This window comes from Xanthomonas prunicola, from assembly GCF_002846205.1.
Lineage (GTDB): Bacteria > Pseudomonadota > Gammaproteobacteria > Xanthomonadales > Xanthomonadaceae > Xanthomonas > Xanthomonas prunicola.
Genome location: NZ_PHKV01000016.1, coordinates 1 through 40,959, shown reverse-complemented (window position 1 = coordinate 40,959; position 40,959 = coordinate 1). Strand labels below are relative to the sequence as shown.

General features: G+C 59.5%; 13 protein-coding genes, 1 tRNA gene and 6 pseudogenes. 16 read left to right on the top strand and 4 right to left on the bottom strand.

Features of this window, described 5'->3' with window-relative positions:
* A pseudogene (locus XpruCFBP8353_RS24420) lies at positions 1–540 on the bottom strand (protein adenylyltransferase SelO family protein); the annotation flags it as partial.
* A 495-nt stretch (positions 541–1,035) separates the two neighbouring features.
* On the opposite strand from XpruCFBP8353_RS24420, the pseudogene XpruCFBP8353_RS24575 reads away from it, so the two are divergent.
* Positions 1,036–1,593 (top strand): annotated as a pseudogene (locus XpruCFBP8353_RS24575) (MobA/MobL family protein); the annotation flags it as partial.
* Here XpruCFBP8353_RS24575 and XpruCFBP8353_RS24570 read toward each other — a convergent pair.
* Together XpruCFBP8353_RS24570 and XpruCFBP8353_RS21770 are read right to left on the bottom strand one after the other, a co-directional pair.
* A complete protein-coding gene (locus XpruCFBP8353_RS24570; protein ID WP_005916796.1) occupies positions 1,489–1,713 on the bottom strand; it encodes a hypothetical protein in 225 nt (74 codons plus the stop codon). The pseudogene XpruCFBP8353_RS24575 and the gene XpruCFBP8353_RS24570 sit on opposite strands and share 105 nt — an antisense overlap.
* Positions 1,714–2,976: 1,263 nt before the next feature.
* Positions 2,977–3,729, bottom strand: coding sequence for an abortive infection family protein (locus XpruCFBP8353_RS21770; RefSeq protein WP_101365087.1), 753 nt, complete (start codon positions 3,727–3,729; stop codon positions 2,977–2,979).
* Between the two features lie 113 nt (positions 3,730–3,842).
* Here XpruCFBP8353_RS21770 and XpruCFBP8353_RS21765 point away from each other — a divergent pair, with 113 nt between their 5' ends.
* Together XpruCFBP8353_RS21765 and XpruCFBP8353_RS21760 are read left to right on the top strand one after the other, a co-directional pair.
* Positions 3,843–9,455 (top strand): DUF3320 domain-containing protein, encoded by a 5,613-nt coding sequence (locus XpruCFBP8353_RS21765; RefSeq protein WP_101365086.1) that lies wholly within the window; start codon positions 3,843–3,845, stop codon positions 9,453–9,455.
* Between the two features lie 15 nt (positions 9,456–9,470).
* Positions 9,471–10,256: a hypothetical protein gene (locus XpruCFBP8353_RS21760; RefSeq protein ID WP_101365085.1), complete on the top strand. Its 786-nt coding sequence runs from the start codon at positions 9,471–9,473 to the stop codon at positions 10,254–10,256.
* Positions 10,257–10,486: 230 nt separating this feature from the next.
* Here XpruCFBP8353_RS21760 and XpruCFBP8353_RS21755 read toward each other — a convergent pair whose 3' ends face one another.
* The gene (locus XpruCFBP8353_RS21755; RefSeq protein ID WP_101365084.1) at positions 10,487–11,902 is read right to left on the bottom strand and encodes a site-specific integrase; all 1,416 of its coding nucleotides are present in this window, start codon (positions 11,900–11,902) and stop codon (positions 10,487–10,489) included.
* 29 nt (positions 11,903–11,931) lie between these two features.
* On the opposite strand from XpruCFBP8353_RS21755, the gene XpruCFBP8353_RS21750 reads away from it, so the two are divergent.
* The 13 genes and pseudogenes from XpruCFBP8353_RS21750 to XpruCFBP8353_RS24715 form a co-directional block, all read left to right on the top strand.
* A tRNA-Arg gene (locus tag XpruCFBP8353_RS21750) sits at positions 11,932–12,008 on the top strand.
* A gap of 612 nt (positions 12,009–12,620) precedes the next feature.
* Positions 12,621–12,845 carry a hypothetical protein gene (locus XpruCFBP8353_RS23590; protein WP_127158889.1) on the top strand — a complete coding sequence of 75 codons (225 nt, stop codon included), beginning with the start codon at positions 12,621–12,623 and terminating at the stop codon, positions 12,843–12,845.
* A gap of 535 nt (positions 12,846–13,380) precedes the next feature.
* Positions 13,381–16,425: an RHS repeat-associated core domain-containing protein gene (locus tag XpruCFBP8353_RS21740; protein ID WP_243391189.1), complete on the top strand. Its 3,045-nt coding sequence runs from the start codon at positions 13,381–13,383 to the stop codon at positions 16,423–16,425.
* 339 nt (positions 16,426–16,764) lie between these two features.
* Positions 16,765–17,417, top strand: a pseudogene (locus XpruCFBP8353_RS21730) (transposase); the annotation flags it as partial.
* Positions 17,418–18,242: 825 nt separating this feature from the next.
* Positions 18,243–19,943: a ShlB/FhaC/HecB family hemolysin secretion/activation protein gene (locus XpruCFBP8353_RS21720; RefSeq protein WP_101365081.1), complete on the top strand. Its 1,701-nt coding sequence runs from the start codon at positions 18,243–18,245 to the stop codon at positions 19,941–19,943.
* Between the two features lie 70 nt (positions 19,944–20,013).
* Positions 20,014–34,509, top strand: a pseudogene (locus XpruCFBP8353_RS21715) (hemagglutinin repeat-containing protein); the annotation flags it as partial.
* Positions 34,510–34,576: 67 nt separating this feature from the next.
* Positions 34,577–34,960: a hypothetical protein gene (locus tag XpruCFBP8353_RS23585; protein WP_133125693.1), complete on the top strand. Its 384-nt coding sequence runs from the start codon at positions 34,577–34,579 to the stop codon at positions 34,958–34,960.
* A gap of 197 nt (positions 34,961–35,157) precedes the next feature.
* The gene (locus tag XpruCFBP8353_RS21710; protein ID WP_407071322.1) at positions 35,158–36,084 is read left to right on the top strand and encodes a hypothetical protein; all 927 of its coding nucleotides are present in this window, start codon (positions 35,158–35,160) and stop codon (positions 36,082–36,084) included.
* Positions 36,074–36,943, top strand: a complete 870-nt coding sequence (locus tag XpruCFBP8353_RS24415) for a TNT domain-containing protein (protein ID WP_243391188.1) — start codon at positions 36,074–36,076, stop codon at positions 36,941–36,943. Before XpruCFBP8353_RS21710 ends, XpruCFBP8353_RS24415 begins: the two co-directional genes overlap by 11 nt.
* 15 nt (positions 36,944–36,958) lie before the next feature.
* Positions 36,959–37,099 (top strand): glycohydrolase toxin TNT-related protein, encoded by a 141-nt coding sequence (locus XpruCFBP8353_RS24410; RefSeq protein WP_243391187.1) that lies wholly within the window; start codon positions 36,959–36,961, stop codon positions 37,097–37,099.
* Positions 37,100–37,115: 16 nt separating this feature from the next.
* Entirely contained in the window at positions 37,116–37,352 is a 237-nt protein-coding gene (locus XpruCFBP8353_RS21700) for a hypothetical protein (protein ID WP_101365079.1), read from the top strand.
* A 205-nt stretch (positions 37,353–37,557) separates the two neighbouring features.
* Positions 37,558–40,045, top strand: a pseudogene (locus tag XpruCFBP8353_RS21695) (hemagglutinin repeat-containing protein); the annotation flags it as partial.
* A 410-nt stretch (positions 40,046–40,455) separates the two neighbouring features.
* Positions 40,456–40,959, top strand: a pseudogene (locus XpruCFBP8353_RS24715) (hemagglutinin repeat-containing protein); the annotation flags it as partial.

Here is a 40,959-nt window from a genome sequence, read left to right as displayed (position 1 = left end):
ATCGGTGCGCGCCAGGGAGAAGCCGGCATCAATGATGGCAACGATGGGGACTGCCCCATGGGGGAGTTCTGCGTTGAGGATTTCGCTGGCGACTGCCTCGCGAATGGCATCGTAAAGATAGAGACAGCCATGGGAGTGTGACCAATCATGGGCCTCGGAGACCAGTGGCGTGGGGCCGGTTCCTTTGGCGATGAGCATGCCATCGGAGCCACAGCGGCCACTCCCCCCGTGGATCGCCCCACCGCTCCCACCATAGCGATCAGCGCCCAGTGCCTGTCCGCCGAAGGTGCCGGCAACGCAGTGGGCTTCGATAGAGGTCACGGCAAAGCGCTCAAGCAAGGACGCTGAGATGCGGGCCCGAGTTGACGCGTCGTGGATGGCTATGCCTAAGTCGTGAAACCAGCGCTCATTGAGCCAGAGCAAAGAAGCATCCGGCAGTCTTCCCACTGGAAAGGGCACGAGCATTGAGGTGCTCACGCTGGCAAGGCTCAACAGGGTGGGGTGGTTCTTGTCATCCATGTCCCAGTAGTCATTGGGCATTTCGCTTCCTTGTTTCCGCAGCTGTTGCGACTTAGCGTTCGATCGGCGTTGGTGATGCTACCAACCTGACGGCAATTCGTCCTGCGGCTGCTTGGATTTCCCGAGGCCACGGGACATCACTTCTGCATGGACAGTCAGCGTAAAAAACGACACATGGCGTGAGACGTAATCAGGTTCGTACAGGTCTTATTCATTCTTTGGTATAACTAATATTTATATGTAAAAAGAGCAATGGTTGATCCAACTGTCGCAAAAAAATTCAAAGAAAAAATTAAAGAGCAAGAGCGCACTTATGGTTTCTGCTTTGCAGAAACCGTGCGCCAACGCTGCGCGTCGGTGCGGTGGCTTTCGCCACCTCGTTGCCTATGCTTCGCTAGGCAACACAGCCTCTCAAAAACCCCGTGATCAAGGTCTCTGTGCTGCCGAGTTCGCTTTTCTCTCGACAGGCGATGTTCTCCCGCTTCTTTGTGTGCTCCACAAACAGGAGTTTCACAAATGGCGATTTATCACGCAACAATGAAATCTTTCAGCCGAGGCAATGGCGACTCGTCGGTCGCAGCAGCGGCTTACCGCGCAGGATTTGATCTGCTCGATACGAGCACAGGGCTTGGTCACAATTATTCCCACCGAGGCGGCGTCGATTTCCATCAGATGCTTGCGCCGAAAGGAGCGCCCGAGTGGTGCTTTGATGCGCAGTATTTTTGGAACGCGAACGAAGCGGCCGAAACCCGCAAGAACGCGCGCGTTTGCCGGGAAGTTGAGGTGTCACTTCCGCATCAACTCGATCCACACCAACGAAGGGTGCTTGCCTTGGCGCTGGGTCAATTGCTCGTCGAGCGCTTCCAAGTGGCCGTATTGGTCGCTGTGCACACGCCAAGCAAGCTTGGCGATCAGCGCAATCATCATGTGCATTTGCTGATGTCAGCCAGGCAGGTCGGACCGGGAGGACTAGGGGAACGCGCCTGCGCTGAGTTTGATGCGCGACAAGGCGGCGGCACACGAGCGCTGCGGCAAATCCGCAAAGACATTGCAATGGTCATCAATGCGCACTTGAAAAATGCGGGCGCCCCGGCTCGGGTAGATCATCGCAGTCTCCGAGCACAAGCACACGAAGCCGCGCGTAATGGAGAGTTTGAACGCGCCCGCGAACTCACGCGCCGGCCTGGCAAGCACTTGGGCAAAGCCAAGGTGGCGGTGATGCGCAAAACGAAGTTCACCGCAGAAGTCAAAGGCGCTGGTGGGAAAGCTGCGGCATTAGCACTTTCAAAGCTTGTTGCTGAGCACATGAAAAAAAGCGGGAGCTTCGTGCACGAAGTGCCGCCGTCTCACAGTCATGCGGTCGCACTTCGGGATCGGGCCAACGCAAGAGAGTCTGGATTGGAAGGGCGCACAGCGGTCGGGCAGACACGATTGTCAGGTGCAGAGCGGGTGCAGCAGATCAAAGAGCGCTTGGCGCGCGCGCCAGCGCCACGCGCGGGTCTCTACACGCCTTACAGCGGTCTGACCCGACATCTTGGTCGCGTGACGCGTCTGGCTCGGTCTTCGGGTCGGCCAGACTCGGAGGTCCTAAACCAAGAGGCGCAGCTGATCGAAGATTGGCTCGAAGCGCAGCGAGAGGTCGCGCAGCAGTCTCTCGAAGTATTGCGGCAGATCCCGGGTATCCAGATTGAACCCGAGTTCCAGCGGGCGCACTCCACACTTGTTTGCCGACGTGTGGACAGCTATGCCACCAAGCCGTTTCTGTTCGAAGACACAGAGGTGCTTGCTCGCTCAATCAGTAAATATGCCCATATGCTGGTGCGACCCTACAAAGCGCGCATGGCCGTGCTCGATGCACAGGCCAAGCTTGTCGAGCAAGAGGGCGATCCAGACACGAAAGTGGTGGTCCGAGCCAGGCAGCGCTTGGCGCGAGCGAAGAAGCATGTATCACCTCGGATCCAGGCCATCCAGCAATGGCGCATCAAGCGGGCTCGAAAGGCGATGGTGGAGGCGGCTGAGGCCTTGGAGAAGAACTTTGCCCCACAGCCGATCGAGGTGCTGACGCCTGAGGCAACGGTTGGGGATTTGCCTTTGCCTGATGGCGAGGCTGGGGTAGCGCATTGGGAGTTGAAATTCCGTCCCCCGAAGCCGGGTCTATGATGGCTCAGATATTTCTGACCGTTGACTGCGCAGCAGACCGATGGTGCGCCTAGGCATTTGGCTGGAAGCTACGATCGTCGCGGAAGGCTCCCGCCAAATGATCGGAACAACGCCGCCCGCCATCGGCACCCGGCGCCGAGACTGAGGCTTCAATGCCAGCGACACAGGAGCCCCCATGCGGGGCTCTTTTTCGTGGCAAAGACTTTCGCTTTATGCATCTGGATGAGATTGGCAACACTGAAAGGCAGATCTCGATTTCGTAGTTGCTGAGGCGGCCCCTCATTGGCGGCGGGATAGCTACTTAGCGAACTTCTTATCCAAATACTGGAAAATCGCTCTGGCAGCGTTGATGACTAGGACCGCCTCATCGTTTTCTAACAACGCCTCGTTTGGATGCGCCAAGCTTCCGTGATTGCGAGCTGGATTGAGACTGTCGATGACATTGCTCAACGACCGCAGAACATTGTTCATCGTGTCCGATTGGCTGCCCAAGTCGCGCAAGCCCGGATGCTCGTTCCGGAGCAGCTTGAACAAATTGGTGATGGTCGCGCCGGCGGGGGCGTCAATCCCTTGGGCGTGACAGACCGCTTTGAGGTAAGCATGAAGTGCGGTGTGAATGCGGTCCACCGCGTGGGTCGGTCCTGCGCTTTGGATGAGCGTGTTGGCATCAGCCAATGCGCGCTTCAAGACATCGCTGGTGATAGATGGGCTGCTGTCTTGGACCGAAAGTCCGTCAGCACAGCGCGTGGCCAATTCCAACAACCGGCGGCAAGCCTGTTGGGTTCGAAGATGCTCACTGCCTTGGGGATACTTGCGAGCGATGCCCCGAAGGATCGCTGCTTGTTGATGTCCTTCGACCCCCGTCAGGATTGCAATAAAACGTTCCTTGGTCGTGTTGCCGGTGAAGGCATCCGGATCCAGGTCCAGATCACAAAAGCCAGGGTAGAACTCTCGGTGTGTCTTGTAGGAGAAGTCGCCCAGGTAGCCGCCCTCCACCCCAATGTAGCTGTGAACCACCCAGTGAATCTCGCTACCGCGCAAATCGCCCACAGATCCCCCAGATCGGCTGGAACACGCGTTACATTGAGCGCATTATAGGCAAAAGCATTTGAGGAAGGCGTGGTGCTGCATCCCGCGCGTCGCGCTTCCTCTCAGGGGTGTCGATGGATCAGACGGCGGTGGCGCAGGCTGGCGAGGAGACTTCTTCGCTCCGGGGAGCAGGTAGCCTCAAAGACAAGGTTGAAAAAGCCCGTTTGGAGCTGTTGGATCTGTCGACACGCAATCGCCTGCTCCACACACCCAGAGGCGGGCGTGCAAAGACCATCGAGGTTGTCCATGAGCTTGCCAAGGCGATCTATCAGACCTTGGTGATCGAAGGAAAGCGTTTCACGTTTGTTCCTGGCAAGGAGGATCCGAAGCAAGCGAACACTACTGGTAGCCCTGGCGATGACGATGACAGTGATGAGGTCCTACTTGACGAGGCACCCGAAGACCCAGAGCTGATCGCGCAACCCGATTTTGAGCTGGATGAGAACGGGCGTGTCAAAGCGCATTGGGATGCGCATCTCACAACACGCCTAACGCCGACAGGTCTGCAGAAGCGCTTATTGGATCTCTACGTGGACGCGCGGACGCTCCAAGAAGAGCAGGGTGTCAATGTTCTTTACTTGGCCGTCGGCTATTTGCGTTGGCGTGCTACTTCCACTCCTCAGACTGACCGCTTCGCGCCCTTGGTGCTCATCCCGGTGCAGTTGGAGCGAAGCACGGCAGGCGAGAAGTTTCACCTCAAATGGACCGGCGATGATATTCAAGCGAACTTGTCGTTGCAGTTATTCTTGCAGCGCGAGTTTGGGCTTCGCTTGCCGAGCATTGATGAGTTCGAAACGCTCGATGTCGATGCCTACCTGGCCTCTGTGGGAGCCATGCTGGAAGGTAAGGAGACCTGGGGCGTGCTTCGTGATGACGCCATCCTAGGCTTGTTCTCGTTCGCTAAGTTCATGATGTATCGGGATCTTGACCCACAAAGCTGGGAGGCGCTGGGTGGACTGGACGCCATCCCGATGCTACGCGGGGTGGTTCAAGACGGTTTCCCAGGTGCAAGCCTAACCGACGAAAATAGCGAACTCGACCTTATCATCCCGCCAGAGAGGATGCGCCATGTCGTTGATTGCGACTCGTCGCAAGCTCTGGTTGTGCACGATGTGCTTCAAGGCAACAACATCTTGGTCCAAGGTCCGCCTGGAACGGGGAAGTCCCAAACCATTGCCAACATCATCTCGGCAGCGGTAGCCGAAGGAAAGCGGGTGTTGTTTGTGGCCGAGAAGATGGCCGCGCTCGAAGTCGTGAAGCGCCGACTGGATCATGTCGGTGTGGGCGTGGCCTGTTTGGAACTCCACAGCAACAAAGCCAATAAGCGTTCTCTACTGGAGGAGCTTCGGCAAACGCTGCACTTAGGCGAGCCCAAACGAACCAGCACTTCGCCAATCATCGAGCAATTAACGGAAAAGCGCGACACACTCAACGCCCATGTTGCGCGGCTCCACGAAGCTCACCAGCCCTCTGGACTGACGCCATACCAAGTCTTCGGACACATGGTGCGCCTGCGTCGCTTGGGCTACACGACACAAAGCCTGCCCCTTGAAGCACCGACCTCCTGGGCGTCCCATCAAAAAGAGGAGAGGGAATCGCTCCTGCGCGAACTGATCGAGCGAATTGAAGAAATTGGCGTTCCAGATGAGCACGCTTGGAGCGGCGTTCAGAACGATGGCCTCTTGCCCAGTGAACGTGATCGGTTGCTCATCTTGGTCGCTGGATTGACCGAGCGATTGAACGATTGGGAGGCGTCGACCACTGAGCTTCACAGCGCGCTGGATCTTCCACCTCCACTCCGATTTGATGACGCCGGCCTTGCCGTTCAGCGTGTTAAGGCTCTGCTTGAAGCGCCAAAACTTGGCTCCGATGCGCTTCAAAGCAAGGTCTGGGATGCGCCTGGTCGCGCTTCGACAGTCATCGATGCGCTTGAAAACGCTCAGAAGGCCAGAGCTGCGGTCGAGGCCAAGATTCAGATGGAGGCACTCGCGCAAGACTGGGATGCTACCAAGGCCACTTTACGAGTTTTGCCAAACAGCTTCGTTTTAGGGAAAGAGCTGGCAACGCTGAGTGGGGCACACAGTGCCTTGGTTCGGCTCGGGCCTGATCTGACACGATTGACGCAGCTTCTAGCCGAGAAGGCACCACTTACGCTCGATCTGGCGCTTCGGCTCGTTGCCATCGCGGAGCGCGCCACGACCATTCCGGAACTTGACCGCGATGCATTGGTCGCCCACATCTGGGAACGGGGCGTCGATGCAATCGAAGAGGTCGTTGTGGCTGTTGAAACGGTCCAGCAGGCGAAGAGCCACCTGGCCTCTGTATTCCGCGACGCTGCATGGAGCAAAGACAGCGCGGAGCTTGAAGCGGCGCGTGGGCAGTTGGCGATGCGCGGCACGAGCTTGTTCCGCTTCCTAAGTGGAGATTGGCGTCGCGCCAATCAGACCATCCGCACACTCCTTTCTAACCCTAAGCTTCCGGCGTTGGACATGCTTGGATCGCTCGATGTTCTCCTGGATGCCAAGAGCGCTCAGAAGAAGATTGTTGAGCACGACGCCCAAGGACAAGAAGCGTTTGGCTCAAACTGGCAGCGCGAGCGCTCCAACCCATCCTTCCTCAGAGGCGTCGTGGCCTGGATGCGAACGCTCCGACCCTTGGGGAGCGGAGTTCGTGAGCGTTTGGCCGACATCAGCGATCGCGTATTGGCAACCGAAATCGCCAAACGCGTAAAGCCAGTTTTAGAAGAACTCGTTCGCGATTTGGCGCCTGTCCATGAGGCGTTGTTGTCTGCTGAGCGCAACCCATGGGGCGAGGAGACCGTCCTCAAGCGCGTTGCTCTATCGGAACTGGAAGAGAAGTCTGCCCTTTGGCAAGCTGCGTCCCAGCAATCAGCCCTATTGGCTAATGCGCAGGAACTCACGATCGAGCAGGCGCTTGCGGTCATTGAAGAAATCCAGCTGGCGCAAACTGCCATTACCGCTTACGACGCTCTGGCCGCTGATGGGACCTCAGCCTTTGGTCCGTTCTGGGGAGCACTAGATAGCAAGGTGCATGAGCTTCGCCAAGTCGCGTCTTGGATTGAACACAATCCAGAGCTTCGCTTGTTGGCCGTGCGCATTGTTGATCCCGAGTCATTGCTTGATCGGGCTGAGGGAGGTTCTTCTGCGGCAGGACTATTGGCCGGCGAAGTGATGGATCTTCTGGTTGGCTTGCAGTTTGAGGGCAACGCAGAGATCACGCGTAATCCGAGCCATGCACCTTTGGCAACACTCAAACTCCAGCTGGCAAGCTGGCAAGCCGACCCGGAAGGACTTCGGAGTTGGGTGTCTTACCTTGCCATTGCCAAGGAGGCCGAGCGTAAGGGCTTAGGTGCAATAGTCGATGGTCTTGCCAGTGCCAAGCTGGCGAGAGCCGATGCCTTGGGCGTGTTCGATCTGTCTTACTACGAAGCTTTGCTTCAAGCGCTGATGCAGCGCGATCGTGCGTTGGCGAGCTTTGACGGGCAGCGGCAGTCTCAGGTGGTATCAAGCTTTGCAAGCCTTGACCAGGAGCGTATGCAGCTGGCTCGGTATGAAGTGGTCAAGGCGCATCACAGCAAGATCCCGCGCCAAGGCGGTGCAACCGGCCCAACAGCTATTCTTATCGGCGAGATGGCCAGGAAAAAGGGTCATCTGCCGATTCGTCAATTGATGCAACGGTGTGCCCCTGCGATCCAAGCGCTCAAACCCGTCTTCATGATGAGTCCGTTGTCGGTAGCGCAGTTCCTGCCGGCAGGCGCGCTGGACTTTGACATGCTGGTCATTGACGAAGCCAGCCAGGTGCAGCCGATTGATGCGCTCGGTGCGATCGCGCGCGTTAAGCAGTTAGTGATCGTGGGTGACGAGCGACAGCTCCCGCCAACACGATTTTTCTCCAAAGCACTGGGCGATGGCGGTGACCGGGATGACGATGAGGGTGGGGCACAGGCGTCAGATGTCGAAAGCATCCTGGGGCTTTGCCGCGCAAGAGGATTACCTGAGCGCATGCTCCGTTGGCACTACCGGAGCCGCCATCAGTCGCTCATTGCCGTTTCCAATCAACAGTTCTACGAAGGCAAGCTCTTCATCGTCCCCAGTCCCTACACCAGTGAAGCAGGTGTGGGCTTGCGGCTGCATCATTTGCCTGAAGCCATCTACGACCGGGGCAACACGCGCACCAACCCCAAAGAAGCCAAGGCAGTTGCACTTGCAGTGCTGGCGCATGCGCAAAACACCCCTCAACTCACGCTGGGTGTAGCGACCTTCTCGACAGCGCAGCGCCGCGCCATTCTCGACGAGTTGGAACTCTTGCGCCGACAGCACCCGGAAACAGAAGGGTTCTTTGCCGATCACCCGGCTGAGCCCTTCTTCGTCAAGAGCCTCGAAAACATCCAGGGCGACGAGCGCGATGTCATCTATATCTCTGTGGGCTATGGGCGTGATGCCCAGCGCCACATGACGATGAATTTCGGTCCTGTGAGTAATGACGGCGGCGAGCGGCGCTTGAATGTGCTCATCAGCCGCGCCAAATCGCGTTGCGAGGTCTTTACCTCGATCACCGATGAAGACATCGACACCGATCGTGCCAAGGGTAAGGGCACCTTTGCTTTAAAGCTCTTCTTGAACTACGCAAGGACGGGCCGCCTTACCCTCGCCACCCAGGCGCGAGACGCTAAGCACAGCGTATTCGAACAAGAGGTGGCCCAAGCACTTCGCGCGCGAGGCTACGATCTGCACACCGATGTCGGTTTGGCTGGCTTCTTCGTCGACATTGCGGTGTCTAATCCAGAGGAGCCTGGGCGCTACATTTTAGGCATTGAGTGCGACGGGCAGTCATACCGAGATGCCAGAAGCGCGCGCGATCGCGATCGCTTGCGTGAAAGCGTGCTGCGTGACAAGGGCTGGCAGGTTTATCGGATTTGGAGTTCGGACTGGTTCCACCGTCCTGAGGCAGAGCTTGAAAAACTTGTTGTAGCCATTGAAAGAGCGAAGTCGGAGTCAGGCACCTTAGAGCCCAGTGCCAAGTCTTCGCACCGTGCGGTGCCGGTGGAGATTCTCACCGTCGATCGCGGTGAGGTCACTGAGATGGGACTCATTGAGGCGCAAAGTCCGCCGGACACTGAGCCTTACATCGAGGCGTCCTTCGCCGTGCCGAGCAACCAGTTCGAGCTGCATTTAGTGCCGACAGGGCAATTGGCGACCATCGTGCGGCAGATCGTTGAGGTGGAAAGCCCCATTCATCGCAGCGAGGTCGTGACGCGCGCACGGACGCTTTGGGGCTTGCAGCGTGCTGGCTCGCGTATCCAACAGGCGGTTGAAGAGGCGATTGGGTCAGTGGTGTCGACGGGTGGGGTCCAGATCGTTGACCAGGACTTCTTGGCCATTCCGGGGAAAGAGGTCCGCGTGCGGGACCGTTCGATGGTCGAGTCGTTGACACTGCGACGTCCCGAGTTTTTGCCGCCAGCAGAGATCAAAGTTGCGATCGTGAAGGTGCTGGCCGACAACCTTGGCGCAATGCCGGATGAGTTGGTGTTGATCGTATCGCGTCAGCTTGGCTACCGAAGCACCAGCGCGCAGCTTCGTCAGCTTATTCTCGATTGCAGTCAGGAGCTTATTTTCAGTGGCGCCTTGATCGATAGAAACGGAACATGGATGAAGAAAGATGAGTAGAAAAGGAGCGCGGAAATGAGCTTAATGTCCTCTATTTTAAACAAAATAGATCCCGAGCGGGGCAGGATTAGAGGTGGCATCGATTGCACTAATCAGCAGCTCGGCCACATCGCCGGCGAATTAAAGGCAATGCGCAAATTTCTGATGGACGATGATGGGGCGCTTGGAAAGGCTCGGGCGAAAATGGATTGCATGCAGTGTGAAATAAACACGTTATATGAGCGGTTGGATAGGATGGATAACGTCCTTGCCACTAAAGAAAAAGCTTCGCTAAGCATTAGGCCGTCGATATTTAATATTCTTTTGGTTCTGTTTTTTGTGCTTGTGATCTTTGGTTCTTCAGTTGTCCTAAATCCCGCTGAAAGCCTTTCCGTGTTCGACTATATCCTCTACAATCTCCCAATTGTAGCGGCGATTTCAGCCGGACTTGGATTGTATGTTAGAAAAAATGAGAAATTGAAGGGGTTGCCGGCCGATGGCTTCTTTTTCTGCCTGTCAGTATTATTTTTGCTTGCTTCTTCGATTATTTATGCAGTTTCGAGGAGTTACCTTGAGGTAATGGTTTTTCATGCGAGCGGAGCTTGTCCCGCCATTTTTTGTCTATGGGCTCTCTTGTTGATTAGGAAGAATTTTGATCGGTCATCCTCTTCGCATGTCGCCATTCTTTTGTGCTCTATTTTTTCCTCAATTTTTGCGTTTTGCTGGATATATGTCATAAATGAATATAAGCCGGGTTCTTATGCGGAAACCTTATCTCTTATGCGTGTGCTAATTTCATCTCTGGTGTTCAAGATTGTGTGATGACAAGAGCGATCGTTAGCATGCATGTCATGATTGCGATCGCTCCTAAAAATATAAGGATGAGGATGGTTTCGAAGCTTGCAGTGGTGTCGTTATCCTTTTTCTTATTTTTCATTCTATTTAATTTTTTACGCGGTTATTAATGGATAATAAATAATTTATTTTTGTCAAGCTCGCTGGTGCCGCCGTATTATTTGTATGATTTTTTTTCTGAGTTCAATTTTCGGTGATCATTTGGCAGGTGTCTTTGCAGTTGCTTGGAAAGCCAGCGCCACAGCTGAGGCCATGTCCTCGGGACTAAGCTTCAATAAATGCTTCACCACCTCTTCCACATCGGTGCCAGCGCCGCCTTGGCGTTCAAGCTGTTCGAGCTTCCTACCCAGTGCCATGGGATCCGGGTTGAAGTAGCGCATGAAGGTTTTCAGATCCTTGTGGCCTGAGATCCTGGCTGCTTCGGCCGGATTGAGGTGGTGTCCCATTTCGGTGATGCGCGTATGGCGAAGATCGTGCATGCGCGCGGTCAGAATTTCTGGGTCACCAAGCTTCTCGGCTACCTGCTCACGCACTCGATCCCAGGCCTGAGTGACTGTGTCTGCCCGAATACGCTTGCCGCGCGAACTCACAAAGACCGCTCCCTTCTTTGTTTCGCTGGCCTCGAAGCGCGCGGCGATCAAGGCCATGGGCTCTGAGGTCAACGGGATCACGCGCTCATTGTATTTGCCATTCTTGGCCTTGGTCTCGCGAAGTCGGGCGGTCTTTTTCTTGAAGTTGATGTCCGCCCAATCGAGCTTCACGCATTCGGAGCGGCGGGCTGCGGTCATACGCGCAAAGCGAATGACATCGACCGTAGCCTGATCGGTCCGTCCAGCATCAAGCTGCGCAACGATGGCGTTCCACTCCTCCTCGGTGAGCGTCCGGTCGCGCGCGTCGTCCGAGTTGAGGGACTTCAAGCTCTTGATCGGTGAGCGGAGATCAATCTGCCAGTTCTCATGAGCAATCCGAAAGAGGTTCCGGATCGTGGTCAGGGCTCGCTTTTTGCTGCCCTGGGCCATCGAGAGCGTGGTGCCGTCTCGCTTGACCTTGATGTATGAGTTCACGAACGAGCTGGCATGGCGCCCCAGGAAGTCATCCTGAGTCAAATCCTTGGCCAGCTTGCGGGTGAGGTGGGGCATGCCGGTCTGGCTCAGCCCAAGGCCTTTGCCGCCACCCAAGAAGAGATAGGCATTGGAGTGGTCCGTCTTCACCGAAGCGTGCTTGATCAGTCCATCATCGATTTCTTGAACAAACCGGCGCAGCAGATCTCCAAAGGTCCAAGCCTCTGCCGTGTGCGCGTAGGGCGTTTGCCGAAGCTCCAAGGAGGCGTGTTCTCGTCGGACATAGGCCTCGGCCATGAGCCGAGCAGCATCGATGTGATGCTCAGTGTTCGGGGGCGCCTTCGGGTCGATGGGATAGCGCACCAGCGGGAACTTCAAGGCTTGCCCGTTGAGGGACCTTCGGATGCGCGCCTCCCACCTGAGTTGCCCATCCGTCCTGAGCGTAACGCCCGCCACCGAGCTAACGGCCTGGGAGGCCTTGATGCCGCGTGGGAGCGTGCCGCTGAAGGTCTTGGTGCGCCCAGGCTTGGCGGCTGTTTTGGCTTTGCTCACTTAGCGTCTCCCTGTATCCTTAGACAGATGGCCCCGTGGCACAATTGGATAGCGCGCGTCCCTCCTAAGGACGAGGTTGCTGGTTCGAACCCAGCCGGGGTCACCACTTTTTTGATAATCGGCATGAGTAGGCCGGTCGTTACCACAGACTTGCCACAGTCAGGCTGGACTTCCACGCAAAGCCTTGTGCTGCTTGGGTCTTAGTCTAGCGACGTTGTCCCTCCTAAGGGGAAGGTCGCCCGTTCGAATCGGGCCGGGGTCACCAGAGTCAAAGAAGTAGCGCCGATTTCTTTTCAGGTCTTGTCACATTTAGAGACATATCCACAGCCCATTGCCACAGTTGCCACAAGCGTGCTCGCTTGGCTGAACTTGGCGATGAGGCGCTTCAATTAGCTTTGCGCCTTCCCTGCTTTGGTGTGGTGCCCGGCCGCGTGCCAATCCAGGTGCCACTCAAGCTAGGCGCTCACCAATGGCAGGCGCGCAAGGATGCGTACGCCATGGGGCAGCTCAGCTTCTTTCGCTGCTGGTATTTCTTCAGCCTCATGAGCGCCGAGGCGGCCAAGGCAGATACGGTGAGGTACGCCGCTCTGGTGCCAGCGGAGATAGGCACTTGTGCCTCGCAGAAGCTGACGAGCGAGTTAGCGCACCGCTCGTTACTTGACTTGTTGCGGTGCGGCCAAGCAGGCTCCGCTGCTTCTAAGGAAAGATGGATATGCCCATGCGCGAAATTGATGGATGGACAGTTTCCGCCCATGTGGAGACGGATGAAAAGGGGAAGCCCGTGGCCGGCATTTTGAGCAGGCGCCTCGAAGGCCGGGCACGTCATATGCTTTGGCTGCGTGGCTTCAAGTTTCGTAATGAACGTGAGGCGAGAGAACACGCTGAGCGTGTTATTGCCAAGATCCGGGGCGTCACCGGTGAGGGCGTTCCGATACCTTCCTGACCAGTGCTTGGGAGCCGAGGCCAGCCTGCGCAAGAAGGGCCCTAGTTCGTTTGTCTTTGCGCACCGCTACCTTTCTCACCGATGCCTCACACCCCCGCACCCCCACCGGCCGTGCAGACTTGTCCATCGGCACCGATGAGATGCGGCGGTGGCGGAGCAGGGTGCCGAGTTGTTCGGTGGCAGGCCGGCGCTGGTCGACGTCGGGTTCGACCAGGGTGCGAGCGCCCTGGTCGGCATTAACGAAGTGCAGGCGGTCCTATTCCGCGCCAACGGTGGTGATGGGGCTCATCAAGGCGGTCAGCAACACGGCCCAGCGTGAACGGATCCAGTGCGTGCTTCGGATATCGCTAGGCGTGGGCACTGAGCAGGCCAGAAAACCACGCGATCAGCGCTGCCAGTGCTGTCCTGAGATAGAAATAGAACTTCCGTTACGTACGATGCAAACGGATACGTTGCTTCCACGACTGATTTTCAAGGCAACAAAACCCAGACCAACTTTGGCAGCGATGGGCTTCTGAAGCAGCGGATCGACGGTGTGGGCTCGGCACAGCAGCGGACCATCAACACTGTTTGGAATGCGGCGATCCGTGAGCCCCTCGAACGGACCATTCTCGATGCCGGTAACGTGGTCAGAGCCAAGTCGACATGGGCCTACAACGCGAGTGGATTGCAGACTGCCAGTTGCGAGATCAACACAGCCGTGGCTACCGCTGTTTCCTACGCATGTGGGAGTGCAGCAAATGCACCTGCAGGCGTTCGTCAGTTGCGCACAAGCTATTGTGAGAAGGTGGATGCCGCCAATTGTCTTCAAGTTGGTTTGGTTCTTTCGGTAGACGGGCCGCGCACGGATGTAAGCGACATCACGTCGTACCGCTACTACGCTAGCGGCGATGAATCTGGATGCGGCACTGTCGGCGGCCAATGCCACCGGGCGGGTGATCTTTTCCAGAGTACGAATGCAGCAGGGCAGAGCACCACCTACGCGTCGTACGACAGCAACGGGCGGCCGACGCGCGTTATCGATTCGAACGGAATAGCGACTGATTTCAGCTATGCGCCCCGTGGATGGCTGACATCCAGAATCACTCGTTTCGCTACGAGTGCCGCTGCTTCCAGCCAGGATCGGGTGATGACGGTTGCTTACGACGAAACAGGCAATGTCAAGCAGGTAACGCAGCCCGATGGCGATTTCGTGAAGTACGACTACGATGCTGCGCATCGCCTCACGGATATCACTGACCGTGTCGGCAACAACTTGCATTATTCGCTCGACGTAGCGGGCAATCGTTTTAAGGAAGAGGTCAAAGACGCTTCAGGCAACGTCAAGCGGACTCTGGCGCGGGTCTACAACAAACTTGGTCAGCTGCAGACGCAGGCCGATGCGTCTGCTAATTCCACTGAGTTTGCCTATGACCTCAATGGTGATCTGAAATTGGTGACCGATGCGCTGGGGCGCAAGACACAGCTGGATCCCGACCCTCTGCGTCGTCTCGCGCGTACGCTTCAGGATGTGGGCGGGCTGGCGGTGGAGACAACGCAACAACTGGATGCGTTGGACCGCGTGACCGCGGTCATCGATCCTAAGGGTCTGACCACGCGTTACGATTACAGCAGCCTCGGCGACCTCAGCAAGCTGACTAGTCCGGATACGGGCGCCACCACGTATAGTTACGATTCCGCTGGCAACCGCACACTCGAAGCGACTGCCCGCGGGGTCAAGATCAGCTCGAGCTATGACGTGTTAGGACGTCTGACCAAGCTGAGCTACCCCACCAGCGCGCTCAACGTAGCCTACAGTTACGACTCCGCGCCGGCCAGCTGCCAGGCGGGAGAGACTTTTGCGCAGGGTCGCTTGGCGTCCATCAAGGACAGCAGCGGGACGACCGAGTATTGCTACAACAGCTTCGGCGATCTGGTGCGCAAGCTGCAGACAACCAACGGCAAGGCTTTCACGCTGCGCTATGGCTACACAGCAGCCGGTCGTCTGGCCAGCGTGATCTACCCGGACGGCGCCAAGGTGGATTACGTCCGCGACGGGCTGGGTCAAGCCACCGAAGTGGGCTATACCCCCGCAACCGGTGCTCGCCAAATCCTCTTGAAAAACGCCAGCTATCTTCCGCTGGGTCCAATCGCAGGCTGGACGTACGGTAATGGTCGTGTACTCACGCGTGCCTACGATCAGGACTATCGTCCCAAGGCAATTCAGGACACGAGCGCCGGAGGTCTGGATGTCGGCTTCGGTTTCGATCCCGTGGGCAATCTTTCGAAGTTGACCCCGGCAGGCAGCACGGTTGCCGATGTCACGCTGGGCTACGATGCGCTTGGCCGGCTGACCGCGTTCAAGGACGGCGCGACCGGCACGGTGCTGGATGGCTACACCTACGATAAGACAGGTAACCGTCAGAGCAGTAAATCGGCAGCCGGCGAAGTCGCTTACACCTACGAGGCAAACAGCCATCGCCTAATCAAAGTGGGGGCGACACCACGCGTCTACAACCCTGTAGGCGATACCACTTCGATCAACGGAACCGAGCGTGAATTTGTCCACGACGTGACCGGCCGCATGAGCCAGGTCAAGCGCAATGGCGCGGTGGCACGCGAATACCGTTACAACGGCAAGGGCGAACAAGTCAGCCGCTTCCTAGGCACTGCAAATACTTACACGCTCTATGATGAGTCCGGCCACTGGATGGGTGATTACGACACCACCGGAAAATTATTGCAACAGGCAATCTGGTTGGATGACATGCCGGTAGGCCTGCTGACTAACGCCAACAAGCTGCACTACATTGAACCCGATCATCTGGGCAGCCCGCGTGTGGTGGTTGACCCGGCTCGTAACGTGGCGGTGTGGAGCTGGAGCCTAAAGGGCGAGGCCTTCGGCAACACTGCGCCGAATCAGGATCCGGATAGCGATGGTGCGGTTTTGGTATTGGATATGCGGTTCCCGGGGCAGCGGTTTGATGCGGCCAGTGGGTTGAATCAAAATTATTTCAGGGACTACGACTCTGCTACCGGGCGGTATGGGCAGAGTGATCCTCTCGGCTTGAGAGGCGGAATTAGCACATACGCCTATGTAGGCCTAAACCCCTTTTACGCCAGTGACCTTTTCGGGCTTGAATCGCCTGGTTGGTGGTCTTTCCCTCCTGGCAAACAGCGAGAGGAGTGGCGCAAATCGCAAGAGACTGGATACAAAGGTGATTTCAATGCTCAGTTTGGCGTTGGCGCTTCTTACGGCAATTTTGCCGTGGGTGGGAGCGGCGAGGTAGGCATCGCTCTTGACACTGCTGGAACAGCATGCCTTTATTTGAAAGATTGTATAACAACCCCGGTAGCGGGTGGCTTCATTGGAGGCCTGGGAGGTTCCGTCGGCATGTCGTGTGGCACCGGAAACTCTTCAGTGGGGAAGAGCGAATCAATGCAGTTGCAGCTTGGAGCCATGGAGGGGGCTGGCGCAAAAGGTTCTGTAGAGTTGGCAAGGGATGGAAACGCTTCGGTAGGAATCAATGCTGGCATAGGGTCACAGGTTTCGGCTGGATTACAGCAATGTCAAACGAGGACGGTGTGGTGCACGAAATAAATTGGAAGAAATTGAGGTCTGATAAAACCATAATGGTTGGTTTTGCGGTCTTGATAGCCATTTACGTCGGGCTTTTGCTTTGCTTGGCAATTGAGTATTTCTTTGGGCTAAGAGTTTATAGGCCTATATTGGGGGTGCTTTTCTTTGTCGCGTTCGTAGGTGTCATATCTCTTGCATCTTATTCGGTCGAAAACTATCTCTTGAAGAAAAAGTGACTTGATTAGTCGCCCCTGAAAAACATCCAAACCGCATCTATTGCAAGGCCTCGCCTGCGGTTTTGATGTGCTGGAATTGCAAGTTTTCGTTACTCTACGTACTGGTTTCTGGCAGTTTTCGCTCATGCGTACACACCGTTCTGCTGCCGAGCAATTGCATGCCGATGAGCTGTTTCGTTCGCGTCTGGAGAACCAGATCGACTTGCGCCATCCGCTTGTCCAGCTGAGCCATCGGCTGCCGTGGAGTGCGTTGGAGCAGGCGCTGTCGCCGCAGTTGCCGGCCACCACCGGCACAGGCGGTCGACCCGCATTGCCGATGCGTCTGATCGCCGGGCTGCTCTACCTCAAGCACGCCTACGACCTGTCCGATGAAGCGGTGTGCGAACGTTGGCTGGAAAATCCGTACTGGCAGTTCTTCACCGGCTAGGTGGTGTTCCAGACCTGCTTGCCGTGCGATCCCAGCTCCCAGACACGTTGGCGACAGCGCCTGGGCGAAGCCGGTATGGAAGAGCTGTTGGCGCACACCATCAACACCGCTCACGCGATGAGGGCGGTGGATGCACGCGAGTTGTCGCGGGTGATCGTGGACACCACCGTGCAGGAAAAAGCGATCGCCCATCCCACCGACAGCCGTTTGCTTGAGGTGGCGCGCAAGAAGCTGGTGCTGCTGGCCAAGCGACACGGCCTCGTCTTGCGGCAGACCTATGTGAGGCAAGGTCCGGAGTTGAGCCGCAGGCCGGGCGCTATGCGCATGCGCGCCAGTTCAAGCGCATGCGCATAGCGCCCGGCCTGCGGCACTACAATCAAAACCCGCGACCGTTCAAATAGACTGCGACCGCTGACTCGATCCTCACCAAGATCGAACGGCTCTGCAAAGTTATCAACGGAACGCCACACTAGCTTAGCCAGCGTCTCTGCCGCCACAGCGCTTCGGCAGCAGCTGCACACTGCCGAGGTCGCTGAGCGTGCGCGCGCGCATTGTGTAGGCGCTTTCTAGCGCGCAAGTCGGTCGGCAAGCAAGACGTGCTGGTAGATGGCGAGTGCGACCGCATGGCTCCCTGTTCGCCGTGTAATGGCCCGACCTGCTGCATCGGGGTGAGGGAGTGCAGGCGCTATTCGCCACTGCAGATCCCACGTCATCGCTATGCGCCAGGGCACACATGCGACAAACGAAGCGAAGCTGGATATGGGCTGGTAGATTCCTCGCAGATGCAATATGGTAGAACGTTAATTTCGTTATTTTTTAACAAAAAATGGAGCGCTGTCTATCCCTTTATATGCCTATCAAGACATCCATAATCTGTCCACTTGTCAGTGCGATAACGGGTTTTTGACCCAAGAAGCGCCTTAATTCAGTGGCGCAGTGAAAACGTTGGCCGATCTATGATCGGCTTTTTTTGTGATTTTAATCACAAAAGAACGAGGCTCGGGTTTTTCTTACAGGGTTTCCCCTACATGGCGCGTTGACCGGTGTCTCCATTTCCGAGAGAGTTGCGCCGCGTTACACCGTGCTCAAGCTTAGCGTCGCCGTTTTGGCGGCCAGGCACGATGTCGTGAGTGGCGGCGCGCGATGGCGCGACCGTTGCACAGGGGGCGGGACAGATGTGGATGCGATCGGCGCCGTTGGCGCTGGCGGCGTGCCTGTGGGCGGTCGCCGGGCTGGCGGCTGCTCAACAGTCGGCACCGACGACGCTGGATCGGCAGGAGCAATTGCGCCAGGCCGAAGAGATCCAGCGTCGCCAGGAACAGGAGCGCCAGGCGCCCTTCGCCGGCCCGCGCGAGGATGGCGAGCGCGTGGATGCGCATAGCACGGTGCTGCCCGAAGAACAGCTGTGTTTCCCGATCACCCGTGTGCGCCTGTCCGGTGCGGGCCAGGATGCTGCGCGCTTTGCGTGGTTGTGGAAATCGCTGCGTCGTTATGAAGGGCGCTGCATCGGCCGCGCCGGTATCGACATCATCCGGCGGCGTGCACTGGATCAACTGGTTGCGCACGGGCTGGTCACCACCCGTATCGGGGTGCCCGAACAGGATCTGTCGCGGGGAGAATTGCGTTTTGAGCTGATGCCCGGTCGCTTGCGCGCGGTGCGCGTGGTGTCCGACACCGGTGGTGGGCACTGGAAGAGCGCATTGCCGCTGCGTCAGGGCGATCTGCTGGATCTGCGCGCGATCGAGCAGGCGGTGGAGCAGTTCAAACGGCTGCCGTCGCAGGACGCCAAGATCGATATTGCACCCGGCGAGGCGCCGGGTGAGTCGGATCTGGTTATCACCTTGCAGCATGGGCGGCGCTGGCGCGGCGTGGCCAACGCCGACGATTCGGGCGTGGAAGCCACCGGCCGCATGCAAGGCGGCGTGGACCTGACCCTGGACGGCCCGCTCGGCATCAACGACCTGCTCAACGTCGGTTACAGCCATGACCTGGCCACACGCGACCAGGAGCGCGGCACACGCGGCAACAGCCTGAGCTACAACCTGCCGTGGGGGTGGTGGACGTTTGCGCTGTCGGCATCGTCGTACCGCTATCACCAGCGCGTGGACGGGTTTTTGCAAACCTTTCAGTCCAGTGGCGAATCCAGCAATGCGCAGCTGGATATTCAGCGCGTGCTGCATCGCGATGGCACCAGCAAGACCTCGGCCGGTGTGTTGATTGGCCGGCGGCGTGCGCGCAGTTATCTGGATGGCGTGGAAATCGGAATCCAGCGCCGCGATACCAGCAGTGCGGAGTTCTACTTCACGCATCGGCGCTATCTGGGCGCGATGCAGCTGGACGCGCGTCTCGCGCATCGGCGCGGCACGCCGTGGTTCAACAGCCAGTGGACCGGCTACGACCCGCAGATCGGCTTCCCGACATTTCGCTATGGCGTGACCACGCTGGACGTGAGCACGGCCCTGCCGTTGAAGCTGGGCCCGGTGCCGATGGCGTGGGAAAGCAGCCTGCATGCACAGACCGCTGGCGAACTGTTGCTGGGGTCGGAGTTCGTCACCATCGGTGGCCGTTACAGCGTGCGCGGTTTTGACGGCGAAGCGACGCTTGGCGCCGAAAAAGGCGCGTACTGGCGCAATACCCTGAGCTTCCCGGTGCAGCAGATCGGGTTGACCCCGTACCTGGGCCTGGACGCCGGCCGCATCGATGGCACCAGCGCCAGCGGGCTGCGCGGTCGCAGTCTGGTCGGCGGCGCGGTGGGCCTGCGTGGCGGTTGGTTCGGTGCCAGCGTCGATGCATTTGCTGGTTGGGCGATCCACCGCCCCGACCGATTTGGAAGTGCGCAGCCGGCCTACGGCGTGCGTGTGATTTACCAGTTTTGACAGGGATCGCGTCGCCAGCCGGCTGCGCGTTTGTTGATTGATGACGCCAACAGGCGGCGAGAGAGAAACGATGGACAACGAAGTGATGAGCGTGCGTGGTTACCTGGCCGAACAGGGCAAGCGTGCGCTTGCCCTGTTGCTGTGCTGCACGATCACCTGGACATCGTTTCCGGCGTGGGCGCAGGTTGCGCCAACTGCCAATCCTGGCGGGCAGACACCCGGCCAGCAGGTGGCCGCCAATGGCGTGCCGGTGGTGGACATTGTTGCGCCCAATGCGCGCGGCGTTTCGCACAACCGCTACAGCAACTTCAATGTCGGCCCGAATGGGTTGATCCTCAACAACAGCGCGCAGATCTCCAAGACCGAGCTGGGCGGGTACGTTGCCGGCAACAACAACCTGCAGCGTAGCGGTGCCGCCTCGCTGATCCTCAACGAAGTCACTTCGGCCAGCAGCCGCTTGCAGGGCTATACCGAAATTGCCGGTGCGAAAGCGCAGCTGGTCATCGCCAATCCCAACGGTATTTCCTGCGATGGCTGCGGGTTTCTCAATACCTCGCGCGTCACCCTGACCACAGGCACGCCGAACCTGGGTAGCGATGGTGCGTTGAACGGTTTCAGCGTCACCGGTGGTGCGCTGAGCATCGGCCGCAACGGTCTGGACGCTTTCAACGTGGATCGATTGGATCTGCTGTCGCGTCAGCTCAGCCTAGATGGCTCGATCTGGACCAAGGAGCTGGTCGCCGCCGCTGGTACCGGACGGGTGAATTACGACGGCATGCTGCTGGACGTGCTGCCAGGTGCCGACGGCGCCGCCCCCGCAATCGGGATCGACGTGGCGCAATTGGGTGGCATGTATGCCGAACGTATTCGCCTGATCGCCACCGAAGCCGGCGTCGGCGTGGTGAGCCGTGGCACATTGGCCGCGCAAAGTGGCGACCTGCAGATCGACAGCGCCGGGCAGGTGAGCCTGAGCGGCACCACCGTCGCACGCGATGCTGTGAATGTGCGTGCCACCGGCGCGCTGGATCAGCGTGGTGTGCTTGGCTCGCAACAAGGCGACGTACGCCTGCGTGCTGCAAGCATGATGCTTGCGGGCGACCTGGTCGCTGCCGGTGCACTGGATGCGCAAACCGGTGGTGTGGTGAACCATGTTGGCCGCAGTAGCGCGGGGTCGATCCGTTTGTTCGGTTCGCAGTTGAATGCCGATGGCAGCCTGCACACCACCGGTGCGCTGGACCTGGGCGCCGATGGACTGTTGCGCAGCGCTGGCGTGGCGTATGGCGGCGCTGGCGCGAATTTGCGCGCAGCGCAGATTGCGTTGTCCGGTACCTTGCAAAGTGGTGCAGCGATTGCGTTGAACGCCAATGCCATCGACGTACTAGGCACGCTGGATGCGGCGACTGCGCTGCAGATCAACGGCAATGGCAACGTGCGTGTGGCTGGATTGGCGCAAGCCGGGCAGGGGGCTGATGTGCGGGCGGGTGGGCGCCTGGAGCTGCAGGGGCAGCTGATCGCAGCCGACGTGCTGGCGTTGAACGCAGCGTCGATCGACATCGCACAGCGCGCTGCGGTGTCTGCAGGCAACGATCTGGACCTGCGTAGTGCCGGTGCAGTCAACAACGCGGGCAGTGCGTATGCCGGCCGCGATCTGCGGCTACAGGCTGCCAGTGTCACCACGGCGGGCAGCCTCTCTGCGGCACGCGATGCGCAGCTGGCGGTTGCCGGCGAATTGGTCAATAGCGGCACCGTTGTCGCAGGCAATGCACTGAGCGCGGACGCCGCGCAGCTGGACAGCCGCGGCGATATCGGCAGCCAGCGTGGCGACGCCACGTTACGTAGTCGCGGCAATCTGCGCCTGAGCGGCAATACCGTTGCAGGTGGCGCATTGGCAGTGGATGCCGCGAGCGGTGTCCAGGTGTCGGGCGCTGTGAATGCGGCCAGCGTCAGCCTTCATAGCGGCGGCGACGCCAGCCTTTCCGGCACGCTGCAAAGCACGCGTGGCGCGCTGACGGTTGCCGCAACAGGTGAGCTTGCAAGCGATGCCGTCGCACGTTCGGCAGGCGCGCTCGATCTGCAGGCCGATGGCGCACTGCGCCAGCACGGACAATTGCACAGCGATGGCGCGTTGCAACTGCGTGGCGGCAGTGTCGCCCATGGCGGCGTCGTTGATGCTGGCGGCGATCTGCGCATTGCCAGCGCTGGTGGGCTGGCATTGGACGGCACCATGCAGAGCGCAGGCAGTACCACCTTGCAAGCAGCCGGTGCGCTGGATAACAGTGCAAAAGTGATCGCTGCTGGTCCATTGCAGATCGATGCGGCTAGCCTGCGCAACGCGCAGGGCGCGGCGTTCTCGTCTGATGCCGATGCGCAGCTGCACATCGGTGGCACTGTTGAAAATGCTGGCAGCTTGTACGCCGCCAACGCACTGCAGATCACTGCCGATTCCCTGACTCAGAACGGAAGCGTCAGCTCCGGCAATACGCTTTTGGCAACGGTTGCCGGCATGTTCGACAATGCCGGCAATGTGGTGGCGCGCAATGGGCTACAGATCGATGCCGGCGACCTGCGCAGCAGCGGCCAGCTCGGCAGCGAAGCCGCAGGCGTCCTCTTGGGTAGCCAGGGCGATATCGCCTTGCAAGGCGTGGTGGCTGCCGCAACCAGCTTGCAGGCCACCGCCGCAGGCGATCTGCAGCAAGCTGGCTCGCTGCAGGGGCAATCGGTCGCGTTGCGAGCGGGGCGCGGCCTCACTGCGAGCGGCACGCTGCACTCTGCCTCGACTCTGGACCTACAGGCACAACGTGCATTGACCTTCGCTGCGCAAGGTCAGGCTGGCGGCGACATCAGCATGCGCGCTGCCACGCTGACGACAAGCCAGGATGCGGTCGTGCAGGGCGCCGGTGCGATCGCGCTGGACGGCACTACGATCGACAGCCGCGGCAAGCTCGATGCAGGCAGCGATCTGCGCGTGCGCAGCCTGGGCGACCTGACGCTGGCGGGCGTTGCACAGGGCAGCCGCGACGTCGCGCTGACGGCTAACGGCGCACTGACCAATGCAGCGCAGGTCTTTGCCGGGCGCACTTTGACTGCCCAGGCGCAGAGTCTTGAAAACACCGCTGCAGGCGTGTTGGCAGGCGATGGGGATGTGGCACTCACCACCGTAGCGCAGTTGAGCAATGCCGGCCGCGCGCAGGCAGCCGGCGACCTGCAGATGACGGCGGCAAGCCTCGATCAGAGTGGCAGTGCATCTGCCGGCAAGACCTTGCGCGGCACAGTCGCCGGCACGCTGGAGAATCGTGGCAACCTGATCGCCAAGGATGCGCTGCAGATCGATGCAGGCACGTTGCGCAGCAGTGGCCAATTGGGCAGCGAGCTGGCCAATGTCGCGTTGACCAGCCAGAACACAATGCAGCTGGACGGTGTGGTCGCGGCTGCGACTGCATTGCAGGCGTCGGCCGGCGGCGATCTGCAACAAGCCGGTTCGCTCAAGGCGAAATCGATCGCGTTGCAGTCCGGACAAGATCTCACTGTCAATGGCAGCCTGCAGTCCGCATCTATGCTGGATCTGCAGGCACAACGCACGCTTGCATTGAACGGTCAGGCATCCAGTGCTGCCGATGCCACGCTCAATGGCGCAACCATCACGACCGGCACTGCGGCGGTGCTGCAGAGCGGTGCGGCCATCACATTGGCAGGCAACACCATCGACAGCCGTGGCGCGCTCGATGCAGCCAATGACTTGACTCTACAGAGCGCGAACGATCTGACGCTGGGCGGCGTGGCGCAGGCCGGTCGCGACATCGCGCTGACCGCAACAGGCGTCTTTAACAACGGCGCGCAAGTGATCGCCGCGCGCGATCTCAGCGTGCAGGCCGCCAGTGCCACGAACGCGCCCGATGCAACCCTGGGTGCCAAGCGTGATCTTCGCGTGGATGTTGCAGGCGTGCTGGACAACCGCGGCAGCCTTCATGGAGAGCGCGGTCTTTCCCTCAACAGCGGTTCGCTGCTGCAGCGCGGTCGTGTTTATAGCGGCGATGCGCTTTCAATCGCTTCTACCGGTGCATTCGAAAACGCAGGCCAGTTGGTCTCCGGCAAGGATCTGAGCATCACCGCTGGCAACATCACCAGCAACGGCCAGCTGGGCTCGGTGACTGGTGCGCTGACGCTGACCAGCCAGAACGCAATCGCGTTGCAAGGCGTGGTGTCTGCCGCAACCACGTTGCAGGCCACAGCAGGTAGCGATCTCTCACAAGCCGGCTCGCTCAATGCGCAGACCGTCGCGCTACAAGCTGGCCGTGATCTCGTTGCCGCTGGCACCCTGCAATCGGCTTCCACGATGGATTTGCAAGCACAGCGCATGCTGAGCTTGAACGGGCAGGCGCAGGCCGGGACAGATGCCACCCTGCAGGGCAACAGCGTCGCAACCGGTCGCGATGCTGTGCTGAAAGGTGGTGGTGCCATCACCTTGGATGGCGCAGCGATCGACAGCCGTGGCCTGCTGGATGCCGGGACGGATCTTGCACTACGCAGCATGGGCGATCTTGCCCTTGCGGGTGTTGTGCAAGCTAATCGCGACGTCGTGTTGAGCGCCAGCGGTGCACTCGGTAACGCCAGCCAGGCCTTCGCGGGCCGTGACCTCTCGCTACAGGCAGGTTCGATCAACAACGCTGCAGCTGGCGCACTTGCGGCAGCGGGGGGCGTTACGCTGGCGACAGGTGCACTGCAGAACGCCGGCAGCCTTCAGAGCGGCGGCGATTTGCGTATCACCGCAGCCAGCATGGATCAGACTGGTACTGCCGTCGCCGGCAAGGCGTTGACCGCCACAGTCACTGGCACGCTGGATAACCGCGGCAGTCTCATCGCCAAGGATGCAATGCTGGTGGAAGCCGGCACGTTGCGTAGCAGCGGCCAGCTTGGCAGCGAAGCGTCGAGCGTGACGTTGACCAGCCAGGGCGATATGACCTTGCAGGGCGTGGTCGCAGCAGCCACCACGCTGCAAGCCACCGCAGGCGGCGATCTGCAACAGGCCGGTTCGCTCAAGGCGCAGTCCATCGCGCTACAGGCCGGACGCGATCTCACTGCAGCAGGCACGCTGCAATCTGCATCGCAGCTTGATCTGCAGGCGCAGCGCGCACTCAACTTCAATGGGCAGGCGGTGTCCGCGGCGAATGCAAACCTGCGTGGTGCGCAGATCGCGACCGGGCAAGCTGCAGTGCTGCAAAGCGGCGCCGCAATCAGCCTGGCCGGTGCAGCGATCGACAGCCGTGGCGCACTCGATGCGGCCACCGACGTCACGCTGCGCAGCACCGGCGAGCTGGCGGTTGCCGGTGTGGTGCAGGCAGACCGCAACGTGGTGCTGAGCGCAACCGGTGCGTTGACCAATGCGGCGCAGGTCGTGGCTGGCGATGGCCTGACGGTCACCGCCGCCACTGCGAGCAACACCGCCACGGGCGTGCTGCTTGCGCAAGGCGACGCCACGCTGTCCATCGCTGGCCTGCTCGACAACGCCGGCGCCGTGCGTGCTGGCAACCAACTCTCGCTGGGTGTCGGTGCGCTGCGCCAGACCGGTCAGGCCTATGGCCTACAGCGGCTTGGCGTCACTGCCAGCGGTGCAGTGGATAACCGCGGCGATCTGATCGGCGGCAACGGTTTGCGCGTGGAAGCAGGACAGCTGAGCAGCAGTGGTCAGTTGGGCAGCGAGCGGGGTGATGTGGCATTGATCAGTCGCGGCAACCTGCAGCTCGATGGCCGCTTGGCCTCGGCAGGGGTGCTCACGGCGCAGGCCGATGGCGCGCTGACGCAGAGCGGCAATCTGAGCGCAGTCAGCACGGTCGAACTGCATTCCAAAGGCGACCTGACGGTTGCCGGCCAGGTCGCGGGTCAACAACTCACGCTCGTCAGCGACGCGGTCGTACGCCAGCAGGGCAATGTCAGCGGGATAACCGTCGGTATGCAAGGCGCACGGATCGAAAACGCCGGGCAAACCACCGCAACGGGAAATTTAAGCCTGCGTGCAGGCGAGATCGGCATCACCGGTACGGTGGGTGCCGGCATCAACGCAGACGGCAGCCTGGGCAGCGGAAGCACGCTCAGTCTGCTTGCCGATCGTCAGCTCACTGCCTCCGGCACACTGCTGGCAGGCGGTAATCTCACTGCGCAGGGCAGTCAGCTGCAGTTGGCTGGCACCACCACGCGTGCCACCGGCGATGTGGCGCTGACGACTGGCGGTAACCTCGATCATCGTGGCGGCAACCTGCTCGCGGGCGGCATGCTCACCGTGCAGGCCGTCGGCGCTATCGACAATGGTCGCCTCAACAACGTCGGCGGGCAACTGCAGGCCAACCAGTTGAGCATCGACAGCGGAAGCCTGGGCAATGTCGGCGGCGGTCTGGTGCAGAGCGGCGCTGGGACGACCCGTGTCGTGATCGGGGGTGCCATCGATAACACCGCAGGCACGCTCGCCAGCAACGGTCAGGATCTGACTATCACCGCTGCCAGCATTGAAAATGCGCAGGGCCGTATCGAACATGCCGGCAACGGCATGCTGGCGGTGAACAGCCGCGCTGCATTTGGCAACAGCAGCGGACGCATTCTGACGCAGGGCCAGCTGACCCTGGGCGCCAGCGGTGCCTTGAATAATCAGAATGGTGCTATCGCTGCGGCAGGCGATGCAGGGGTGACCGCTGCCAGCCTCAATAATCTGGCCGGGTCGGTTTCGGCCCGGACATTGAACGTGCAGAGCGCCGGCGCAGTCGATAACCGTAGCGGCCTGCTGCAGGCCAGCGGTGGTGCACTGACCTTGCGTGTCGATAGCCTCAGCAATGCCGGCGGTACCGTGCAAGCGGTTGCCAATGCGGGCACCGGCGGCGGTTTGCGTGTGGAATTGAATCGCGGTTTGGACAATGGCAATGGCACCATCGGTGCCAGCACCGATGCAGTGATCACTGCAGAAAACATCAATAGCGCAGGCGGTAATCTGCAGGCCAGTCGCGACCTCAGCATCACCGCGCGCGGCCAACTGGACAACCATCAAGGTGGCAAACTGAGCGCCGGCCGTGATCTGAACGTCGCGGTCACCGGCGCTTTGCTCAATAGCGGCGCCCAGCTTGATGCTGGCAACACCTTGACCGCATCCGCTGGACGAATCGACAACACCCAAGGCAGCATCGTCAACAATGGCGGTGGCCTGACCCGCATCACCACTGGCGGTGCATTGACCAACACCAGCGGCAATCTGGGTGGGCGCGGCAGTGTGGTGATCGATGCGGCCAGCATCGCCAACAGCAGCGGCCAGCTGGTGGCAGGTGGCGACCTGATCGCCAATACCAATGCGCTGAACAACCAGGGCGGCAGCGTCTATGCCGGCGCCAACTTTCTGTTGCAGCGCGCAGGTGCCGCGCTCGACAACCAGAACGGCAAGATCAAGGCCGAGCAAGCGGTTCGCCTGAATCTGCAAAACCTCAGCAATGCCGGTGGCCAGATTGGCGCAGGCAGCGTGACCGGCGGCGCCGGCGATGTGGTCATCGACACGGTCGGTTTCGACGGGGGCGGCAGCATTCTCGCGCAGAACCTACTGGATCTGACCTTGCGCAGCGACTACACGCACCGGGCCGGCGCCGACCTGGTCAGCAATGGCAATTTCAACCTGCGCGTGGGCGGCAACCTGGTCAACGAGTCCACGCTCAAGGCCGCGCGCGCCCTCGATATCACCGCCAGCAGCATTACGAACCGCGCCGGCGCCAACATCCAATCCAACGACACCCGCCTCAACGGCGGCAACGTCATCGACAATGCCGGCAGCATTTCCGGCAATGGCGCGTTGTCGCTCGTTGCCAGCAGCGTTTACAACACGGGCAGCATCGTCGGCGGCAATGTCTCGGTAAATACCGGCACGCTGGTCAACGGTGCCGATTTCGGCGGTGCCACCGATAACGCTGCCTACGGCTCGGCATTGCTGGGCTCCACCGGCAACATGAATCTGATCGTGCGCGATCAGCTGCTCAATCGCGATGCGCGCATTTTCAGCTTGGGCAATATCGCCATTGGTGGTGCGCAGGATGGTGGTGGGACGCTAGTGTCCCGGACTGGCGTGGTGAACAACCTGTCGGGCAGTATCGAGGCAGATGGAAGAATCTCGATTGCGGCCAACCAGTTAAATAACCAACGCAGGGTTTTAACGACTACGAGTGGATCTGGAACAGGTGCCGCTCCTCCTGTTGAAATGATCAGTCGAGGGGCAATCAAAATGCCCGCAAAGGGCGAAGAACAGCAGCCTTATTATGGGCGTGCTCCAGGCGTTTATCGTTCCTATGTTGTTGAAGGTGGCGAACAGTTGGCTGCAAAAAGTGCAGAGAGCCGGATTGCTGCCGGGAGTAACGTAGCGATCTCAGGTAGTGTCAGAAATAGCACGTCGACGATTGCTGCTGGAGGCGCCTTACTCGTTAATCGACAAGGGGTCGGTGGACTTGCCGATGGCATGCTCAGCGGTCAGGAGAGGGTAGATAATCTCTCGCTCGCGCTCGGACAAACGCTGCGCTATACGGATACGCAGGTCGAAGTTCAGGGATTGCTGAGAAGCTGCGACACCAGTGGCGCTGTGTGGACAGATGTCTGTGAGTATCGTGTTACCGAGAGTGTTGTTGGCTCCGGGACAATTCAGGGAAACAGCGTTGCGTTGAATGCCAGCATGACTGGCGGCCAAGGCGTCAGCATCAACGGCGCCAATATCAGTAACGGCGCTGTTAGCATCGATGGGCGTGCTGTTAGCGGTGCTTCTCTCGCTGGCGTGAGTGCACAAACTGGGTTGAATGGTCGCGGCAGGCAGACCGCAGCAAATGTGGTTGGACAAGCTGTCGTAGGCCGTGTCGCTGGCGGTGCGGACAGCATCCGTGTTGCCACCGGCACGACCGGCAGCGCAGGCACCCAGGTCGGCGCCAACACACAGGACGCCACGCTTGCAACGTCGGGCGGCATCGTCAAGATATCGGTCGCACCGGTGATGTCCAACGACAGAGGCCTGGTGCGTATTACCGTCGATCAGACGAATGTGCAGACCACCGCTGCTGGTACCGGTGTCACCGCAGCTGCGAGCGCAACCCGCACGCGTGTCGATCCGGCCACCATTCCAGTCACCAACATTGTTGGCGGCGGGCAGACGTCGCTGACGCAGATCGATCTGCCCATCGGCGGCCTGTATCGCCTATCCACTGGCACGGCGACTGACCGCACCGCGATGGGGCGCGCAGCAACCGGCCTGGGCGGCATCAACGCCTGGCGCAGCAACGGCCCGGGCCGTCGCTACCTGATCGAAACCGATCCGCGCTTCGTCAATTACGACAACTTCATCAGCAGCGACTTCCTGCTGGACAAGCTGGGCGTGGACCCGGAGTGGACCCAGACCCGGCTGGGCGACGGCTTCTACGAGCAGCGCCTGGTGCTGGACCAGGTCACCCAGCTCACCGGCCGCCGCTACCTGGGCAACTACGCCGACGGCGTGGCGCAGTACCGCGCCTTGCTGGAATCGGGCGTGGCCGCTGCAGGCCAGCTGCAGCTGAGCATGGGCGTTGGCTTGACGGCGGCCCAGGCCGCCGCACTCACGCAGGACATCGTGTGGATGGTCGAACAGGACTACCAGGGCCAGACCGTGCTGGTGCCGGTGGTGTATCTGGCCTCCAACTCGCTGCAGTTGCGCGGCAATGGCGCCTTGATTGCCGGCGGCAACGTCGAGCTCAACGCCACCAATTCCATGAGCAACCAGGGCGTCATCGCCGGCGCCGACGTCAGCATCACGGCAGGCAACGTGCTCAACCAGGGCCGCATCAGCGGCACTGGCAGCGTGGCGCTGGAAGCGCGCAATGACCTGCTCAACCAGGGCCAGATCCAGGGCCGCGATGTCGCCCTGGTGGCAGGCAACAACCTGGTCAGCGAGGCATCCAAGGCCATCAACGGTGTCGGCATCCTGTCGGGCATCAGCGCCAGCAATACCCTGCAATTGTTTGCCGGCAACGACATGACGTTGACCGGCACCCGCGTGCAGGCTGGTGGCAGCGCCGCATTGATCGCAGGCAACAACCTCAGCCTCACGCCCAGCGCCTTGCGCAACGACAACGGCCTGCTGCGCGGTGGCGACGCGGTGTCGGTCACCACGGGCAAGGACCTGATCGTCTCTGCAGGTAACGACCTGCAGTTGCACGGCGTCACCATCAAAGCCGGCGGCAGCGCAGCCCTGCAGGCAGGCAACAACCTCTCACTGACCCCGACCACCGGCCTGGACGGCAAGGTCGCCACCCGTACCAACATCAGCACCGGCGACAGCCTGCAATTGACCGCCGGTAACGACCTGACCATCCGCCAGGCCGAGGTCAAAGCCGGTGGCGACCTGATTGCCGCAGCGGGCAACAACCTCAACGTCGCCTCCGTCCTCAACGAGACCGAGACCGACAGCTACAAGAGCCGCAGTGGCAAGACCCGCGTCACCACCACGACCACCACCCAAACCATCGACCAGCAGGCGCTCACTGCCGGCGGCAACCTGATCCTCAGCGCCGGCAACGACGTCAATCTGGTCGCGGCCAAGCTGGACGCCGGCAAGGGTCTGGGCATCAGCGCCGGCAACGACATCAATGCCAGCACGCTGACGACGGTGGACACCAGTAACACGCTGGACACGCGCAAGCGCTTCAAGCAGACCACCACGACCAGCGACGAAACCGTCCACGGCACCGAGTTCAGTGCAGGTGGCAATCTGGCGATGCAGGCCGGCAACGACATCACTCTCACCGCCGCCACCGCTGCCACCAAGGAAGGCGGCATCACCCTGGCCGCCGGCAACGACGTCAACCTGCTCGCCGCCAGCGAGCAGCACGACGCCGTGCAGGACATGACCAAGAAGAAGAAGGGCACGTTTTCCAGCAAGACCACGACCACGCATGATGAGTGGCGCGACAACGTGGCGGTTACCACCACGCTCAGTGGCGACACGGTGCAGATCGCGGCGGGTAACGATTTGCTGTCGCAAGGCGCGCAGATTGTCGGCACCGGCGACGTCACGCTTGCAGCAGGCAACAACCTGACCTTGGAAACTGCTCAGAACGCGCATAGCGAAGAGCATGACAAAGTCACCACCAAGTCCGGTCTGTTCGGAAGTGGCGGTATTGGGGTGACGCTCGGTAAGCAAAAGGTCACCACTGGCGCCGACATCGACCAGATCACGCATACCGGAACGACGGTCGGCAGCCTTGGGGGTGACGTCACCCTGGTGGCCGGCAACAAGTTGGCGATTACGGGCAGCGATGTCATGGCGTTGCAGGGCGACCTGACCGCGACCGGCAAGGACATCGCGATCACGGAGGTCTACAACGACAGTGATGCGGAACAGCGCAGCAAGTTTAGCCAAGGCGGTTTGTCGCTGACCCTGAGCTCGGCTGCGATCAGCCTGGCGCAGGCGGCAAACGACAGCTACAAGGCCAGCAAGGAGGTCAAGGGCGACAGTCGCATGGAAGCACTTGCGCTCGGATCGGCGGCCTACAGTGCATATGGGGCAGGACAGGCGCTGGGCCAAGCCGGAAGCGCATTGAGCAGTGGCAGCGCCGCCGGCGCAGCTCAGGGGGCCAATCTGAGCATTGCCATCAGCATTGGCGGCAGCAAGAGCGAGAGCAAGAGCACGCAGACGGCCAGTCTCTCACAAGGCTCCAAGCTACAGGCAGGTGGTGACGTCAACTTGATTGCAACCGGCGGTGGCGACCAAAGTAATTTGTTGATTCGTGGGAGTGACATCAAGGCGGGCAATGATCTGCTGCTGGCAGCCGATCACGATGTACTCATCGAAGCAGCCAAGAACACCGCCGAGCAAAAAAGTACCAGTAAGAGCAGCAGCGCGTCGCTGGGTGTCGGCATCACTTACGGCCCGGATGGTGCCGCATTTGGCGTGATGATCAGCGCAGCTGGATCACGCGGCAAGGCCAATGGCGAGGACGTGACCTACAGCAATAGTCATCTGGCTGCGGGCAACACGGCCACGGTCATCAGTGGCAATGACACCACGCTCAAGGGCGCGCAGCTGTCGGCGGACAAGGTGATCGCCGATGTCGGTGGCAATCTGAGCATCGAGAGCCTGCAGGACACCAGCACGTACGACAGCAAGGACAAGAGTGTTGGCGCGAGTGTGACCTTTGGCGCAGGGTTCAGTGCCAGCGCCAGCTATAGCAGTAACAAGGTCAGTGGCGACTTTGCCAGCGTGACCGAACAGAGCGGTATCCAGGCCGGCGACGGCGGCTTCAACATCCGTGTCGGCGGCAATACCAATCTGAAAGGCGCGATGATCGCCAGCACCCAGGCGGCGGTGGATGCCGGCGTCAACCGCCTGCAGACCGGCACGCTGACCTATAGCGATATTGAAAACACTAGCAGTTACGACGCCAAAGGGTTCAGTCTATCGGGCGGATATAGCAAGGGAACAGGCGACAAGAAGCAGCAAGGAGAAACTGGTCAGGTCCAGCCGACAGTCAACAACGGTGCAAACTGGTCGTGGCAGAACTTCCAGACTGGAAGCACCGGTACAGCGGCTGGCATCGGGAGCAAGAGTGGCGATGCGACATCGACCACCACCAGCGGGATCAGTGGTGGCAGCTTGCTCATCACCGACGAGGCTGGGCAACTCGCCAAGTCTGGTAAGACCGCTGCAGATGCATTGGCGGGTCTTAAGCGCGATGTGATCAGCGGCGATGACGCAGGTGGCTTGACCAAGCAATGGGATGGTCAGGCACTGCGTGACCAAGTTGCCGCGCAAGCGCAGATCACCGCCACCGCAGGGCAGCAGGCAACGAAGTTTGTTGGCGATTACGCACAGGGAAAAGTTGACAAGGCGGCCGAGCTCTATGCGGAAGCAGATGCAACCGGTGACGACAGCAAACGGGCCGAAGCTGATCAGTTGATGAAGGATTGGGGCAATGGCGGCACGTTGCGTGTGCTGTCACATGCGGTTGTGGGTGGTCTGACAGGTGGCACAGAAGGAGCGCTAGGCGCAGCGGCAGGCACCGTGGCGGCACCGTACCTGGCAGAAGCGTTGGAGAAAGCCGGAATCAATAAAGCGGTGGCTGCCACGTTGACAGGGTTGTCAGCGAGCGCGCTAGGCGCTGCGGCCGGTGGTGCTGCAGGCGGTGCCGCAGCCTTGAATGAGGTGTCCAACAATTACCTCGGCCATCAAGAGCGGATGGAATATGCCACGGCCCTGATCGCTTGTTCCAAGTCTGGCACCCAGTGTGAGCGCGCCGAGCAACTGAAGGCGCTGTCGGAAGAACGCAATCTCGCGTTGCGCGGTGCGTGTAGCGATCCAGCCAGCGGCGGATGCGCGGAGCAAAAACAGCTGGCCGCTGCAGCCGTGCAAGATCAGCTCGATCACGCTGGGGAATACACCGCTTGGCTTGCGGGTCACGTGCCTGAGTTGGTTGGCCTGTTCAACTCCGACAAGGACGGTTCACTGACCAAGGACTTCGTCACCCATGTGACGACTGCAGATCTTGGCCACAAGCTTGCGTGTGCGATGGCAGGTGATTGCAGCAACCAAGCGCTGGCTTCGGCAGCATGGAACGGTAGCATTCCGCTATCAGTTGCAACCGCTGATTCTGCGCTGCGCGCGGCGCTGGGTATGGGAGCAGGTACGGTCGGTGCTACCGGCCGGGTTTGGGAAATGGTTACCGGTGTGGCAGAGCTGGCCAACGGTATGAGTCCTGCAGGCCAGGTCGGAAAATCGATTGATCAACTAGCCTACCTGTGGGGGAATGGTTACGCAGCTACTGCCGAGAAGAACTTTAACGACGCAAAGGGCGCGTTAAATGCAATAAAAACTGGTATCAGCGGCTATGCAGAGGATCTTGTATTTGCGGCCTACACGAACACGCACGGTTCTTGGGATATCTATGACATAGCCAAGGCGGGTGCAATCGGCGGCAAGGTCAGCGTTGACGTTCTCTCGCTCGTTGTTCCAGAGCTATATGCAGGGAAGGGTGGTGTCGCTGCAAAGGCTGCAACGGAAGTAGGTATGGCGTTTAAGGCTGATGATGTAATTGAATATATTAACCAATTAAAGCCTGCTGCTAGCGCGGAAATACCTAAGGGATATAGCCGGATCAATTCGGCTGGCGCAATGGCAAATGAAACAGGCGGCTTGCCGCAAGGCTATAGGCGGTTATTGAATTCTGATGGTGACGTGGTTGTTCAGTCGCCAAATGGATCAATAATTTCGTCTGATCAGGTCATTGATGAAATTGGTGGCGTTTTTTCAGACCTGGAAAAATTCAGGACTGAATTGGGTTTGCCCGAATCTGGTACGGCCGCGGATAGATCAACTATTGCAAAGATTAATGTGGATGGCAAGGAAATTTATGGTATAAATGCGCATGGCCAGCCTACTTCTGGAGTAAACAATATATCGAAAAGTCATGCGGAAATCGATGTTTTGAATCAACTAAAAAACAGTGGTGGAGATTTTAGTGGTAAGAGTTTGACTATGTATGTGGATAGGCAGCCATGTAAGGCTTGCGGACAAAACGGTGGGATACGTACTATGGTTCGTCAGTTGGGTTTAAAGGAATTGACAGTTATTGGCCCTGATGGTCCTTTATTGATTAGGCCTTAATATGAAATTTTATCTTGACAATCGAGTTGGAGCTCATAATGTGGACGATGAGTTCTATGGTTTGGATCAAAGTGGTGTGGTTAATTTGCTTGGGAAATTGAATGGTGAACGGCATACGCTGCTTTGTGTGAAGAGAGAGGATGGTTGGGTGCTCTTTATTGGTGGCGGAAGTGAGAAATTCTTGGTCAATAAAGTTTCTCCGGAAGATATTAGCTATGAAGTGAAGTCAGATATGCCAGGTGGCAATATTGAACTTTGTGTTGGTGGGCAATATGGAGAGTACGAATCCTCTTCTTTAGCGAGTTATGATTTGGCAAGGATGGCTCTTTTGGATTTTTGTGAATTTTCTTCTCTAGAGAAATATACGTGGTCTGTTGTTGAGTAGTAAGGTGGAACCTCGAACCTGAAAAAAATCAGGGGCGGAGGCTGAGGTTTTCCCAGCTATAGCTCTTTCCAATCAATGATTTGTGCAACATCCGGGACGGAGGTAATTAAGGGGGCGGCCCTGACCGCCAGCATGACCAGCAGTCAAGGCGCAGCATTAGCGGCAGCGCGCTTAACAGCATCGGCGCATAGGGCGGCCTGCCCATTGGCGGGCTGTATCGCCTATCCGGCGGCACCGGTACCGATCTCACCGCAATGGGCCGTGCCGCCAACGGGCTGGGCGGCATTAATGCCTGGCGCAGCAATGGCCCGGGCCGTCGTTACCTGATCGAGACCGACCCGCGCTTCGTCAACTACGACAACTTCATCAGCAGCGACTTCCTGCTCGACAAGCTGGGTGTGGACCCGGAGTGGGCCCAGACCCGGCTGGGCGATGGCTTCTACGAGCAGCGCCTGGTGCTGGACCAGATCACCCAGCTCACCGGCCGCCGCTATCTGGGCAACTATGCCGATGGCGTGGCGCAGTACCGCGCCTTGCTGGAGTCGGGCGTGGCCGCCGCAGGTCAGCTGCAGCTGAGCATGGGCGTGGGCCTCACCGCCGCACAAGCGGCCGCGCTGACGCAGGACATCGTGTGGATGGTGGAGCAGGACTACCAAGGCCAGAAGGTGCTGGTACCCGTCGTGTATCTGGCCTCCAACTCGCTGCAGCTGCGTGGCAATGGCGCCTTGATCGCCGGCGGCAACGTCCAGCTCAACGCCACCAATTCCATGAGCAACCAGGGCGTCATCGCAGGCGCCGATGTCAGCATCACCGCAGGCAACCTGCTCAACCAGGGCCAGATCCAGGGCCGCGACGTTGCACTGGTGGCCGGCAACAATCTGGTCAGCGAAGCATCCAAGGCCATCAACGGCGTCGGCATTCTGTCCTGCATCACCGCCAGGAACACCCTGCGACTATTCGCCGGCAATGACATGACGCTGAACGGTACCCGCGTGCAGGCCGATGGCAGCGCAGTGTTGATTGCGGGCAAAAACCTCCAAGGACCGAACGCTGACCAAGGACTTCGTCCCACATGTGACGACTGCGGATCTTGGCCACAAGCTTGCGTGTGCGATGGCAGGTGATTGCAGCAACCAAGCGCTGGCTTCGGCAGCATGGAACGGTAGCATTCCGCTATCGGTTGCAACCGCTGATTCTGCGCTGCGCGCGGCGCTGGGTATGGGAGCAGGTACGGTCGGTGCTACCGGCCGGGTTTGGGAAATGGTTACCGGTGTGGCAGAGCTGGCCAACGGTATGAGTCCTGCAGGCCAGGTCGGAAAATCGATTGATCAACTAGCCTACATGTGGGGGAATGGTTACGCAGCTACTGCCGAGAAGAACTTTAACGACGCAAAGAGCGCGTTAAATGCAATAAAAACTGGTATCAGCGGCTATGCAGAGGATCTTGCATTTGCGGCCTACACGAACACGCACGGTTCTTGGGATATCTATGACATAGCCAAGGCGGGTGCAATTGGTGGCAAGGTCAGCGTTGACGTATTCTCACTCGTTGCTCCAGAACTCTATGTGGGGAAGGGTGGTGTCGCTGCAAAGGCAGCCACAAGCATGGGTGATGCGTTTAAGGCCGATAATGTAATTGATTATATAAATTCACTTCGGCCCGGGAAAATTCCGGCAGCCGGGGCGCGTGGACCCATAGCCAACCCGACAGCCGCACAGGCGGCGACGGCTGAGAAATTGAAGGTTGACCCTAGATGGGTTAAACCGGACGGGAGTCCAGACTGGCCTACAAAAGAAAATAATGGTTTTGCTGACGGATTTGATGCGGCACCAAAAGTTATTGAACTTGGGTCGGGAAAAACTTTTGATAGGTTTGGGGGTCGATTTGATGAGAATGGCAGTTTTACCGATCGTGGAAACTTTGTTGCGCCGCCGGATGTGCCGTTTGATCAGCGCGCCTTGCCAAGCTCAAGCATGGAGTAGCCGCGGAAGAAGTATGTGGTTATAAAACCTATTCCTAAAGTAGAATCGGTTAACGCATCTCCGTGGTTCGGGAAGCCGGGCGGAGGAGTCCAGCATAAACTGCCCATGAGCATCGATGAATTGAAGTCAAATGGGTTTATTAAGGAAATTGAATAGATTGAAGGTGATTTAAATGAAAATTGATGAAATATCCTATTTTTTCTTTAGATATGCTGAGGCACAAGGGAGGCCTTACAAGGCTCTTCCTATGGGGACTGATGTCGAGGAATTTGGTGCTCCATACATAGAAGTTAATGAATCTGGAGTTTTAGCAATTGTCGCAAAGGATCGTGGCAATGAATGTCTAAGGAAAGAAACAAATTCTCCTGAAATTCTAGCGAAGTGGATTTATGAAATTTATAGCAAATAAATTTGTTGAAAATAAATAGCCGGGAAGAGTAAAATGGTGGAAAATTAAATATTTTTGAAATCTGCGACTGATAGTCGGCACCAGCTTCAAGGGTAAGGGCCGCGTTGTAACCGAACTGGGCGGCATCAGCGCCTGGAGCAGCAACGGCCCCTGCCGTCGTTACCTGATCGAGACCGACCCGCGCTTCGTCAACTACGACAACTTCATCAGCAGCGACTTCCTGCTGGACAAGCTGGGTGTTGATCCAGAGTGGACCCAGACCCGCCTGGGCGATGGCTTCTACGAGCAGCGCCTGGTGCTGGACCAGATCACCCAGCTCACCGGCCGCCGCTATCTGGGCAACTATGCCGATGGCGTGGCGCAGTACCGCGCCTTGCTGGAGTCGGGCGTGGCCGCCGCAGGTCAGCTGCAGCTGAGCATGGGCGTGGGCCTCACCGCCGCACAAGCGGCCGCGCTGACGCAAGACATCGTCTGGATGGTCGAACAGGACTACCAGGGCCAGAAGGTGCTGGTGCCGGTGGTGTATCTGGCCTCCAACTCGCTGCAGCTGCGTGGCAATGGCGCCTTGATTGCAGGCGGCAACGTCGAGCTCAACGCCACCAATTCCATGAGCAACCAGGGCGTCATCGCCGGTGCCGACGTCAGCGTCACCGCCGGTAACCTGCTCAACCAGGGCCGCATCAGTGGCACCGGCAGCGTTGCCCTGGAAACGCGCAATGACCTTCTCAATCAGGGCCAGATCCAGGGCCGCGACGTTGCACTGGTAGCTGGCAACAATCTGGTCAGCGAAGCATCCAAGGCCATCAACGGCGTCGGCATTCTGTCCGGCATCAGCGCCAGCAACACCCTGCAACTATTCGCCGGCAACGACATGACGTTGACCGGTACCCGCGTGCAGGCCGATAGCAGTGCGGCGTTGATCGCAGGCAACAACCTCAGCCTCACGCCCAGCGCCTTGCGCGACGGCAACGGCCTGCTACGCGGTGGCGATGCGGTGTCGGTGACCACTGGCAAGGATTTGGTGATGTCTGCAGGCAACGACCTGCAACTGCATGGCGTGACCATCAACGCCGGCGGCAGTGCCGCACTGCAGGCAGGCAACAACCTTTCGCTGACCCCAACCACCGGCCTGGACGGCAAGGTCGCCACCCGTACCAACATCAGCACCGGCGACAGCCTGCAACTGACCGCCGGCAACGACCTGACCATCCGTCAGGCCGACGTCAAGGCCGGCGGCGATCTGATTGCCGCAGCAGGCAACAACCTCAACGTCGAATCCGTCCTCAACGAGACCGAAACCAACAGCTACAAGAGCCGCAACGGCAAGGCCCGCGTCACCACCACCACGACCACCCAGAGCATCGACCAGCAGGCGCTCACTGCCGGCGGCAACTTGATCCTCAGCGCCGGCAACGACGTCAATCTGGTCGCGGCCAAGCTGGACGCCGGCAGGGGCTTGGGGCTAAGCGCCGGCAATGACATCAATGCCAGCACGCTGACCACGGTGGACACCAGCAACACGTTGGAAACGCGCAAGCGCTTCAAGCAGACCATCGCGACCAGCGACGAAACCGTCTACGGCACCGAGTTCAACGCTGGCGGCGACCTGGCGATGCAGGCCGGCAACGACATCACCCTCACCGCCGCATCGGCAGCCACCAAGGAAGGCGGCATCACCCTGGCCGCCGGCAACGACGTCAATCTGCTCGCCGCCAGCGAGCAGCACGACGCCGTGCAGGACATGACCAAGAAGAAGGGCACGTTCTCCAGCAAGACGACGACCACGCATGATGAGTGGCAGGACAACGTAGCAGTCACCACCACGCTCAGTGGTGACACGGTGCAGATTGCGGCGGGTAACGATCTGCTATCGCAAGGCGCGCAGGTCGCCAGCACCGGCGATGTGGTATTGGCCGCAGGCAACAACATCACGCTGGACACGGTGCAGAACACGCACAGCGAGGAACACGAAAAGACTGTCAAGAAGTCGGGTCTCTACGGCGGCGGTGGATTCAGCGTCGCTTTGGGCGTGACCAAGAAGACCGATGGATTGGACGTTACCGAGGTCACCAATACCGGCAGCCTGGTCGGCAGCACCGATGGCGCGGTGACGATGACCGCCGGCAACAAGGTGGCCATCGCCGGCAGCGATGTGCTGAGCGCCACCAGCACCACCATCGTGGGCAAGGAGGTCACGATTGCGGCTGCGGAAAACACTGTGGACACGGTGCAGACGTCCAAGCAGCAGAGTGCGGGTCTGACGCTGGGGCTGACCGGTGCAGCGGTCGAGGCAGCCCAAGCGGCGTATATGGCGACCAAACGCGGATCGGAAGTAGAGGACGACCGCCTCAAGGCGCTCTATGCGGCCAAGACGGCATATGCCGTCAGCGATGCGGTAAGTGCTTACCAGGCACCGCCGACCAGCGGCGGCCAGGATGCCGTCAGCTTGAAGATCGCCCTTGGTGCCAGCAGCGCGTCGAGCAAGACGACCACGCACGACGAAACGACTGGCGGCAGCCGCATCCTCAGCGACGGCAACGTGACCATCGCCGCCACGGGCGGCGACCTAAACGTGATTGGTAGTGAGATCAGCGGCCATAACGTGGCACTGGCTGCGGCCAACAATCTCAACCTGCTCAGCAACAAGGAAACCAATACCAGTAAGTCGGAGAACAAGAACGGCGGCGGCGAGANCACCAAGAAGACCGACGGCCTGGACGTCACCGAGGTCACCAACAGCGGCAGCCTGGTCGGCAGCACCGAGGGCTCGGTGACGATGACTGCAGGTAACAAGGTCGCCATCACTGGTAGCGATGTGTTGAGCGCGACGAGTACCACCATCGTCGGCAAGGAAGTCACGATCGCTGCAGCGGAAAACACCGTGGATACGGTGCAGACGTCGAAGCAGCAGAGTGCGGGTCTTACGCTGGGGCTGACCGGTGCAGCGGTCGAGGCAGCCCAAGCGGCGTATATGGCGACCAAACGCGGGTCTGAAGTAGAGGACGACCGCCTCAAGGCGCTCTATGCGGCCAAGACGGCATATGCCGTCAGCGATGCGGTAAGTGCTTACCAGGCACCGCCGACCAGCGGCGGCCAGGATGCCGTCAGCTTGAAGATCGCCCTTGGTGCCAGCAGCGCGTCGAGCAAGACGACCACGCACGACGAAACGACTGGCGGCAGCCGCATCCTCAGCGACGGCAACGTGACCATCGCCGCCACCGACGGCGACCTCAATGTGATCGGAAGCCAGATCAACGGCCAGAACGTGACGTTGGCGGCGGCCAACAATCTCAACCTGCTCAGCAACAAGGAAACCAATACCAGTAAGTCGGAGAACAAGAACGGCGGCGGCGAGATCGGTGTGAGCGTCGGCACCACCACAGGCTTCTATGTGAGTGCCTACGCCGGCAAGGGCAGTGCCAAGGGCAACAGCGAGTTGCACACCGAAAGCGTGGTGACGGCCAAGGACACGCTGACCCTGGTCAGCGGCAACGACACCACGATCAAGGGCGCACAGGCGATCGGCGACACCGTGCTGGCCAAGATCGGCGGCGACTTGCTGATCCAGAGCGAACAGGACACCGAAGACTACAAGAGCAAGCAGCAG

What these genes read in the sequence shown, in the direction of transcription:
- XpruCFBP8353_RS24415 (WP_243391188.1), top strand. Translation starts at nt 36,074, where the DNA reads ATGGCAGGTGATTGCAGCAACCAAGCGCTGGCTTCGGCAGCATGGAAC.
- XpruCFBP8353_RS21700 (WP_101365079.1), top strand. Translation starts at nt 37,116, where the DNA reads ATGAAAATTGATGAAATATCCTATTTTTTCTTTAGATATGCTGAGGCA.
- XpruCFBP8353_RS23590 (WP_127158889.1), top strand. Translation starts at nt 12,621, where the DNA reads ATGCGCGAAATTGATGGATGGACAGTTTCCGCCCATGTGGAGACGGAT.
- XpruCFBP8353_RS21720 (WP_101365081.1), top strand. Translation starts at nt 18,243, where the DNA reads ATGTGGATGCGATCGGCGCCGTTGGCGCTGGCGGCGTGCCTGTGGGCG.
- XpruCFBP8353_RS21760 (WP_101365085.1), top strand. Translation starts at nt 9,471, where the DNA reads ATGAGCTTAATGTCCTCTATTTTAAACAAAATAGATCCCGAGCGGGGC.
- XpruCFBP8353_RS21765 (WP_101365086.1), top strand. Translation starts at nt 3,843, where the DNA reads ATGGATCAGACGGCGGTGGCGCAGGCTGGCGAGGAGACTTCTTCGCTC.
- XpruCFBP8353_RS23585 (WP_133125693.1), top strand. Translation starts at nt 34,577, where the DNA reads ATGAAATTTTATCTTGACAATCGAGTTGGAGCTCATAATGTGGACGAT.